The organism is Mesorhizobium delmotii (genome assembly GCF_900149755.1).
GTDB lineage: Bacteria > Pseudomonadota > Alphaproteobacteria > Rhizobiales > Rhizobiaceae > Mesorhizobium > Mesorhizobium delmotii.
Genome location: NZ_FUIG01000013.1, coordinates 1,121,274 through 1,178,944 on the forward strand (window position 1 = coordinate 1,121,274; position 57,671 = coordinate 1,178,944).

Genomic DNA, 57,671 nt, shown 5'->3' on the forward strand with positions numbered 1-57,671 from the left:
GCAGCGAGGCAAGATGGTCGCCACCGAGCAGGCGTTGAAGACGCGGGTCGACTTGATCGCTCATGCCGGCGCAAATCTGCGATCGGGGTCGGCCTCGGGCTTCTTCTCTCGTCCGTCCCAGGTCCATCGAGAAACGAATACGGCATCGATGCCTTCGCGCCGCTGCAACTGGCAGATGGCGACACCCGGCAGTTCGGCATAACAGGCCCACTCGCGCTCGCTGGTGATGACGAAGTCCAGATCGAACTCGCGGATCAGCCCCATGCAATGCGCTCGCGCTGTGTCATCGATGCCGGCAAAGGCTTCGTCGAGCAGCATCAGCCGTGGGGCCAAGGCATAGCTGCTCTGGCTGTAGAAGCTGGCGACTGCGGCAAAGAGCGGCACCGTGAGGCCGAGCGCCCGCTCGCCGCTCGAAGCGGGTCCGGAAAGCTTGCGCCAATGGCCGTCCTGCCAGCGTTCGACGCGGAAGCGGTGCCAATGGCGATAGTCGAGGGCGCGGGCGAGCTGGTCGAGCAAGGTGCCGCCGCTGTCCTTTCCGCCGACGGCATCAGCGCGCTCCCGCTCGGCGGAGATGCGGTGCTGCAACATCGCCCCGACGACGCGCCGGTCGTCTGCCGACCATAGGTCCGCGCTGGTGTTGAGCAGGCGCTTGCGCGCCATGTCGAGGCCCACCGGCGCGCCTTCCTCTTCGGACAGCGGCTGCCACAACAGGCGATAGCGCACGCCGGTGGAGGTCGGGCGCTTGTGCAGTTCGACGTTGATGGCATCGACCTGGCGTTCGGCGGCCTGCAACAGGCGCTGGATCTCTGCGGCGATTTCGGCTTGCAGATGGTTCTCCAGGACGGCGCGTTCGTTCGCGCTGAGCAGTTCGCCGCGCTGGGCGATCTCTTCGGCCAGCCGGATGGCGAGGCGGTCCGGCCGTTCGCGCCGGTTCTGATAGACGATATCCACCCTGAAACCCCAATCGCTGGGATCGGCCTGGGCCTGGTGACCCAACGCGCCGAGTGCGCGCTGCAGCTCGGTAAATTCTTCAGCTATCTGCCGCCGGACGCGCGCCCACGCCTCATCGTCGTCCCTGAGGTTCGACAGCTCCTGTTCCGCGCGTCTGGCCAGAGTCAGCGCCGGGTCGATCGTCCACGGGCTGCCCATGTCAGGCAGTTCGATATACGGCAGCCCTGCAGACAGCAGGCCGGTGCCTGCAAACAGCTGAAATCTGGAGATCGTCTGGGCGCGTGCTTCGCCGCGTTCCTGAAGCACGGCGTTCGCTGTCTCGGCCTGTTGCCCGGCGACCGCGCGTGCCTCACCCGCTTTGCGCAAGGTATCGCCGGCGAGCTTCAGCTCGGCTTCGCCGGTTTCGACAGCGCGGCGGGCATCGGTCAGCCTTCGCTGCAGTTCCTCGACCTTGGCGCCGACCGTTTCCCGCAGCAGCTCGAGCCGGGCAGTGGCGTCTTCCGTTTCAATGCGGGCCGCCACGAGTTCCTCTTCGCGCTGCAGCACGTCGCTGCGCGTCTCACGCTCGCGGGCACGCTGTCGTTGCGACTCGGGCAATGCCAGACAAAACTCGTGAGCCGCTTGCTCGAGCCGGGCCTGTGCATCGCGATAATGATCCAGCGCCGCTTCGACGGCGGGCAGTGCATCGGCCGTTTCGGGCAGGCGCAGGTCCATGGCATCTGCGGCGAGCTGTTCGCGCAAGACCTTGAACGCCTGTTCGGCCTCGCGGCACCGCGTATCCGCTTCGGTCAGCTTTTCGCTGGCCAGACGCGCGGCGTGCGCGGCTGCGGTGGCGGCCATATGAGCGCGCTGCAATACCTCGTCAGAAGGCGCAAGGCGCCATTCTTCGTCGGCCTGTTCACTATCCAGCGCGAGCTGCTCCGCTTTGGCTAGCACGGCCGCCAACTCATCGGAGAGTTGCGCAAGACGGCCAGCGATCTCGGCCAACCGCCGCTCGCGGGCTGCGGCGCGGGCCGCGTGCCCAATGTAGACCGCCTCCAGCTTGCTCCACGCGCCGGACAGCGCGCCGAGGCGGAAGCGGCCGTCGGTGGATATCCAGGCCTCGCTATGGATCGGATCGTCATCCGCGCAGGCGATGCCCGACAGCACCCGCTCGATGATATTGGCCGGCACGGCGCGGCCTGCCGGCACGGTGGCCTCCAGCCAATCGACGAGCGATGGAGAATGCTTTTGCCGTTCCAGCACCTGTATGTCGTAAGGCAGGGTTCCGCCGTCGCCGGCCTGGAGGCGTCCGTCAGGCGATATCCAACCGTCGAGTAACCCGGCGGCTTCGAGTGCGGCTTCAAGGCCGGCGCGTTGCGGGGCAGCTACTGCGCCGCGAAAATCGATCACTTGCCAGAGCGGCGCACCCGGACGCGCGTCCCGGCTAGAGGCGTCGCGCGTGTAGGGCAGGGGCGGCGCCATGTCGTCGCCGGCTTCCAGGCGTCCGCGTTCGTCCTCGAGGATGCCGTATTCCATCTCCAGCGCCTGTCGCTGGCCATCAAGCGCCACGCGACGCTGTGTCAGAGAGAGACTGGCTCCTTGATACGCCGATTGCAGGAGGTGGCTGGCTGGGTTGTCGCCTTGCAGCGACACTGTCCATTCCGTCAGGGCAGTCAATGCCGCGGGCCTGCTGTCGGGATCGATCTGCAATTGCTTCAGGCCGATGAGATGGCGGTCCCAGCTTTCCACCAGGTCCCGGCCTTGCCGTTCGACCTCCGCGTCAGCTCGGGTCCGACGCTCGGCAGCCTCCTCGGCTTCGACCTGCCGCTCATCCCGGATTTCGCGGCGCCGCATGTAGGCGGCCTCGGCCTGAGCGACTTCGCCGTGGCGGCGACGCAGCAACCCGACCTGTTCACGCCGGCCGGCAACGAGGTTGCGAAGCTCGGCGCAGGCCCCGTCGAAAGCATGCTGTGTCAGTTCGACCAGCGCGGAAGCCTCCGATTTGGCGAGGAGGTTTCCGGCGTGCTGGCCGGCGATGCCCGCCGCATCGGCGTGAACGGCGCTTTCCCGGCGCAGATCGGCCAATGCGCGTTCCGCCTGCTCCACGCGCCGGGTTGCGCGTCCGGTTTCTTCGATGCTGAGCCCCAGTCGTCGGCCTGCCTCTTCGACGGCCAATGTGGCCCTCTGCATCGCTTGCAGTCGCGCCGCCTTCTCCTTTTCGGCATTTTCGAGGCGGTTGGCGTCCTGCATCGTCGGGTCGGAGCGCAAGGTGTCGAGCCGCGCACGCCCGCGCGTCAGAGCGATCTCGGCGCTATCATGAGCGGTCCGCTCCAGCGTTTCCTGCCTTTGCGCTTCGTCGAAGCGAGCCTGGGCCTCCCCTCGTGCTCGGCTGGCATTGTCGAATTCCGTCTGGGCCTGGCGCAACAAGCGTGCCTGCCGGCGGGTCTGCGTGCCAGCGTAGACGCGATAACGCTCCTCGAAACGGCCGACCGCCTTGGCCAGTGTTTGATATTCGTCGAGCTGACGGCGGTCTTCCTCCAACTGCCCGAGCGCTTCGGCAACGTCGCCAAGCAGTTCGGGCGCCAGCGGCGGCTGGGCCTCGGTCAGCGCATTCGAAAGCGCGGTTTCGTCCGGCTTCCTGGAAAGCTGCGGCTGGCGAAGCTGGATCAGCGTGTCCATTAACGCGTCGTAGCGCTTGGTGCCCAGATGGAACAGGCGCTCGTCGACTGCGCGACGGTAGCCGGCCGCGGTGTCGAACATCTGGCCACGGCCATCGAGCGCGTCGCGCAGGCGCTCCTTGGTGTGCACTACCCGCTGCGGACTCATCAACCACAGATCGCGGTTGATACGCGGCGCGTCGTCGGTGTCTTCCAGCAGGAAGAACCAACTGTCGACCTGCGGACGAGCTGCCGTCGCAAAAAGGCCGGCGCCGAGCGAAAGAAAACGTGGCGTGCCGTCTTCGGCAACGCGACCGAACTCGATCCACGCATAGCCGATGCGCCGGTCGTGGCTGTTCATCAGCAGATTCCAGGCCATCTTCTTGCCGCCGTCGCCATCGGGTTCGACGCGCGAAGACTTGAGCTGCGCGTCGAACAGCAGCGGGAGCGTGAGCGACAACACCTTGGACTTGCCCGTTCCGTTATTGCCGCGCAGCAACAGATGGCCGTCGCGGAACCAGAATTCCTCGCTGTCGTAGTGAAAGAGCTCCACCAAGCCCAGGCGCAGAGGCTGCCAGCGCTGCCGCGTGGGCATCGGCAAAGGCGGTTTATCGGGCGTCAAGCCGAGCAGGTCCAAGCGGTCGTTCATGTCGGTTCGAACCGAAAGCCGAAGTCCGCTGCCGGCGCGTTGCGCGTTTCGCAAATTTCTGCTTCTCCCAACGCGAAGCGCGCGAGCGCCGGCAGCGGGCGGACGACGCCGGCTTCTCGCACGGCCAGCTGCAGTTTTTCCAATCTTTCGATCGCGATCGCGGCGAGTTCGCGTTCGGCGCCTGGTTCGCGTGCCGATTTACGCCAGTAACGGCCGTACTTGGCCTTGGCCTCGTGCAGGAATCCGGCAATGTCATGCTCGTGGATATCCCGGGCGAAGGCCTGCGCCGTGTCGCCGCCATCGGCCCGCCGCTGCCTTTGCCCGGCGGCCAGATATTCGGCGACAAGCAGCGTTACATGGGCGTCGGTGCCTTCGGCAGGCATTGCCACGTCGGTCAGCAGGCCGGCTTCGTCGACCAGCGCCAGCCCTTCCGCGCGCTGTTCCGCCACCAGGCCGGCGGCATCGCACAGGCGAGCGGCCATCGCTCCGCGCTGGTTGAAGAAGTACGCACGGGCTTCCGGGTCCAACGTCTCGACATAGACCACCGGATCGTCGAGAAGCCGGCGTGCCAGATGGTGGCGCAGCGCCGTGCGCCGACCTTCCTCGCTGTCCGCCACATGTTCGCCGACCAGGGCGCGCAGCCGCTCTTCGAGCGTTGCCGGCGCCTCTTCCGGAGTCCAGGTGGAGGGGCCACGCACGGCCGCCAGCATGCCGGCAAGCATGCGGCGCTGCACGTCGTAGAGCGCATCTGCCTGATCGCCTCCGGCCACCACGAACGTTTCTTCGTCGCCGGCCACGCGGTGCAGCACCCCGAGGCTCAGCAATGTACGGCACACCGAAACGAGTTCGCGCCGCTCGTGTTGCGCCTCGAGGGCGAAGGTGAAGTCGAGCGTTGGCTCGGCGGCGAGCTCCAGCAGCCGCTCGCCGAGCAGGCGCAAAGTGATCTGCGGGTCGGCGCGTTCGAGCACCGCGCAGGCGAGGCAAAGCAGCACGTAGCGCCGGCGATCGTAGCCGGGAATGCCTCGCATGGTGTCGGCTAGGTTGCCGGGCCGCTTGTAGAGGCGCGCGCCCTCGCGTTCGACCTGCAGTATCCAGCCGGTCTCGCGAGAAAACCATTCGCGCAATGCTTCGGCCTGGCGGCGTATGGCGGCGAAATCCTCATGTGCCGGGCCGATCAGCGGCGTCATCAGCAGGGCGCGCACGCAGGCGCGAAACTCCTCGCGCTGGAAGCGCTGCTGGAGCAGGCCGATGCCGCGACTGTCGTTGTAGTCGTTCGCCGCCTTCATCGACCGTCCTGCAAGGGGGTGATGGTGATCAGATGGTCGCGCCCAGCAAAGACCCCTTGCGGCGTGTCGATCGTGGCGCGGCTGTCGGGGGCAAGCGGCTTCAGTTGGATGTGCAGCAAGCCGTCGCTCGTCTGGCGTTCCACCGGCGTCTCCGGCCCGGCTTGTTCGGCCAGTGTCTCCCCGAGCAGGCCCAGGAACAGACCGAAGGCATGCATATCGAGTTCCCCCAGGTCCGAAAGCCGTGCCGGGCGGCTAGTGGCGAGACGCTTGCGCGCTGCTTCGACTTGCTGTGATTCCTCAGCGAGTTGAAGCGCCAGGAACGCGCGCTCTTCGGCGCGGTCTCGCACGCGCGGCAACGGTCCGCGCGGGGCCGCTTCGCCATATTCGCGCAAACGCGGGTGAATCTTGAGCGTCGGGGCGTCTGCCCAGGCGGTGCTGGCCGGCAGCTCGGCGTCCGGGCTGGCGTTGAGCGAGAAATGCCGTGCCGGATTGAGAGCAAAGGCAGCCCGCGCAAGCCGGTGCGCCTCACCGTTGTCTGCGCAAGCTGCAAACCAGCCGGCGAGCTGGCGGAAGTCGGCAGAGCGATCGCTGCGGCCGCTGCGCCGCTCATTCAGCGCAGCGATAGCGGCCAGGAGCTGCGGGATGGCCGACCGTGCCCGCGCCCGCAACAGTTCGGCTTGCGGCGGCTCGTGGCCGTTGCTGAGGAACCAACCGCGCAAACCCTTCCAGCGTTCTCGCCATGCTTGCAGGTAGCCTTTCCGCGCCTCGGCCTGATCCTGTGCGCCCTCGGGAGCCGCGTCCCGCGATTCGCGCTCCGCCACCTGTCCAATCAGGGCATCGACGCCCGGCTCCAAAGTCACGATGAGGCGTGCGATAGTGTCGGAACGGCGCACCAGATCGCCCATGAAGCGTTCGAGATAGTCGATCAGCCGCTTCTTGTAGTTTGCGACCGCCCCTGCCTCGGCTTGCTGCAGTTCGATACTGCGGGCGACGCCGGCCATGAACGCCTGCGCGTTCTCGGCTAGGCCTTCGAAGACACGCACGAGATCCCGCAGTGTTTCGTGGACCTTGGCCACGTCGGGTTGGGTTGCTTCGGCCAGCGCCTTCAGTGCCTGCAGTCGGCTCGCTATGTCCTCGAGCGCCACCGTTTGCAGCTCAGCGCGGCGCTGCAAGGTCTGTACGAACACCGCCAACGCTGATTCCACGGCCTCGCCGCCCTGCGAGAGCCGGTAGAGAAAGCGTGCACGGTAGAAGTCGCTAAGGCTTGAAACCCGCGCGGTGTCGGGATGCGATTCGAGATTGCCCCATTCCGTGAGCTGGGAAAGCGCCGCATTCACATCCTCAATGCGCGGCGGCTTGTTCGGCCATCGGGCTTCGGCAAGCACTTCGTCGGGCCGCAACTGCAAACGGTATTGCCGCTTGGCCGCCGCGAAGACGTCCATGATGCAGCGGTAGAATACGGCCTTTTCGGCACTGACGTGACGGAAGAGGTCCGCCGGGTCGTTCGCAATGTGCATGGGCAATCGCTGCCTCCCGGACTCACTTCGAGTGTTTTTGCTTTGTTCCCGCGCCTAGTCAAGACCGCTTGGCGAGCTTTAGGCCTCCGTCTTCCTCTGCATGTGGGTCGGTTCGTGCCGGTCAACACACCTTTTTCGAAGTAGTTTGGTCGATCTGAATCGCACGGGCGGTGAATGTCGTAGCGCCGCTCGGCGCAACCCAGATCATTGCAGTCGGCTGTTGTGGCGCAGCACCAGGCCGACCGCGCCAAGCAATGCATCGTTCTGCGTGTGCTTGCCAACGATTATCCGCGTGCGCAGGGCGGGCGCGAGATCGCGGGACTTGATGAGCGTGTGGCGTTCATATGACGCGATCAGCGGTGCCAGGAGAATTTCGCCCGCCAAAGCCATGCGGCCACCGATGATGATAAGTGGCGGATTGATCACCGAGCCGATCAAGCCAAGACCACGGCCGGCGAACTCCGCGGTGTCCTCGATCATCCGCAACGCTCCGACGTCGCCCTGTTCTGCCATCATGATCACCTCGTCCATCGTGACCGGCCGCCGCACGATGCGCGAAATCTGCTCGAGCGGCCGGGCAAAACTCGCATAGAGCTCCAGGCATCCGCGATTGCCGCACCGGCAAAGATCGCCACCGGGATCGATGCTGATGTGCCCGAATTCGCCGGCGCCGCCGGCGATGCCAGTCACCAGCCGGCCATGCTGGACAATGGCCCCGCCAACGCCCAGATCGATCTTGAACAGCACGAAATCGTCTTGGCCGACGGCCGCGCCCCACATCAGCTCGGCAATGGCCGAGCAGTTGCTCTCGTTATCGGCGAAAATCGGCTGTTCGAGAACCGGTCCGAACACGTCGCGGATGTTGACCCCGGCCCAGGTCGGAACAATACTCGCGCGCAGCACCACTCCTTCGCGGCTGACAGGGCCAGAGACGGAAACCCCAACCCCCAGGAGCCCCGCTATCGGCAGACCGTTCTCTTCGTAGCATTGGGCAATTGCTGACTTGGCGAGCTGGGCCGCCTGTTGTGGCTGGTAATCCAGACCCATGGGGATAGTTTCTTCGGCAATGACAGAATGCGAGACGTCGGCGACGATGCACCGCATCTCGTCGAGACCCAGATGGATCCCGATGCAGGTGCCCGCAGCGGGATTGAGTGTCAATGTCGTCGCAGGCCTGCCGATACCCCTGATCCCGTCATGGTGGGTCGAGGATTCGATCACCATTCCGGACTTTCTCAAGCCATTGAGCGCGGTTGAAACCGTTGACCGCGCCAAACCGGTGATGCGGGTAATTTGCGACGCAGAAAGCACGCCGCGCTCACGTAAACATAGAACGATCAGGCTCTCCGGTGATGCGGAGGGTCTGTCGATCAGCCAATTTCTAAGCGAAGGTTTGTTCATGATGAGCACAAAGGACGTTGACTGATAGCTCAAATATGTCATCTTGGAAAGAACGGAGATTACTGCATCTCTGTCTGCGACGAGCTCAAATTGCGTCCATAAGCGGTCGATGCGAACCGCACATCACATATGGGAGTGAAACGATGGAATACCTGAGGACGGCCGTTGCGGCCGCTGCGGCGTACACCTTTGTTGCGGGAGCCGCGCTCGCAGAGCCCAAGACCAACCTGTTGCATCAATGGGCGACCGGATCGGACGCTCAGGCTATTGCCAAGCTCGGCGAGATGTTCACCGCCAAGGGTGGCACCTGGCAGCAGACCTCCATCGCAGGCCACACGGCCAACACGCTGGCGAAACTGCGCGCCGACGTGATCGCCGGCAACGCACCCCCCGCGGTGCAGCTCAAGGGACCCGAGATCGCCGAATGGAACGAGACCGGCATGACAGCCAATCTCGACGACCTGGCGACAGCTGAAAATTGGGAGAAGGTCGTCGCTCCCGAATTGCTGCCGGTGATGAAGCCGACCGGAAGCTGGGTGGCGGCGCCGATGAACATCCATCGCATCAACTGGCTGTGGGCATCGCCGAAGGTCATGCAGGAAGCAGGCGTCGCCGAGGTGCCGAAGACGTGGGCAGACTTCAACGCCGCCTGCGACAAGATCGTGGCATCGGGCAAAATCTGCATCTCGCACTCGACTGCCGACTGGACCGATTCGACGGTGTTCGAGGTCGTGGTCTACGGAATGGATCTCGATCTCTTCAAGAAGGCCTTCGTCGAGGGTGACGTCGAGGCGATGCGCAGTGACGGCATGGTCAAGGCCTTCGAACAGTTCCGCACCATGACGACGAAATATATGGACCCCGGCATGAACGGGCGCGAGTGGGATAGCATGTCGCATTTGGTCGGCCGCGGCGAGGCCGCCTTCCACATCATGGGCGACTGGACGCTCGGCCTGCTCACGGCCGGCGGCTTCAAGGAGGGCACCGACTATGTCTGCGCCCAGGCGCCAACTGACTGGGGCAAGCCGGGCTTCATCCTGAATTCCGACTCGGTCGTGTTCTTCCAGCAGAAGGATCCGGACTACGTTGAGGGGCAGAAACTGCTCGCCAGCACCATCCTGTCGCCTGAGTTCCAGACGATTTTCAATCAGACCAAGGGCTCGATCCCGGCCCGTCTCGACGTCGATCTTTCGAACGGCTTCAATCCATGCCAGCAGCTCTCCCAGAAGGACCTGCAGGCGTCGATCGATGGCGGCACGCTTGTCCGTTCGATGGCGCATAACATGACGATCCCGCAGAAGGTGCGCGGCGCGATCATGGATTCCGTCACCGAATTCGTGGCGACGCCGGACATGACCGCGCAGGACGCAGCTAGTGCGATGGCTGATGCGGCCGAAGCGCAGATGTGAAGAAGCTGCCGATGATTGGCCCGGCGTGGCGCGCCCGGCCTGACTTCGCGGGAGCAGCCGATGTCCACGCATGACCTGACTGTACCGGTTGCGGCTCCCGCAGCCCCGTGGCGGCAGCGCCTGGGCACGATGGTGCCCATTCTGGTGCTGGCGCCGTCGCTTGCGGCGAGTTTCATCTACGTCTTCGTCTTCGCGCTCTGGACGCTGTATCTCTCGCTCTCCAATTCGTCGCTGATGCCGACCTATGGGTTCGCCGGCCTAGACAATTATGCTTCGCTCTGGGCGAACCGGCGCTGGAACATCGCCTATACGAACCTCTTCCTGTTCAGCGGCTTCTATATTGTCGGCTCGATGGCCATCGGACTACTTCTCGCGATCCTGATCGACCAGCGCGTTCGCGGCGAGGCGGTTTGGCGCACGATCTTCCTCTATCCGCTGGCAGTCTCGTTCATCGTCACCGGTACGGTGTGGAGCTGGCTCTATAATCCCGTCGACGGCATCCAGGCCTTCGTGCGGGGGCTCGGCTGGACCGACTTCAGCTTCGCCCTGACGGCCAATCGCAACACCGCGATCTATGCGGTGATCATAACCGGTATCTGGCAGTCGTCCGGCTTCGCAATGGCGCTTTTCCTGGCTGGCCTGCGGTCGGTCGATCCGGATCTCATCAAAGCAGCGCAGATCGACGGTGCGTCGGTTTCGCGAACCTATCGGAAGGTCATTCTGCCAACGATCGCCCCGATTTTTCTGGCGGTGGCGGTCATTCAGATCCAGTTCGCCATCAAGACGTTCGACCTGGTGGCGGCGTTGACGCGGGGCGGGCCAGGTGTATCCACTACCTTCCCGGCGATCTACGTCTACGACCTGATGTTCCAGCGCGGGCAAATCGGCGAGGGTGCCGCTGCGGCGATGATGATGCTCGCGGCCCTCGCGGTTGTGCTGGTGCCTTATTCCTTGTGGATCGTTTGGCGCAGGCGGGCGGAGGGCCGCAATGGCTGAAATTGCCACCAACGCCCGGCATGATCCCGAAGCGGCCGCGGCTACGCGGCGATATTTCTGGAACCGCTTCCTTGTTTATGCGGTGCTGACGCTTTTTGCGGTCATCTACCTTGCACCGCTGCTGGTCGTGGTCTTCAACTCCTTGCGGGAGCAGTCCGAGATTGCCCGCAACGGCCTCATCTCGCTGCCGCGCAGCTTCCGCCTCGATGCGTGGGCGCAGGCTTGGGGCACTTATTGCGTCAGCGGCACCTGCGAAGGCATGAAGCGCAATTTCTTCAACTCGCTCTGGATGACGATCCCCGCGACGGCCATCTCCACGCTCCTCGGCGCCATGAACGGCTACGTGCTGTCGAAATGGCGCTTCAAGGGCTCGGAAATTCTGTTCAATATGATGCTGCTCGGCGTCTTCATGCCCGGCCAGATCTCACTGATGCCGTGGGCGTTCCTGCTCGGCAAACTCGGCCTAACCAATTCGACATACGGGCTGGTACTAATACACGTCGTCCAGGGCATCTCGTTCACGACCCTGTTCTGCCGCAACTTCTACGTCAGCATACCGGACGATCTTATCAAGGCGGCACGCATCGACGGCGCCGGCTTCTGGCGGATTTTTCGCAAGATCATCCTGCCGCTGTCGCCGCCGATCTTGATTGTTACCGTCATCTGGCAATTCACCGGTATCTGGAACGAGTATCTGTTCGGCGTCGTCTTCACCTCCGGCCAGCAGCAGCCGATTACGGCAGCATTGGTCGCGCTCACTGCCGGCGGTACGACCGCCCGTGCTTACGATGTGATGAGTGCGGCCGTGCTGATCGGCGCGCTGCCGCCATTGCTGATCTACCTGTTCGGTGGAAAGTACTTCGTGCGCGGCCTGACGCAGGGCGCCATCAAATGAGGCATCGCCCATGTCCGCGCTGATGATCCGCGACCTTCACAAGAGCTATGGCGGGCTCGAGATTCTGGCCGGCATCAATCTCGAGGCGCGGACCGGGGAATTCATCGCCCTTGTCGGTCCCTCCGGCTGCGGCAAGTCAACCTTGCTCGCCATGATCGCCGGCCTGGAAACCGTCACGTCGGGCGAGATCTGGATCGGCGACCGACTTGTGAATTCCGTGCAGCCCAAGGACCGCGACATAGCGATGGTGTTTCAGTCATACGCCCTCTATCCCACGATGACGGTGCGCCAGAACATCACCTTCGGCATGGAAAGCCGAGGCGTGGCCAAAGCGGAGCAAGCTGAAGCCGTAAAGCGGGTTGCCGCACTCCTGCAGATCGAGCAGTTGCTCAAACGCAAGCCTGGGCAGTTGTCGGGTGGGCAGCGGCAGCGCGTTGCGATGGGGCGCGCCCTGGTGCGCGACCCGAAGCTGTTTCTGTTCGATGAGCCTCTATCCAATCTCGACGCCAAGCTGCGGGTGGACATGCGCACCGAAATCAAGAAGCTGCACCACCGCGTCGGCAAGACGACGGTGTACGTCACCCACGATCAGGTCGAGGCGATGACGCTCGCGTCCCGCATTGCGGTGATGAACCAGGGCTCCGTGCAGCAGTTCGACACGCCGAAGCGGATCTATGACCGGCCGACCAACATGTTCGTGGCCGGTTTCATGGGGTCGCCGGCGATGAATTTCATCCCCGCCCGGCTTACCGGCTCGACCAGCATCTCGGTGCGCGCCGCTGACGGCAGCGACGCTACTCTTGCCCTTGCCGCGCCTTTGCCCGCCGGTGCGCCAAAGGACGTGGTGCTCGGTGTTCGGCCGGAACATATCTACCGCTTCACGACGGACCTGAAGTCGCGCAAACCTTCTGTGCAGTCCATGCAGGCGCCGGTCGAACTGGTCGAGCCGACCGGGGCCGAGACGCTTGCCGTCCTCAGGCTAGGGGACCTGGAGATCACCGGCCGATTCGAGCCGGATGACGCTCCCGTCATGGGCGAGACGATAACGCTCGGCATCGACATGTCGCGCGCCTGTCTGTTCGATCCAACAACCAAGGCGCTTCTGTGATCTGATGTCCATACAATTCGCGACTTACCCGAGCTTGACCGATCGCGTCGTGCTGATCTCCGGCGGCGCCTCCGGGATCGGCGCCGATATGGTCCGCGCCTTTGCCTCGAATGGCGCCCGTGTATGCTTTCTCGATGTGCAGGATGGGCCCGCAGAGGCGCTGGTCCGTGAGCTCAGCGGTGCCGGCAGGCAGGCCCCGTTGTACCTCCATTGCGATGTGACCGACGTTGATGAACTGCAGGCTTCGGTGGAAGGCGTGCGCGCGCAGCTTGGTCCGGTCGCCGTTCTGGTGAACAACGCTGCCGATGATCAGCGCCATCCGGTTGACGCGATGACGGCCGAATATTGGGACCGCAGCTTCGACGTCAATCTCCGGCATCACTTCTTCGCTGCGCAGGCGGTGCATCCGCATATGAAGGAACTCGGCTTCGGCTCGATCATAAACTTCTCTTCCATCGCCTGGCGTTTCGGCGCGGACCAGATGGTGGCCTATGCCACCGCCAAGGGGGCGGTGGTGGCCCTGACCCGCGCACTGGCGCGGTCGTTTGGATCCGACAACATCCGCGTCAATGCAGTCGAACCCGGCGCTGTCATCACCGAGCGGCAGCGCGAGCTGTGGTTCAAGACGCAGGACGCAATCGACCAGACGGTGCAGCGGCAATTGATCCGCCGCGTCCTCCTGGGCGATGAGATTGCACGGACCGTGCTCTTCCTTGCCGCCGATGACAGCCGCATGATCACGAAACAGTCCATCACCGTCGATGCGGGTCTGCGATAGTGAGATCCCTTCCCCACCCTTCATTGGAACTGCCAAGCTGATGCTTCGTTTCGGCCTCAACCCTTACGGACTGACCTACCATCTCGGCCTGCAGGGCCGCGGCACGCCGCGGCACAATCCGGATGGGGCGGGGCTGGAAGGCTTCATAGCGCTTGCGCAGGAACTCGGCGCACGCACGCTCGAGATCTATGAACCATGGCTGACCGACTTGCCGGACGCCGAGGTCGTCGAACTGCGCAGGCGTCTAACCGCCCTTGACCTCGTCCCGGTGGTGAGCGGCGGACTTCTCGTGGCAGGTCCGTTGGACAACGCGTTTCGGGCTGCGCGCCTGCTCGAGGCGACAACGATCCGTATCGCACTGACCCCCGTCTTGTGCGGCGACCGCAACGTGTGGGGTGGGAAATGGAGCGAGTTCAACGCGACGATCCGCGCTGCCCTGACGGAATGGGGGCCGCGCGCGGCGGCTGAGGGCCGGGTGCTCGGCATCGAGAACCATCAGGACTTCGGCAGCGACGAACTGGTCGCATACTGCGAACTCGGCGGGCCCGGTGTCGGCATCACCTACGATACGGGCAACACGTTTCCTGTCGGCGAGGCACCGCTTGCCTTCACGCGGCGGATCGCGCCCTATGTCCGCCATGTCCACCTCAAGGACTATCGCGTGCAGTTCACGGATGAGGGCTATCGTCTGGTCCGCTGCGCGATCGGCGACGGCGCCGTGCCATTCGCCGAACTGGCGGCCATCCTCGCTGAGCACCACGACACGCTGACGGCAGTGCTCGAGCCGGGCGCGCTGGAAGCCCGCCACGTTCGCTGTCTCACCGACGATTGGTGGAACGGATATGCGCCGAAAACCGCGCGCGAGTTCGCGGCCTGCCTGAGTGCCGCGCGCGTAAACCGCCTTGCGGACGACGCCGACTACCGGACGCCATGGGAACGCGACGATGACGGTGCACTCGTTTCGTATGAGCTCGACATGATCCGGCGCAGCGCCGCCAACATGAAGAAGTTCGATTTCATTGCAATGGAGAAATCAGCATGACTGCCCGAGAACTCAGCGGCCTGACTGCCTTCGTGACCGGCTCGGGACGCGGCCTCGGCCGCGTCATGGCCGACCGCCTGGCCGAACTTGGAGCAAACGTCGCGATCCATGATCTCGATTGGACTCGTCCATCACAGTATGGCGAATTCGCAGACCTCGGCGAATCCGCCAGAGGTTTGGAAAAACATGGGACACGGGTGACCGCGGTCACCGGTAACATAGGCGACAGGCAAGCCGTCGCCGAAATGAAGAGGAAGATCGAGGCGGAGCTCGGCGATGTGCATGTTCTGGTCAACTGCGCCGGCGGCGACATCGGCGCCAAGGGAGTAAAACCCAGCCCCAACAACGCGCTCGACATCGACTATGATGACATCAAGGTTCTGACCGACAACAATCTCATCGGCACGATGCTGGTCTGCCAGGCGTTCATTCCGCCTATGGTCAAGCGCGGCTCAGGCTCGGTGATCAACATTGCCTCGGCGGCAGCGCATATCGGATGCTCGCCGGAGGTGGTCTACTCCACGCTTAAGGCGGCCGTCGTCCATTATACGCGCTGCCTTGCCAAGGAATTGATCGACGACGGCGTGCGCATCAACGCGGTGAGCCCCGGCGCCACCAAGACGGCACGGTTCCAGGCGAGCCGCGTGGTCGATCCGGAGCGCATGGATTCGAGCAAGAAGTCGCTGAACCGGTATGCCGAGCCTGAAGAGATCGCCGAAGCGGTGGCCTTCCTCGCCGGTCCGCGCGCGCGTTTCATCAACGGGCAGGTCATTCGCGTCGACGGCGGTTTCACCATCTTCCCAGGTTGAATCGCGGCCGTTCACACCGCGAACTGTCGGGCTGAGCGCACCCCAATGAGCAGGGCCACGACGGCCCATTGCCGACCTTTTCGTTGATGCGACGTGCTCGCAGAGCCCAGGAATCGACGGTGAAGTTCGGCAACACGTCAATTCTCTTGGCGACACGCTGACGTTACAGCCCGCCTGTATGCACCCACGCAATGGCTCAGATTTGTCTGGGTCGGTCTACTCGGCTCCCTGAGAAGGCGAAGATTTCCGGATCGAGGCGCTTGGGCCACCGTGCGCCTGGGCAGAGCGAACCGGTCCCGTCTATAAGCTCAGAGGCGCAACATTAGAGGTTGGGGGAACAGATGAGGGAAGAGAACGACATTCAGAAGTTGGTGCGAACGCTGCGTGCTCGAGCACCTGACGATGCGGCTGAATTGCTAGCCCGAGAGTCTCCCGAGTTCATCCGCGACGCACTAAAGTTGTTACCGGATAGGCACGCCCGGAAGGTGGCGGAGTATTTGCCATCGCAAAGGCGGCCCATCAAATCTCATACCGACGGCAAGGATCTCGCGATCCCCGAGGCCATCGTCGAGCTGATGGACCCGATCCCCGCCAGCGTTCCTGTCGGGACGACGGTAGCCGCCGCGGTGGGGGCCGTCAGACGAGCCCAGGTGCCGACCGAGTTGACTTACCTCTACATCACGGACGAGGGCGATAGACTGGTTGGCCTGGTGGTCTTGCGCGATCTGATGCTGAGCGAGGCCGACGCGACGGTGGATCAGATCATGCTGGCAAGTCCGTTCGCGCTTCACGTCGATATGCCTTTGAGCGAAGCCTGCAAGGCGGCGGTACGCCGTCACTACCCTGTCTATCCCGTGGTGGACGCGGAAAACCGGCTGCTCGGGCAGGTTCGCGGCTGGCGGCTGTTCGAGCAGCAAATCATCGAGATTTCTGCCCAGCCTGGCCAGATGGTGGGTGTCCAGAAGGAGGAGCGTTCTTTCACTCCGCTGTTTTCAGCCTTCTTGAAACGTCATCCGTGGCTGCAGCTCAACCTGCTGACGGCCTTCATTGCCGCTTTCGTGGTCGGCTCGTTCACAGGCACGATCGAGAAGATCGTCGCGTTGGCGGCGTTCCTCCCGGTGTTGGCCGGACAGAGCGGAAACACCGGCTGCCAGGCGCTGGCTATTACGCTGCGTGGCCTCGCCCTAGGGGATGTGGACAAACGACCGAAGCTGCACCTGGTGCTGAGGGAGGGAGCGCTCGGGATCGCCAACGGCTTGCTCGTCGGTCTGGTGGCGGCTGCGGCCATGTGGTTCTACGCTTCACGGCAGCCGGACTCGGCATCCCAGGCGCCCATGCTGGCACTTGTGATCCTGCTCGCAATGTCCGGATCGTGCCTCATGTCCGGAATCTCCGGCGTGCTGATCCCGTTGGGCCTGCGGCGTGTCGGCGCCGATCCGGCCGTGGCTTCGGCGATCTTCCTAACCACCGTGACCGATATCGTCGGCATGGGCCTGATGCTGGGGCTGGCCACCATGCTGGTGCTGTAGTCCGTCGCGCCGCTTGAGCGCCGGGCGCCGTGCTGTGCCGCACTGGCGATTCGGCGGACCGAAGACCTTCGGATGAGCCTCATTTGACCCAAGATGCGTCAGACGCGGCCAGATTCGTGCAGAATCTCGTAAACAATGTTGATCTTGTAGGCTGCGCAATCCACGGCTGATTATGATTTGTCTTAGTTGCCGTTTGTAGCGAATACTTTCTCGGGGTCCAGCAACGCTCAAAAGATGTTTGGCCAACCAGCGTAGGAGAAATGCGAATGAATCCGATAGTTTGTTGCGCAGCTGCAACAGCTGCTGAAGACTCGGAAGGCCCCGTGACAGTTCTGTCGCTTTTTTTCGTGGCGGCGTGCTAGATCCGCTGCACTAGTCGGGTTGGGTGGGGTTCTCGGCATGCATTCCTCGTTTTCAATGATCTTCGGCTTCGCCGCGGCGCTGCTTTGTACCGGCATATTGCCGGCCGGCGCACAAGGTCTCTATCCGGCCTATGACGATGCGTTTTCGGCCCGCATTGCCAATCCGACCGACAACGGAGCGCTAGCTCAATTCGTCACAGTTGCCGTCAACGCAGGGCAGTACGATCAGGCGATCTCGTCGATCGAGCAGTATCTCATCAAATATCCTCGCGATGCGCGCGCCCGGCTCGCGGCCAGCCGGTTGTACTATCACGTCGGCTCCTATGAATTGGCCCGGCGGCAGGTGCAGTACGGGCTCGAGGTCGGGGACCTGTCCGCGGATGAGCAGCAGGAAGCCGTTCGCCTGCTCGCCCGCATCGAGCGCGCGTTACGTGGCGTCACCTGGGAGATCGCTCTGACTGGCGGCATGTTCAGCGCATCCACCGATTTTGAGCCGGACGGGGCCGAAGACAACCGCACCTTGGTCTCGCCCTATGGGCGGGCGGAAGGTTTTGTCCGATGGGACCTCGGCACGCCAAGTTCTGACGCGCTTGTCCTCTCGGGCTCGCTGGCAGCGACAGAGCGCTTTTTCACAGAAGACCTCTCGGTTCCCGGAGATGAGGAGACTTTTATCCACGGCGACGCGGCGATTACCTTGGACAAGGGACTGCCCAACAGCGGGATCGATTCGCTACGGCTGCTGCTTTCCGCGTTCGCTGTTACAGATCGCTTCGACAGCGATATCCACGAGACCGGCGTCGGTCTCAGTGGACGCTTGCTCGTGCGCCCCACCGTCGAGACGACGCTTTTCGCGGGTGGCGGCTACATCGATCTAAGCGCCTCGAAAGGCATCTTCGCCGATAGCAGGGTTTTCTATGAGGCAGGCGGCAGCTACCGCTTCCGCAATGGCCAGGCGCTCGGGCTGCGCCTGGTCGGCTCGACTGACTTCGCCTCCGGAGCCGGCGAAATCGGCCGCAGCTATATGGGAGAGGTCCGCTACGGCGGCGTGCTGATGGAAGTACCGGACCTTTTCGTATGGTCTCACCAGGTCGCTGTCTCGGCCGGCCACAGCGACACTCCCGACTTGTCCTTCGGCATCGGCACGAACATAGAGAGCGACTTCTGGCGCATTGCCTCGGAAAGCGATTTTCAGCTCACTGAATGGCAGAAGGTCAGTGTCGACCTCGCCTATCGCGAAACCGACTTCGAGATCGCCAGCGGCGACCGAAATTCATTCGAATTGCTCGTGAGCTACACGTTGACGCTCAACTGAAAGAGGCCGCGATGAGGACCCTGTATCGTCAGATAGCGACTTGTATCGCCTGCCTTGCCTTTGCGGCACCATCTGTCGCTGAAACGGTCGGGTCCATGACGGCCTACCAGACCAACATCATCCGCAATGACCGCGAGGCGATGAACGTCGGCGCTGGCGTCGCACTCGGCGACCAGCTGCGCAGCAATACCACCGGTCTCGGAATGCTCGTGTTCCGGGACGAGTCGAGCGCCAAGATTGGTCCGAACACCAGCCTGACGATCGATGAATTCGTCTACAATCCGGGGTCCCGATCAGGAAAGATCGACATCAGGATGAACAGCGGCCTGGCCCGTTTCTACGGCGGTCAGGTTTCGAAGGGCGGCGACATGCAAGTTGCGACGCCACACATGGTGCTCGGAGCCAGAGGCGGCATCATTGAAGTGCTTGTGATAGCTGGTCAGACCGTCGGCATACTGCGCGCCGGCCGCATGACCTGCATGATGAATGGTCGCAAGCTCGTGATCACAAACCCGGGCCACGCCTGCACGTCGGACAATGACAAACTGCTGACCGGCTACGGCGGTATCGACGCCTTCCCGATATTGGACAGCATCGAGCGGATAGCCGGCACCGGCCTGCCAGGCGAACCGGGTCCGGGGCTGGACGTAAGCGCGATTTGTGCGTCAGCACTCGGCAATTCGCTCAAAGCCTGCAAGTCCACCGACGGCGCATTGCCCGGCGTGGCCATGGAATTCCCTGACAGCCCAACGCCCCCTGTAGGCAGCGGGGTGGATGAGGATGATGACTGCTTTCCCGACTGCCGGTAGGCTCGGCCGACCGGCATGAGCCCCTTGGCTGATTGGCGGCGGGCCGCCCGGCGCAAGATTCCGGGTCTTGCGGTCGTACTCTTGCTGCTCGCTTGCCATTTTGCTTTCGACGGGCCGCTATCGCGCCTGCGCGAGCGTACGTATGACTTCTACCAGTTCCTCGCCCCGCGCCAGGCGACGAGCAATCCCGTTGTCATTGTCTCGATAGACGACGCGAGCCTTAAGGCATATGGGCGATGGCCTTGGAACCGTGGCCTTTTGGCCGATCTGGTCGATGGTGTCGCCGAGTCCGGTGCCGCGGTGATCGGGCTTGCGCTGGTGCTGCCCGAGGCTGATATCTCTCCTGATGGCATCGCCGGAGACAAGCGCCTCGCCAGCGCACTGGCGAAAAATCGAACGGCGCTCGCCGTCAGCCTTGGTAACGAGGCGACGGTTTCAGAAGCAGAGCCCAAAGCCGGCTGGTCGATCGTCGGGCAAGTACCCGAGACGCTTCCTGGCTTCACCGGTCTGATAGGCTCGCTTCCTGATTTCTCGAGCGCCGCTGCAGGCCTCGGCGCAATTCGCACTCTGCCCGATCCCGACGGCGTATTACGCCATGTGCCGCTGCTCTGGCTCCGAAATACGGCTCAAGGCGTGCAGCTCTGGCCGTCCTTCGCGCTCGAACTCCTGCGCCTCTACGCCGGAGAGAACGGCTACGTGGCCCGGATGAATGCCACCGGGTTTGACGCGCTCAGGATGGCCGGCACCATTGTGCCACTCGAGGCGCCGGGCAGCATCCGCCTCTGGGAAACCGACACCAATACGCCGCGCATATCTGCCAGTAATATCCTTTCGGGTCGCGGCGATCCGCTGCTGCGGAACGCGATCGCCATTGTTGATCTGTCAGCCGTGGGATTGACGCAGTATCTGCCCACCCCGGCGCGTTCGGCGCGACCAGGCGTCGACATCCACGCAGATGCAATCGGCCAGATGCTTGCCGGGCGCTATCTTGTAGAGCCTGCGCAAGCGCGGATGCACGAGCGGCTGTGGTTTGTCCTCAGTGGCATCGTTTTCATCGGACTTTCGGGAGTTCTCGCCCAGCGTGTCATGCTTGGCGCCCTCGCTCTGGCGCTCCTGGCTGCCACGCCCTTCGCGTTCGGCGCTCTCGAATACAGCCTGCAGGGTAAGCTCTATGACCCACTACAGCCGGCGCTTGCCACGATCCTCATAGCCGGCCTGGAAGGCTATGTCCTCTACCGGCGCAGCGAGCAGCGCCGGTCCACCCTGGCACGGCAGTTTTCCCAATATCTGTCGCCCTCTGTGGTGCAGCGCCTCGCAAATTCGGATACCGAAGCGATCCTGTCCGGAGAGAAGCGCGAGATCACAATCCTGCTGAGTGACATACGCGGCTTCACGACGATGAGCGAACAACTCGATGCCCAAGAAATCGGAAAGGTGGTCAATCACTTCCTCGGCCTTGCGACCGATGAGATACTCAAGCGCGACGGGACCATCGATAAGTTCATGGGCGATGCCGTGCTAGCTTTCTGGAACGCGCCGCTTGATCAGCCAGATCATCGCGAGCGCGCGCTCGAAGCGGGGCTTGCCCTGATCGAACGGGTGAAGCGCGAAAACGCCGCGTTCACCGCGCGCGGGCACCCCCCTATCGAAATCGGCGTCGCCATCGAGACTGGCATCTGCTCCGTAGGAAATTTCGGCTCCGAACGGCGCTTCGATTACACCGCGATCGGCTCGCCGGTGAACCGCACGGCACGGCTCGAGTCAACGACCAAAAAGCTGAGCATCCCCCTGGTGCTTGGTCCCGGATTTGCTCAAGAAGCATCGATGCCGGTTGTCCAGGCGGGCGCCTTTGAACTCCAAGGCTTCAAGGGCGAGGTGCCGGTTTTCACCGTTCCGGAGATACACCCCTCGTCGCAATCTGCCGAGGAAGTCGTGTGATGTTTGGCACCGGTTCAGTTCGCTACCTCATTGGCAGCCGGCGAGCGAAAGCCAAGGCGGCGGAAATACGATGGGCGTCCGGGCTACCTGTCGCCCAGTTCGCTTATGCTGGTCGGTTTATGCCGATAAGGCGGATGCCCATGACTTCAGCATCAATCTGGACTCCTGGGGCGTCAACACGGGCGAAACCTCAAACCCGATGACGGCGCTGGTCGCGACGCAGAACCCGAATGCCGGTATTGGGCATCGCCAATTCGGGCCGCTATTCAAATCGCGATCTCGATGCCAAACTGGCTTTGGCTAAGCGGACGCTGGATGATGCCAAGCGCGAAAAGATGCTCTTGGAACTCGGCGAGATCGTCTTCAACGACGTTGCCCTGATTCCGATGCACCGTGAGGTCCTCGTCGTGGCTGCCCGGAAGGACCTTCAGTTCACGACGCGAGCCGACCAGTATACGCTGGCCATGAATGCCGAGACCTGTCTGAGGAGTTTTAGACTTGACGAGCATCGCCACAGAGTCCGTTGCGGATCGCGGCCGCGCTACATACGATCTCGGCGCGACCGCCATTTTTGCTTCCAAATCAGACCCACGCTTCCATTATTGTCTGTATGTGCCGCCTGCGGTGGGGGAAGGCGCCAAAGTCGATCTGCTGGTGGCCGTCCATGGCACCGGCCGCACCTCGTTCCTGGGCTTCCGCGACGCGTTCGCCGAGTTCGGACGCTGGAACGACTGCGCCATTTTGTGCCCGCTGTTTCCAATCGGCGTTCTCGGCGACGATGCCCGCAGCGGATACAAATACATGATCGAGGGCGATATCCGCTACGATCAGGTGCTGCTCGCCATAGTCGAGGAAGTCGTTGCAAAATATCGTCAGGACTGGACCCGCTTCGCCATGTTCGGATATTCCGGCGGCGGGCAATTCACCCACCGCTTTGCCATCATCCATCCCGACAGGCTATGGGCGGCGTCGATCGGCGCGCCGGGCTCGGTGACCTTGCTCGATCCCGCACGGGATTGGTGGGTGGGCATTCGTGACCTGCCGGAGAAGTTCGGCATCAGCTTCGACGCCGCGGCGCTGGCAAAAGTGCCTGTCCAGATGATCGTCGGCGATGCCGATCTGGAGACCTGGGAAATCACGCACGCCCAGGGCAGCACCCATTGGATGCCGGGCGCCAACGATGCCGGGCGAACGCGGCCGGAACGCCTCAGGACGTTGTGTCGATCGTTCGAGGAAGCGGGTGCGCGCGTACGCTTTGATTTGCTGCCCGGGGTAGCCCACGAACGGGACGCGGTTCTCGATGCGGTCAAGGATTTCCTGGCCCAGGCGCTCAAGGAGCGACGGAACGCATCAACAATGGCCAAGCCCCGCACCGACAAGCTTGCGCAAGGATAGTCTGTTGCGGGCGGGCCTCAATCGTATTTGGCGACAAAGCGTTCGACGGCGGCGAGGCAATCGTCCTTCTCCTCGACATGCGGCATGTGGCTGGAATTCGGAAAGACAATGCCTTCGACATCGGGAATATGATCGAGAAAGGGCTGGACACAAGCCTCGGTCGCTTCGTCGTAGAATCCGCGGAACGCCAGGGTCGGCGCCTCGATCAGATGCAGGCGGTCGACGATGGTCCAGTTCCGCATGGTGCCGATGACGTGAAATTCATTGGGTCCGTTCATGGTGTGATAAACCGTCGGATCCGCGTCGATTGCCGCGAATGTCCGGGCTACTTCCGGCGGGGTTGGAAGGACACGGCAGACGTGGCGGTCATAGAACGCCTTGGTAGCCGCAACATAATCCGGGTGATCGGTGGTCCCGGCTGCCTCGTGCCGGTCAAGCGCGTTTTGCACATCGGCGGGCAGCCCGGCGCGCAATTGCAGCGCGCCTTCCACCCATAGCGCCATTGAGGCCAGCGAATTGGCCAGGATCAATGCCTTGAGCCCGGCAGGGCGTCGCACCGCATGTTCGGCCGAGAGTATGCCGCCCCAGGATTGGCCGAGCAGGGCGTAACGGTCGGCTACGCCAATGTGAGCAAGCAGCGCATCGAGTTCGCCCAGGAAGAAATCGACGGTCCAGAAGTCGCCGCCCTTGTCGGGCAGATGGGTCGATTTGCCGTTGCCGATCTGATCGTAATGGATGACGGCCCGCCCGGTATCGGCCAGATCCTTGAAAGAATCGACATAGTCATGGGTGCAACCCGGCCCGCCGTGAGCGACGACCAAAGGCAGCTTGCCCGAGTTGAGATCTCCGATTACGCGATACCAGGTGCGGTAATCCCGGTAGTCGCTAAATCCTTCGGTGGTCGCATGTGCCGTCACAGTTCCAAGCTCCGTGTCATGGCGCGGCAGGAACCAAAGTGACGGACCCTCCCAAGCCTTGTTGCGGCCGACGGTACTAAGCGACCCGGCGCATTTACAGCTAGCACTATTAATAGGTTGCCCTGTCAGGGGGCGCTGGCCCTCAGGTGGAGAGCCTCAATGCTCCGGCTCGAACGGTCGCCTGGTTGCTTGCCGTCATCCAGGCGGCGGATAAGGCGCGGGGTTCTCGTTCGGCGGACAGGTGGTTGCATGTGACGCTTCAACGCCACCCGATAGCCGCTTGCTCCCGTCCGCCTTAAGCGGGCGCGGCTGTGCCGAGCGCTGCGGCCAGGACATCAGCAAGGCCACGGCCGGCGCTGCCGTCCTCGTCAAGGCGCGGATTGTAGATGGTGACCTCGATTCCGACCGCCTTGCCGCTCGCCAGGATGATCCGGAGCGCCGCCGACAGTTCGTCCCACGACAGCCCGCCCGGTACGCGGAAATCGACCGCCGGCATGATCGCATCGTCGAGACAATCGGCGTCGAGATGGATGAAAAAGCCGTCGAGTTCCGCCCGCGTCAGGTGGCCAACGGCCGCCCGGGCGGCGGCGTCGACGCCCAGGCGGCGGATGGCGTGGAGATCGTAGACCATGATCTCCGCTGGCAAAGGCTGGCTGCCGAATTTGGCCTGGTCCTCGTGGTCGCGAAACGCGAAGGCGACAGCGTCCTCGGAGCGAACCAACGGGCGGCGGCCCTCCAGGTCGGTCAGCAGCGCCGGCCCGTAGCCGGTGACGAAGGCCAGGTCCATCGACGCGCCTTCGCTGTTGGGCTCCGCTTCCGGCTGGAAGAAGTCGGCGTGGCCGTCGATGAAGAACAGGCCGTATCGACCGCGCCGGCGCAGCGCGAGCATCGGACCCAGCAAGATCGTACAGTCGCCGCCCAGCACCACCGGGAATTCGCCCGCGTCCAGCACCTCCTCCACGGCGTCGGCGAGCTTGGGCGACCACGCCGCGATCGCGTTGGCATTCAGCGTCAGGGTGGCAGGATCTGGCTTCGGGTCTTTCGGCGGGACGGCCAGCCGCCCGGCGCGGCGGGCATGGATGCGTTCGGCGAGGCCCAGTTCCAGCAGCCGACCGGGCAAGCCCTCCACACCGTCGGTCGCCAGACCCAGTGCGGACGGCGCTTCAAGGATGGCATAGGGGCGGGTCGGCATCAGATGCTCCAGCTATCGCGAGTGAGAACCGGCGAACGCCGGCGGTCTCCGCTACTGAGCGCTGCGAGGCTGCCGGTTTGGTGGCCCTGTAAGCGACGCTCTTGCAGCCAAAAAACTCACCTCGCAGCCGGCGTAACCTCAGTACCTGGGCGAAACCGAGGAAATTTCAAGCCACCGCCGAAATCCCCTGTTGAGGTCAAGATCGCAAGTTTTCTGACCGACGGGAGACGGTCGTTGACGGCATTCAGGGAGAAAGTTGCGCGGCCGGATCAAATGGATTGCCGTAGCTCGAAACGATCCAGAACAGGCACTCCTCTCAAAGGCCTTGGTCCCAATACGGCGTGCGCCCTATGGATCGCGCAAGGTGGTCGACGAAGGCACGGACCTTCATCGACATGAGCCTGTTGCTGGGATAAACGGCATAAATCGTGCTGGCTGGAGGCTCCCAGGCATCAAGCACGCGTCGCAGCGCGCCGGTGCGCAGCGGCTCCGCTACCGCCCATGTGGGCAATAGGGCAATGCCGATGCCGTCGAGCGCCGCAACGCGCAGCATCTCCGCATTATTGCTGCGAAAGCTGCCGCCAACGGCCACCCGCACCTCGCCAATTTTGCCGGCAAGGCGCCATTCATCGCCCCAAGGCAAAAGGCTGGTGCAGAGGCAGTTGTGCTTGGCAAGGTCGCCCGGCTCGCGCGGCATTCCATGCTTGTCGAGATAAGCGGGCGCAGCACAGGCGACGAGCCGGGATGGCGCGAGCTTGCGCACGACAAGCGGCGAATCCTCGAGCACGCCGATGCGTATCGCGAGATCGAGCCCCTCATCGACCAGACTCACATGCGCCGGGCTCAAGGCAATGTCGACGGAAAGCTCCGGATAGCGGCTCAGGAACTCCGGGACGGCCGGCGCCACATGCATCCAGCCGAAGCTGTCGGGCGCCGATATGCGGAGCGTACCACGCGGCTCGCGCTGCAACGCGCTCGCTTCTTGTTCCGCCGCTTCAGCTTCGGCGAGAATCCGCGCGCAGTGGCGGTAGTAGGCTGCGCCCGCTTCGGTCATCGACAGCCGTCGCGTGGTCCGGTTGAGGAGGCGAATCCCCAGGCGCTGTTCGAGCCGCTGCACATGGGCGCTGACGGCGGATTTGGAGAGTCCGAGCCGATCTGCCGCAGCCGAGAAGCTGCCGCTGTCCACGACGCGAGCGAACGCCGCGATGCCGTCGAGCGGGTCCATAATTCGATTGTCCTGAAATCCGGACAGCTTGTCCATACAATTCCGGCTAATCGACCGGCGGGAACGAGCCTATCTCTTGGTGAGCTACCTGAACCGCAAAGGAGATCGACGATGGATGCCAAAGTTAAAGCAGCCGAGCCGTTCGTTCGCGAGTCGGCGGTCGGGTCGACGCTCAACGTTCTGGGCATCACCCATATCTACAAAGCCACCGGCGCCGAGACCGCGGGGTCCTTCTCGCTTTGGGAGTCCGTGGTTCCGCCGGGCGCGGGAGTGCCACCGCACACCCATGGCCGTGAGGATGAAGCCTTCTATGTTCTGAGCGGCGAACTCGTTATCGAATTCGAGGGCGAATCCGCGCCCCATCGCGTTGCGCCCGGCGGCTTCTTCTTCGGCGCACGCGGCCGGCGCCATGCCATCCGCAATGTCGGCGACAAGCCGGCCCGCGTGCTCGTCTTTTGCGCGCCGAGTTGTGGCCTTGATCAGATGTTTGCGGAATTGGACGCTGCGACCGCCGCCGGCATGCCGGAAATGGGAAAGCTCGTCGCCATCGCCGCCAAATACGGCGTCACCATCGAGCCGCCGGCCGATCCGCCGCGCTGAGGTCGAACGATCGTCTGTCAGGCCGGAAACAGAAATGCGGCAGCGGGATCGAAAAAAATCTGTCTGCGCGAGGCGATGCCTTCATGTGCTTCCGCCACATCGGATGTCGGCCTGACGTCGATCTCCTGGCCGGCGGCCGTGCGCGCGATGACGCGCCGCCGTTCGCCGAAGAAGGCGGTGTCGATGAACTCGACCGCAAGCCCGGCAGTCGCCGGGCCGGGTCTCAGCCGAAACGCTTCCGGCCGCACCATCAGCCTGGTCTTCTGGCCATGGCTGAAGTCCTGATCGATCCTGACGCCAGAGACAACCGAGCCATCGGCCAGGCGGATCGTGGCGGAGCCGTTGACGGTTTCAAGGTGCTCGGCCGGCAGGAAATTGGAATTTCCGATGAAGCTGGCCACGAATTCGCTCTGAGGTCTCAGATAGAGGTCCTCACCGGTGCCGATTTGCTCGATGCGCCCGTCCCGAAACAGGGCGATGCGATCCGAAAGATGCAGCGCTTCGTCCTGGTCATGGGTGACGTAAAGGATGGTTACGCCGGTTTCGCGATGGATGCGCCGTATCTCGGCCTGGATTTCTTCGCGCAGCTTCTTGTCGAGCGCCGAAAGCGGCTCGTCCATCAGAAGGATCGGCGGATCGTAGGCCAGCGCCCGGGCAAGCGCCACGCGCTGCTGCTGGCCGCCGGAAAGCGCGCCGGGATATCGGCCGCCGAAACTCTCGAGCCGCACCAGCGACAGCATCTCGGCGACTTTTCGGTTCACCTCGGCGTCCGGCCGGCGGCGCACGCGCAACGGAAAGGCAACGTTCTCGGCGACGGTGAGATGCTGGAACAGCGTGTAGCGCTGGAACACCATGCCGATGTTGCGTTTGTGCGACGGTACCGACAGCAGCGACCTGCCCTTGAGAAGAACGTCGCCGGATGTCGGCTGCTGAAAGCCGGCGATCGCGTAGAGCGTCGTCGATTTGCCGGAGCCGGAAGGGCCGAGAAAGGTCAGGAATTCGCCCCTGGGTATATCGATCGTGACATCGTGCACGGCGACGAAGCTGCCGAACGCCTTGCGCAGGGCGCGAATGGAGAGAAACGGTTCGGTCATTTCGACAGTTTCCGTCGAATGAGTGCGGTTACGATCATCAGGCACAGCGTCAGAAGAACGAGAAGGCTGGACGCCGCGGCGATGACCGGGCTCAGATCCTGACGCAGGCTGCCCCAGATCTTGACCGGCAAGGTCTGCAAGGTGGGGCTGGCCATGAAGATCGCGACCACCACCTCGTCCCACGAGGCGAGGAAGGCAAAGATCGCCGCCGAGAAGATCCCGATCTTGAGCGCCGGCAAGGTGACCCGGAGTTTTGCCTCGAATGGGCTTGCGCCGCATACGATCGCCGCATCCTCGATGGATTTGTCAAAACCTTCGAGTGCCGCGGTGATGGGAATGATGGCGAAGGGGAGTGCCAGGACTGTGTGTGCGATGACGAAGCCTGCCGTGGTGCCGCCGAGCCCGATCCGCAGGAAGAATGCATAGATGGCGATGGCGAAGACGACGACCGGCAGCACCATTGGCGTCAGCAGCAGGCCGCGAAGCGTGTTGCGCCCGCGAAACTGTCCCCTGACCAGGGCGAAAGAAGCCAGGAGCCCGATGACGACGGCAAGAATCGCGGCCATGGTGGCAATGCGCGCGCTGGTCAGCGCCGCTTCGAGCCAGGCCGGATCGGCGAAGAGCTCCTCATACCATTTCAACGTCCAGCCGGGCGGCGGAAAAGCCAGCCACCGCGACGATCCGAACGACAGCAGCACGATGAAGACTACCGGCAGCAGCAGAAACGCGGCAACCAGGCCGGTGAAACCCAGAAGTGCTGTGCGCAGCCAGCCCAGCCGGTCGTAGTCGAGCAGCATCTCAGATGCCTCCTGTCATGCGCTTGGCGCCGACGAGGCGCAGTTGCAGCGCGTAGAGTGCCATGGTGACCACAAGCAGGATGAAAGCCGCCGCGCTTCCGAGCCCCCAGTTGAGCAAGGACTGGATCATCTGGGCGATCATTGCGGCGAGCATCATGTTGGAGGTGCCGCCGAGCAGCGTGGGCGTCACGAAATAGCCGAGCGACATGACGAAAACCATCAGGCCGCCTGCAGCGATTCCCGGAAGCGACAATGGCAGCAGAATGCGGCGGAAGGCGTCGAAGGGGCTCGCACCGCACAGAGCGGCGGCGCGCAGCGTCATCGGATCAATGGCGCGCAAGGTTCCGACCAGTGGCAGTATCATGAAGGGCAGCATGATGTAGACCATGCCGATGGTGACGCCGGTCAGGTTGTTGATCAGCGGCAGCGGTTCGCTGATCAGGCCAATATCCATCAGCGTCCGGTTGATGACCCCGGTGCGTTGAAGCAGCACCATCCAGGCATAGGTGCGGGTGAGCAGATTGGTCCACATCGACAGGATGATGATGCCGAAGACGATCGAGCCGAGGGCAGGCGGCATGATCGCCAGCATCCAGGCGACTGGAAACGCCACGATCACGGTGACGGCGGTGACGACGGTGGCGACCAGAAAGGTGTTGAAGAAGACCCGCGCATAGGTGCCGTCGCCAAACAGGGTGGCGTAGTTCTGCAGGCCCGGTACGGGTTCGGTTACGCTGCGCAACAGCAGTGCAACAACCGGCACCACGAAGAACAGCGCGATAAGAGTCAGCGCCGGCAAGGCGCCGCCGACGCCGTCTGGCCTTCGGAGGATTGGCTGTCGATGAAGCAAATTGCCCGACATGGCGATGATCCCGGCAGCTCAGGCGGGACGCCTAGCGACGCCCCGCCGGTTCATGGGTGAGGTCGGCGGCTATTTGGCCTGCCAGGCGTACCAACGCTCCGCGATCGCGTCGCGGTTTTCAGCCCAGTAGTTCATGTCGAGGTCGATTTGTCCCTCGACATAGGCGTCCGGCAACGACTTGACGACATCGGCCGACATTTCGGCCTTGGCTGCCGTGTTGATGGGTGCGTAGCCGCTTGCTTCAGCAAACATTGCCTGGCTTTTCGCGCTTGTCGCAGTGGCCAGGAATTTCATCGCGCTCGCCTTGTTCTTCGAACCCTTGGGGATGACGAGTACGTCGGCGGCAGTCATGTTCTGTTTCCAGGATGCCCCGACATCGGCGCCGTCCTGCTCGAGGGCGAAGACACGTCCGTTCCAGAGCTGTCCGAAGGCCGCTTCACCGGAGGCGATCAGCTGTTGCGACTGCGCGCCGCTGTCCCACCAGACGATTTCCGACTTGATCGTTTCGAGTTTCTTGAACGCCCGGTCGAGGTCGAGCGGATAGAGCTTGTCTGCCGGCACGCCGTCGGCCAGCAGCGCAATCTCTATGACGCCCGGTGCCGACCATTTGTAAAACGTGCGTTTGCCGGGAAATTTCGTCAGGTCGAACATGTCGGCCCAGCCGGTTGGCTCGCCCGACACCGCCCCTTTGTTCCAGGCAAGAACGAAGGAATAGTAGAAGCTGCCGACCGCGTGGTCGGTGGTGAAGCGAGGATCGAGATCGGCTTTCGGCACAACGTTGAAATCGATCGGCTCCAGCAGGCCGTCCTTGGCCGCTTTAATGGCGAAATCCATTTCGACATCGACGACATCCCAGGCGACGCTGCCGCCTTCCACCATGGCCTTTAGCTTGCCGTAGTCGGTCGGGCCGTCCTGCAGGACCTTGATGCCGGAACTGGCTTCGAACGGAGCAGCCCAGGATTTGGTCTGCGCCTCCTGGGTGGTTCCGCCCCAGCTGGTGAACACCATTTCATCGGCCCGCGCGGCAGTGGCTGCCAAGAGCCCGGCCAAAATACCGGTCAAAATCAGTTTCATGTCATTCTCCTCTGTTGGTTGCTTGGTTTCTTGTTGTTGTTATGAAATTGCGCGATTGGCGCTGCCCTCATCGCATGACGAACGGATCCGGGATTGGCTCGTCGGATATCCGTATCCAGACGGATTTCGAGCGCGTGTAATCGCGGATGGCGTCAAGTCCGCCCTCACGGCCGAGCCCCGACTGGCCATAGCCGCCGAACGGCACCAGCGGCGAAACCGCGCGGTATGTGTTGACCCAGACGACGCCGGCATGGATGTCGCGCGCCATGCGGTGCGCCTTGGCGAGATTGGTGGTGAACACGCCCGAGGCCAGGCCGAACGGCGTATCGTTGGCAAGCGCCAGTGCTTCGGCTTCCGTGTCGAAGGCGAGAACGCTGAGCACCGGACCGAACAATTCCTCCCGCACGCAGGGCAGCGCTGAATCCTCGCCATCGATGATGGTCGGTGCGTAGTAGAAGCCGTGCGGATGCTCGTCGGGCCTTTTTCCGCCGGTGACCAGCGTCCCGCCCTTGGCGAGGCTCTCGGCAACGATGTTCTCGATCCATTCCCGCTGGCGTGGCGTTGCCAGCGGTCCCATTTCGGTGGCCGGATCCTGCGGATCACCAATTTTGATGGCCTCGGCCTTGTGCTTCAGCCTGTCCAGGAACTCGGCCTTTATCGAATGCTCGACAAGCAGCCGCGAGCCGGCGACACAGCTTTGTCCAGACGCCGCAAAAATCCCGGCGACGACCGCGTTGGCAGCGCTGTCCAGGTCTGCGTCGGCGAAAACGACAACCGGACTTTTCCCGCCCAGCTCCAGCGTCGTATAGGCGAGATTTTCCGCCGTGTTGCGGACGATCGCACGAGCGGTCGAAGGCCCGCCGGTGAAGGCGACGCGTGAAACCAGCGGGTGACTTGTCAGGCGCCGGCCGCAATCGTGCCCGAACCCGGTCAGTATGTTGACGCTTCCGGCGGGAAATCCGGCCTCGTGAACGAGTTCGGCGAAGGCCAGCAGCGGCGCTGGGCCGTCTTCCGAGGCTTTCAAGACGACCGTGCAGCCGGCCGCCAGTGCCGGACCGAGCTTGACGGCCGAAAGGAAAAGCTGCGAATTCCACGGCACCACGGCAGCGACGACGCCGATCGGCTCGCGCCGGATGGTGACGTCCATATCGGCCTTGTCGATCGGCAGATGCGAGCCTTCATGCTTGTCGGCAAGCCCGCCATAGTAGCGGTAATAATCGCCCACATAGGCGATCTGGGCGCGGGTCTCGCGGATGATCTTGCCGGTGTCGCGCGTTTCCAGTTCAGCCAGGCGGCCGGCATTGGCGACGACCAGGTCGCCGAGGCGCACCAGCAGCTTGCCGCGGGCGGTCGCCGTCAGCGAGGCCCACGCGGCCGAGTGCAGCGTCCGGTGCGCCGCCTCGACGGCGCGGTCGACGTCGGCTTCGGTTGCGGCGGGCATCGTCGCCCAGGGCGCTCCGGTTGATGGATCGATGCTTTCGAAGGTGGCTGTCGGCGTATCGAACGCCCCATCTATGAAGTTGCTGAAAGCCACAAGGGTCATTGCGGCCTCCCATGCCCGAAGGCCGGCATCACCTTGTCGACAAACAGCTGCAGGGACTTTTTCTTGCGCTCGTGTGGCAGGCCGCTGTCGATCCAGATCGAGTACTGGTCATAGCCGAGCGCCTCATATGCCTTCAGCCGGGTGATCACCTCTTCGGCTTCGCCGATCACCAGGTTCTGTCGGATTTTTCCCGGCGCGTATTGCGGCATGGCTGCGATCTCGTCGTCGGAGAGCGCTTCCAATATGCCTTGGCGAACAGGCTTCTTGTTCTGGAACCACGCGCCGAACTGGCAGTAGAACAGCGACAGGTCCTTCGTCAGCTGCTCCGCATCGGCGGCGTCTTCTGCAACGAATGTGTGCATCAGCAGCATGATCTCGGGGCGGGCCATGTCGGGATGCGCCGCGCACGCCGCGTTGAAGCGCTCCATCAGGCTGGTTACCTCGTCATCGCCGGAGGCGAGCGGCGTCACCTGGACGTTGCAGCCGTTGGACACGGCGAAGTCGTGCGAGTTCGGATCGCGCGCCGCCACCCAGATTGGCGGGTGTGGTTTTTGCACCGGCTTGGGCGACGAGGTGGTCGAGGGAAACGACCAGAACTCCCCGGACATCTCGAAGTCGCCTTCCCAGAGGCCCTTGATAGCGGGGATGATCTCGCGCATGCGCTGGCCCGCGCCCCAGGCATCGAGCCCCGGGAACAGGCGCTGGTATTCGTAGCTGTAGGCGCCGCGCGCGATGCCGATGTCGAGCCGGCCACCGGTGACGACATCGGTCATTGCTGCCTCGCCGGCGAGCTTGATCGGATGCCAGAACGGCGCGATGACCGTTCCTGTGCCGAGCCGGATGCGCTTCGTCCTGGCGCCGAGATAGGCGATGTTGATGAACGGGTTTGGCGAGATGGTGAACTCCATGCCGTGGTGTTCGCCGATCCAGGCTGTCTCGAAGCCTGCCGCCTCGGCCATCAGGACCAGTTCCTCTAGCTCGTCGATGAGTTCGGCATGCGGCTTTGCCGGGTCCGAGCGTTCCATATGGACGAAGAGCGAGAACTTCATATCTGTTCACCCCGGATTGGAAGTGTTCATGGCGACCGGCTTGGCGAGCGGACGGACTTCACCTTCGACCTCGTTGCCGACATAGACTCCAAACGCATCCTCCCGACATTCGCGAACATAGCGGGCGAGCATCGAGCGCACAGCAGCGTCGGCGATGTTCAGTCCGGCAATCCTGTCGATGTCGACGAGCCGGACCTTGCCGTCGCTGGAGTGGGGCGCGTCTGCCGTGCCGCGGTAGTAGACATGCGTTCGCGATGGGCTTGCTGCGTCGTCCCAGACCGCAAACAGGAATCCGAGATGCGCCTCGATGGCCTTCGCAGCGAGGCGTCCCCTGAGGCTTCGCGTGTCGCCGGGTGTCCCCAGTCCTCGGCCCGCCGGCAGTTCGAAAAAGCCGTCGGCGGTTTCGAGGAACAGCACGCGGCCGTCATCTTCGAGGATGGCGCCGACCTCCATGTCCGGAGGCGCGGCCGCCAGCGCATCCTGGCTGAGACCGGGCGAGACATAGGCGCCACGGCAATAGCCGAGGGGCTGCGATGAATTGTGGGAGAATTCGCGAACGCGGCCGATGAGGATCGAATGGTCGCCGGCGTCGACCAACTGCTCCATGTCACAGTCGAACGTCGCCACCGATCCAGCGAGCAGCGGGCTGCCGGTCTGGCCGAAGCGCCATTCGACAGCCGAGAACTTGTCCTGCGATTTCGAAGCGAAGACGCCGGACGCGGCTCGCTGTTCCTCCGAGAGCACGTTGATGGCGAAGCACTTCGAGGTCGAAAACACCGGATGACCCAGCGCTTTCTTGGCGATGCAGACCAGCACAAGCGGCGGATCGAGCGAAACGGATGTAAACGAATTGGCGGTGAAGCCTCGAGGCTCTCCTTCCGGCCCGATCGCGGTGACGATGGTAACGCCGGTCAGGAAGGAACCGAGCGCCCGCCTGAATTCGCCCGCGTCGAAGGCTGTGTCCACTGCCGGTCGCGCCGATGTGCTTGCGCCGTCGTTGCTCTCGAGAAAATCGACAATGCGCCGTGTGACCGTGTCAGGCGAGGCTACGGCCATCATGTGTCTTTCGCCCTCCAGAACGACGCAGCGACCGCGCGGCGCAAGGCGCGCCATCGCCGCCGACATCGCAGGTGATGAATTCCTGTCGTCGGAGCCGGTCATGAACAGGGCCGGCACCGCGAGACCGGAAAGACGATCGCCATGCGCCGCATCCGCATGGGCGAAAAGTCGATATGTGCGCGCATAGCCTTCGGAGTTGACGCTTTGCAGTGCCGCGCGCGTCGTCCTTGCGGCCTCGGCCAGGCTGTCGGGGACGGGGTTGCCGAACCAGCGCGCGATTGTTGCGTCCGTCCCTGACGGGTTTTCCGCGCCATTCAATTCGGCGGCGCGCTCGCGCACCGCCTGCGCAAGGTCCGCCGGGCGGCGAAAGACCGCGTTGAGCGACACGATGCGACGAACCCGTTCGGGTGCGTTGAGAGCGATTTCCTGCCCGACCAACGCCCCCATTGAATGGCCAACGATCGAGACGGCATCCAGGCCAAGGTGATCTAAAAGCCGGATTGCTTGTCCGGCATAATCGGCAAGCCTAGCATCCTCAGTCGGCAGCGGCGACGGGCCGTGTCCCAGCATGTCGATCGCGATCACATCCCATCTGTCCCTCATCAGCGCGATCTGGGGGGCCCAGATCTCCGCGTTCATGCCGACGCCGTGTATGAGGAGGACCGGCGCGCCGGATCCGGCACGGATGAAGCCGGTACCGTCAGGCGCCGTTCCGCGATGCCGGTCATGCTCCATCAGCTCAGCCATGCAGGTCGCCGACCTCCTTGAGATCCTGGTAGCGGTCGCCGATGCGGTGATGCGGTCGTCCGCCGATCGAGGCGCCAAGCGCCACCACCAATTCGTCTGGCGCCGGCGCGTCACCGATCTGGAAGTGCACAGTCAGGTAGTGCGAACGTCGGCCTTCGTCGTTCTTGTCCATGAGCGGGATCATGATCGGCGTGTTCGGCCCGCCACGCAGATTAGTGAAGGCAAGATAGGTCTTGGCGCCGACGGCACGCCGATAATGGTTGCCGAAATGCAGCGTGTGGATGAGCGCGGAGGCATGCTCGATCTCGCCTGATGTGCCGCAGATTGCGGCCTTGCCGTAGCCTTCGATCGCTTCGCCGGATCCCGCAACCGCGAGGATTTCACGGGTCAGCACCTCCCCCATAACCGGCGCATAGGCGCGGATCTCGGGACAAAGGTCCTCAGTGAAACCGCGCCCGGCCCAGGGATTGTCGAGCACTGCCGCCACGCCGATCAGGCGCAGCGGCCGGGGGGCCACCTTGCCGCCTTCAATCAGCGTGTTCTCGACATAGGTGACGATCTTTCGGATGGCCGGCTTCATCGAATCCTCGGTGGTCGTTCGGCCGAGGCATCCGGAAAAGCTCCCTTCCGCCACGGTCATCTTATGGTATACCATACTATTGAAGACCAAATCCCTTGTCAACGGATCGTCGAATCTGTTTGTTTGCGGATGCTGGGAGTAGATGAATTGGCCGACGACACACTGAGGATCGAACGATCCACCAAGACGCTGAGAACGCTGGCGCTGGAGCGCATGCGCGACGCGATCATGGGGTTTCACTTCCAGCCCGGCGAACGGCTGGTCGAGCGGCCGCTTTGCGACCAGCTCGGCGTCAGTCGCTCGGTGGTGCGCGAAGTTCTGCGGCAGTTGGAGACTGAGGGCCTTGTTCAGATGATACCGGGCCACGGACCCGCGGTGGCCAGGCCGGATCTCAGCCGCACCGATGAGATTTATGAACTCCGCGCTTTGATGGAGGGCATCGCGGCGCGCGCCTGCGCGCTGACGGCGACGGAGGACCAGATCGCCGCGCTTGAGCGCGCATTCGATGTGCTGCTCGCGGCGTGGGCCTCAGCCAATCCGATCGAGGTGATGCGGGCGACGACAAAATTCTATGAAGTGCTTTTCGATGCCGCCGACAAGCGCATCGCGTGGGAGATCGTCCAGGGTCTGAACGTCCGCATCAACCAGCTGCGTTCCATGACCATCGCTTCGGTGGACCGCCGCGATGCCGCAATTGCCGAAATGACCGACATCATGAACGCCATCAAGTCGCGCAACGGCGATGAAGCCGAAGCGGCGGCCCGGCGACATGTGGAGCAGGCCTGGCGAATTGCGCAACAGACCCTTCGCAACAGCTGAAGCAGAAACTTCACATTACGGAATCGCCCGTCGCCCTCGCACTGACGCACTGACGGCAATTCCAACGCGCATCCAACCCGATGCAATGGCGTTGTTTCTGGCTGCTGACGATAGCGCACTTTGTGTTTGCTGGTGCGGATGTTATTTCGAGCGTACTCTCTTCCTTAGGTGTAACGAACCGCAAACATCCAGCATCCGGACTGCAAACATCGACCACTTCTCGACCGAATTAAGTGCGACTATCGGACCTTTTCTGGCCGGATTATCTGCGATTGGGACCACATTAATTGCGACCGAACCGCAAACATCGGGTCTCGACCACATTATATGAGAACGGGTTCTGACCTCAGATCGGCAGGCCAGCCTTGCGCATCATGGTGCCCAGTTCCTCGGTCCGTTCGGCATCGAGCTTGCCGCTGAGAAAGCGGCTGATCTCGGGAAGGCGTGCGTCGAACTCATCGATGGATCGAATATTTGACAATTAAGCCTAACTTTCAAGCGAAGCGGCCGATTGAATATATCAGATGGGTCATGCGGAAAGCGCCCGGCAGCGCCGAAGTCGGAGAGGGTCGCGCCAAGGACGAACCGGCCGAAAAAGGGAGGCCCATGAGGGGGGCGGTGGAGAGGGCGGCGCCTGTTCCCGATCGCGACGAACTCGAACTTGAAATGGACGGTTGACAGATCGGTAAAAGACGAACTTGGCCCGTGGCGCTGTGAAAAGAGCGAAGCGCGTGACGTGCGGCATAGGTGCACTGGTACGAACACATCGATCTGGATGGCACACGCGCCCTCTCACGGCGCAAACAGGGGTTCGAATCCCCTTGGGCGTACCAATAAAAAAGCCAAGTCATTGTAACTATTATGTTCGTTGGCGTCCGCTACCGTTTGTTTGCGCCTTAACCAAGACGGAACATCAAGAATCGGATGCCTGAGAGGCAGTGCCAGGGTCGGATCGGTCAACGCCAGGACAGGACCGGCGCAAAGGGGCTCTGGAGGGGAGGAGCCCGGCCGCGGCTGGCGGCACCAGGGTCGCGGCCGGGAAATTTATTAGAGTATGGCTCTGCGTGATTCGCTGTAATAGCAGGAGATTCAGGCCTTGGCCCGATGGACGCACCACCTGCCACGAAAGGCTATGCGGTCAGTCAGCCCATCCGAAAACGGATCAAGGAATGCTTTGGCTGGGCGAAGACCATTGGTGGCTTGCGCAAGAGCCGGTTTGTCGGTCGAGAAAAGTTGGACTTCCAATTCGTCCTGACGTTCGCGGGCTACAACCTGGTTCGGATGCGCAATCTGGGGGTGGCCGCATGTTGCTGATGGCGGTGTCGAGGGGTTGGTCGGCCTGGTGCAGCGCCTTTCAGCGCAAAACCCCCGCTAAAGCAGCGTTGGGCGACGTACGCCCCGAAAAATTCAGATGGCGTGATCGCAACGGCCGCTGAAACAGCCTGCTTTTCAACGGCCTGTTAAACTAGTCATGGACTGGCGGGGGAAAGGGCGTTTATTATTCCTATACTAAGTTCCAGGCAAAGGGGGGCACATGGCAGAGTCGCGTGTAGTCGTCGATGCGTTCAAATTCATGGCGCTTCGTCCCCCGCAGGTCTCGAGCGCAGAGGCAGCCAGCCACACTATCATTCGGGATTCCCGTGCGAAGGATGAGCGCGGTCGCGACGAGATCGCGGCGTTCGTGCGCCCATTGGCGCAACGCGAAGAAGCCAGGCACCAGTGGGGTCGGCTGGATCTTGCAGCCTTGCGTCCGTTCGCGGAGGCACATCCAAAACTCTTAACCGCGTTTGCGAGGCCGGATGCAGAGACGGATCGCGGTCGAGTATTGGAGGCCGCGGGACTCTCGGATGCGCAGGCGAGAGGTGCGTTCTTTGACCGCGCCTGGGAGGCGCTCTACCTCGCTTATTACACGGGGCCGGATGCTGGGCAGCGGCTCGAGCTCCCTCTCGCCGCGCTGCGCGTGCTTCACTTTCTGCAGGGCACAGCGGATTCCGAGACGATAGATGCCGATCAGGCGCAGAACTTACTCAGTGCGACGCCGGCGATCCCGCAGGCTGCTCTTCACCGGAACAGTCAAAGCGCGGAGCCGCCGCGCGGGTTGACGCGCGCGGACGGGTCAGCCGAACGCCACGAAGCGGGCGTGCAGCGCATGCGCGATCTGATCTCGGAATATGAGTCCACGCAGAAGCTGCTGAAGAGCGCTTCGGTCGCGCAGGCGACCGTGCCGCGTGTCACAAAGACCGGACAATTGCCAGGAGGCGCCAATGTTGAGGGCCAGGCGCTCGCGCACCTGAAGATATCGACCGTGCCCACGGTTGGGGAGGCCATCGGGATTACGGCAAGCGGCAGTGAGGGCACACTGCTGCGCAAACTTTCAATCAATGGCACGACGGCGCTTCCCATCGCCACAAACTTACTACAGCAGCATTCCACGATGCTCACCGAGCGTGCCATGGAGATGCGCAACAGCCCTCAGTTCATGACGGCCATGAAGTCCTTCCAGGACTCCAGTCTCATGAAGATCGCGCCAGGCAAGATCGGGACTAACGTGGAGGCAGGGTGGGATCTCGTGGCCCAACCCGACCCCAGCACGGCACCGAATATCGATACACGCGGCATGTTTCGCCCCCTGGGGATCGGCGATCTGAAGGTCGTCAAGCAGACGCTCGTCGCTTACGAGGCCGGCGAAGTGGCGCACATCGAGAATGTGCTCAAGGGCGAATCGAAGGAGCGCACGCATCGTGCGCTGGACCGTGTCGAGAACATCGTCTTCACCTCGGAGGAGGAGACCACCGAGACCGAGCGGGACACGCAGACGACCGATCGTTTTGAATTGAAACGCGAGGCGGAGCAGACGATCAAGGAGGACATGAGCGTCCAGGCCGGTGTCACCGTGACGGGCAGTTATGGCCCCGTGGAGATCACCGCACACGGCGACTTTGCGTATTCCACGTCCAAGCAGGAATCGCAGAAGAGCAGCTCGAATTACGCCCGGGACGTGATCGATCGGTCAGTGTCCAAGGTGCAGAAGAAGGTGAAGACCGAGCGCACCACGAAGACGCTGAGCGAGGTTGAGGAGATCAACGGACACAAGATCGAGAACGTGCCCGGCACGGGCCACGTGATCGGAATCTATCGTTGGGTGGATAAGCGCTACCGGGCTCAGGTCTATAACTACGGCGTGCGGCTGATGATGGAGTTCGTCGTGCCGGAGCCGGCAGCGTTTTACCGCGCCGCGCGTATCAGGCAGCTCAAGAACGTGACCGGCGCGCACGAGCCTGAACCTTTCGTGGATATGGCCGGAAAGCCGTTGACCGTCGCGGCGATCACACCGAACTTTTATGCAAACCTCGCTAGTCGCTATAACACTGCTGGCGTCACGCCGCCGCCTCCTGAATGGGTGTTCCTGGGAACCGCGATCGGGGAGGGCGGCCTGGAATTGGGCAAGACGACCGCGAAGGCCTGGAAAGACCTTACCGTGCCCGAGGGCTACGAGCTGCGCTACTACGAGGTAGGCGCCGGCATCATCTGGAAGAACCACCCCAACTTCATCCTCCAGGTCGGCGGCGACATGCATCATGTGTTGAAGTCCAACCATTCGGAGGCGCCAACTTCATCCGTGTTCGGCGCGGGTACGGCGTTGTGGGCGGATCTGTCCAATCCGCTGTCGACCGGCTTTTCCGGCGTCGTTCCTTTGAGCGTCGCTGCGTACGACGTCACGGGATATAGCGTGAACCTTGAAGGGGCGGCCGCGCGCAGCCCTGCCAAGTACTACTCCTGGCAGCTGCAGACCTTCGAGAAAATTCAGACGGCATACATCGCCGCGAGGAATGACTACGACCAGAAGATGAAAGCGGCGGAGGCCGCTGCCGGCATCGGTATCGAAGGACGGAACCCGGCCATCAATCGGGAAATCGAGAAGCGCGAACTCAAAAAGCTTTGCGTGACGATGCTCACTGGCCAGCACTTCTCCGAATTCGATGCGATGACCGATCCTTTCGACAAGCCTGCACACCATCCCGAGGTGAATATCACTGAAGCCGTGGAGGAGGGCCGTATTGCGCAGTTCTTCGAGCAGGCGTTTGAATGGGAGCACCTGACGTATTTGTTCTACCCGTACTTCTGGGGTCGCAAGGCGAACTGGGTCTCTGTCACCAACGAATCCGATCCGGACCCTCTGTTCACCCAGTTCCTGCAGGCAGGTGCGGCGCGCGTGCTCATCCCCGTGCGGCCAAGCTACCGCGATGACGTGCAATACTTTTTGCAATCCACCGCTCCGGATTACGCGGACCGGATCTGGCGCGGCGGCGGTCTGCCGACCCTCGATACTGAGGATGAGCGATACGTCTCCATCGCGGATGAGCTGCGCAACCGCACAGATGATCTCGCCGACGCCACACCGGAGGACGAGCCCTGGGAGTTCACCATTCCCACCACGCTCGTCTGGCTGCAGGAGGACTCAAAGCTTCCGAGCTATCCGTGAGTGATCGGGAGCACAGTCCGGTTAGTGTTTACGCACTGGCGAGTCCGCAATCGGTTGCGGGTATGGAGCGGGAGATCCGCAGGATAGTTTTGGAACTGCTGGGGGTGGCGGATTTCGAGCGCCATCGGTTCACCGTCTCACCCGGTGCAGGATGGCTTCAATATATGGACACGGCGCAGGGCGGCGGTGGGGCAGTGCAATCACTGCCCGATCCCGCGGTAGCCGCCGAACGCGCGGAAGCTTTTTTACGGAGTCTGCGCGAGCGTGCCGCTAGCCTCAGGGCGAACGCGCCGGACTTCGACCCGCATGCGCTGCTGCCCTCGGCTCGCCGGCTTGGGTGTGTGCCCGTATCGGCTGGCTCAGGATTCGGGTGGGCGCACTATCTTTATCGGGCACAGCCCACCTTGCCGCTGCGGCGGAGCGGGCCCTCCGTGGACGTGCTCGGCACGATGCTCGAAGTTCGAGTGTCGCCACTCGGCCGGATCATTGGTTTTACTTCGCGCTGGCGGCCGCTGTCTGGCGAACGGATCGAGGCCGAGTTCTTCCACTATCATGGAGGCGCCCATGACGCTCATGCGCAGGGCGGCCATAGCCAACGCGAGGGCGAGGATGCGTCGGAGCTCGTCTACATCCTGGATGGGGATGGGATTCCGCAGTACTACCTGGCTCCCTATCATCGAACCGGTTCCGAGCATGGCCTGCTGATTGGCGCTACGCCTTACTCGCTGGCTATTGAGTTCGTCGTGCGCCCGATTGGCGATGAGCCTGGGGCAAGAATCACGGCCATCGTGGGCGGCGGCACACGGTATCGCTTCGCGTGGGGTCGTGTCGCGCTCGATGGCGGCGAGGATGATGACGAGGGATTCATTGACCTCGGCGAGGGTGTGGGCGAAATCGTGGCGGACGCCGATCAGAAGCAGTTCGGTGTGAGCGCGATTACCGTGCCGCCCGGTGCCTGGGTGGTGTATGTGAATGTGAAGGACATGAAGACGGGCGCCTTCAAGCACCATCAGCAGAACGTGTTCACCGGGCGGCAGATCGTCGAAGCGGAAGCCGAGTGATGGCGCGCATCATCGACGCCATCACCGGTTGGGAGATGCAGTATTTCGCCGATGGCGCGGGCAAGCCACCCGCGGGCGGTGTCGTGCTGGAGGAGGTTTCCCATCACTCCTATACGTTCGCGAAAGATATCCGGCTGATTGGCATACGGCTTCAGGTGGAAGAGGTATCGCCGCAGAATACAGTCGTGAATACCCGCTCGCACTTCCTGCCTCTGAGCGACCCTCCGTTCGTCGTCGGCCGCATCGAGGAGAAATCGCCCACGCAAATCCAGTCCGTGCCGGGCATGCAGAACGCGTTTCAAAAGCTGCGGGAATTCGACGATGCGCTGTTCATGAAGAACTATTTTCAGAGTAATGGGCGTCCCGTCGGTTACGTGGTGCGCGCGGATTACACGCTTCCTCTGAAATATGTCGATGCAACGTGGCCGAACAGTGAGTTCAGCGAGATCGACATCTCGCAACGTTTCCTGTTCTCGCGGCTCGCGAATGTGCCGCCGCACGAGCCGGGCGGAGTGCTGGAAGCCGCCCGTTGTCATCCGATCACGCGCTTCGAAATAATTTCTCGCGCAGGGGGCGCGAAGGAGCCATCGAAGAACCGCTTCCGCATCAGCAGCATCCGCTTCGATTACCGGCTCCACCTGCGGCTGGACACCGCGTTCGATCCGCCGAAACCCGGCGCCCCAGCTCGAACGGGAAATAACGCTGGGTTGTTTCGTGACGAAGAAATGGCGACGTCCGCAGCCGCGCCGTTGGCTCCCGCCTTCGACTGGGCGGTATCGCAGGTCGCCTTTGCGGCTGCCGAGAAGCCTTTGATACTCGAAGTCGCAACGGTGGGGCTGTGGGAGGGGGCACCCCTGGTGGGGCCACGGTTCAGCGGCAACAAGACCACCATCAAACAGGCTCCCCATTGCTGGGACAACGTTCATTGGTGGGGCGCGCGCGGGCTGGGCCAGCCGATGATCTCCGCGCCGGGTGCGTTTCACGCTGCCCACATTCATTGGCGCTGGGGAGGCGCCGGCTCCACCTTCCGCTCGACCATTCCTGAAATCGATACGCCGAAGGCTCCGCCCGGCAATGAGGGTTACTGGTGGCAGAGCGACGGCGCACGCATCCTCGTGGACCCGGCCATCTGGATTCAGACCATTCGCATTGCCGTCACCCGCAATCGCCCGAACCTGAATCCACTCACGCCTGGCGTAAAGCTGGAGTCGCTGTCGACGGAAGACTGGAACACTCTGTTCACAGGGTTGGGCACGCCCGTCGATATCGAAGCGGGAGATCAGATTGTGCTGTGGTACTCCGCCGAGGTGCATCGCCAGACGGTGTTCCCCACGGAGCATGACGAGGGCAAGCTCGAGCGCCGGTCCAAGACTTTTCTGGCTGGCGATGCGGGCTCCGTCTTTCTCCACGGCATTTTTTTCGCGCACGGAGCAGAGCGGAGCGGGTTCGCCACAGGCACTCGCTCCGCCGAGCATCGCCCCCGCTCGGCGGCGACCATCCGCTCAGAACGCAAGTGGATGCGCCCCGCCTGAGCGGCGGTACTTCTACGGCTCATCTTCGGTGGCTCGCAGCGGTTAGTCTCGCCTGATCGGCATCGGAACACACGGCCGGCGGTCACTTCGACGCGCCAATCGCCGCAGAGTAGCGGCGCGGCAAGGGTGTCGCCTGTCCAGAAAACCGGCGGGAGGGGGAGAAGTGCGCCGGTGAGGCCGTCGCCGGGGTGGTTTCGGGTGCCGTGGCGCCTCGGCGTCAAGCGGCCGCAGATGTGGGTGGTTGAGCGCGAGGGAAGGATCGTAGGCCGAAGCGGCGGCCCGGCGACATGTGGAGCAGGCCTGGCGAATTGCGCAACAGACCCTTCGCAACAGCTGAAGCAGAAACTTCACATTACGGAATCGCCCGTCGCCCTCGCACTGACGCACTGCAGGCAATTCCAACGCGCATCCAACCCGATGATATAGCAGCGACGGTGTTGTTTCTGGCTGCTGACGAGAGCGCACTCTGGGTTTGCTGGTGTGGATGCTATTTCGAGCGTATTCTCTTCCTTTGGGAAACAAGCCAGGTCGACCTCGATTGGCGGTCGCTTGCGCTCGGCCGCCCCGCTCGGGAGGAGCCTCTGATTGCGATGGCGCGCTTTGCTCACCTTGCCCTTCTCGCCGTCGCCTTGGGATTATTGCCTGGAATTGCACTGGCTGGGGAGCCTTTCGTCCCGAGCTGGATCAAGAACGATCCCGCAGCCAAGACAGTGGCCATAGAGATTGTTGCCGATTGGAACCAAGTCGAGCGGTACCGCAGGGACAACATCCGGACCGACATTATCGACTTCAACGGTTACTGGGGCGGCAATCTCACCATCGTCGTGCCAGCAGAATGGTCGGTAGAGATCGAGTTCATCAATGGCTCCTCGTCTTTCCGGCACAGCCTGATGGTGACCAGGGTCTACGCTCCGTCAGAGATGCCGGTGAAGTTGACGGCCGAGGATGCGATCTGGGGGGTGTACACCGATCCGCCAGAGGGAATTAAAATCAATGAGAGGAGGCAACTCAACTTTGTTGCGCAGCAGGCCGGGAGCTATTTCCTCGCCTGTGCCAGGCAAACGCATCTGATGGACGGACATTGGATCGGTTTCGAGGTGAGAGACAGCATCGAGCAGGCCGTGGCAATCATAGACGAAAACAAATTTCCGCAGGAGCAGCCCCCAGGACGGCCTTAGGGGCTACGCGAGCAAGCCCTCGCTATGGTTAGGTCGTGGAGATCAACGCAAATCCATGGCGGCCTACATTGAAACTCGAGTGTCTGGGCGTGCTCGAGCAGGTTAGAACTGCTTCTGCTTGCAAGCCACCAGCGAGGTTGCGCTTTCGTCACTACTTCTGCTTCCCTATGCCACAAGGGCAATTCTGTACGGTTTGGTCGCTCTGGGCGCTGTCACGGCGCTGCGCGAACGGCGGCTGCAATGAGAAAGGATCGGACGATGAGTGCGACGGAGATAAGTAAAGGGGCACCGTCATCCCCGGACGATTTTCTGACCGGGCTGAAGGGGCAGCGCGTGCTGGTGACGGCAGGCGCCGGCGGTATCGGCCTGGCCATTGCCGACACGCTGTCGCGGCTCGGCGCGCGCATCGTCGTTTGCGACGTTTCCGACGAGGCGCTGGCTGCTGCTCCGGACAAGATCGCCCTCGTCGCCGCGGTCAAGGCCGATGTCTCGCGCGACGACGACGTCGACCGGCTGTTCGAGACGGTGAAGGAAAAGCTCGGCGGCCTCGATGCGCTGATCAACAATGCCGGTATTGCCGGGCCGACCGGCGGTGTCGACGAAATCGATCCGGCAGACTGGCGGCGCTGCATCGACGTCTGCCTGACCGGCCAGTTCCTCTGCGCCCGGCGTGCCGTGCCGTTGATCAAGGCGGCGGGCGGCGGCTCGATCGTCTCGATGTCGTCCGCCGCTGGCCGCCTTGGTTACGCTTTCCGCACCCCCTATTCGGCGGCCAAGTTCGGCGTCGTCGGTTTCACGCAAAGTCTCGCCAAGGAACTCGGGCCGCACGGCATAAGGGTCAACGCCATCCTGCCCGGCATCATCGAGGGACCACGCATCGACAAGGTCATCGCCGACCGAGCCAAGCAGCTCGGTGTTTCGAACGAGGAGATGACGCAGCGCTATCTCCAGAACATCTCGCTGCGCCGCATGACCAGCCCCTATGACGTCGCCGCGATGGTCGCCTTCCTGCTGTCCGATGCGGGGATCAATATTTCCGGCCAGTCGCTCGGCGTCGACGGCAATGTCGAAACGCTGTGAGGAACCGACCATGACGAAGGTAGCAATTATCGGCAGCGGGTTCATCGGACGGGCGTGGGCGATCAGTTTTGCCCGCGCCGGCCACGATGTGCGGATGTGGGACCAGTCGCCGGCCGCGACCGAAGGTGCGCATAATTACATCGCCGGCGTTCTGGGCGACCTCGCCGCGAACGATCTGCTGCGGGGACAGGCAATCGATGCCGTGTTTGATCGCATCGCCGTCGTTGCGGAACTGGGCGCGGCGCTGGCCGATGCAGTCCATATCCAGGAGAACACGCCCGAAAGCCTCGATGTGAAACGCGAGGTGTTCTCTCGGATCGATTCAATTGCCGCTCCGCAAGCGGTGATCGCCAGTTCCACCTCGGCGTTGCTGCCGTCGAAGTTCACCGACCATCTGCAAGGACGGCACCGCTGCCTGGTCGTGCATCCGATCAATCCGCCCTATCTCATCCCAGCCGCGGAAGTCGTGCCGGCGCCGTGGACGTCTTCCGAAACAATCGAAAGGACCCGCGCCCTACTCGTCGCCGCAGGTCATGCGCCGCTGGTGATGAAGCACGAGCTCGACGGCTTCATCATGAACCGCCTGCAGGGCGCGCTGCTGGAGGAGGCTTTTCGCCTTGTCGCCGACGGCTATGCCAGCGTCGAGGACGTCGATATCGGCATTCGCGACGGGCTGGCGCTGCGCTGGTCGTTCATGGGTCCGTTCGAAACGATCGACCTCAATGCGCCGGGCGGCGTGCGCGACTATGTCGAGCGCTATCAGACGATCTATTCCAACATTTTTCCGCAAATGCTGCGCCGCGTCGACTGGGCCGGCGAGGTCATCGAAACGGTAGAGGCCGACCGCCGCAAGCGGCTGCCGCGGGAAGAACTCGGTGAACGGCAGGTGTGGCGCGACCGCCGGCTGATGGCGCTGGCGGCGCACAAGAAAAAATCGGATCAGGAGTTTGGAAGATGACGGAAACAAGCGGCAAGCCCGGCGCCCAGCTGCCCAAAGGCAAAGTTATCATCACCTGTGCGGTGACCGGGGCGATCCACACGCCGACCATGTCGCCCTATCTGCCGATCACGCCGGACCAGATCGCCGCCGAGGCGATCGCGGCAGCGGAGGCGGGTGCGGCGATCCTGCACCTGCATGCCCGCGACCCCGTGACCGGCAAGCCTGACCAGACGCCGGCGGCGTTCGCCCGCTTCCTCCCGCGCATCAAGCAGGCCACCAATGCCGCCATCAACATCACCACTGGCGGCAGTCCCTACATGAAGGTCGAGGAACGCGTGCGCCCGGCCGCCGAGTTCAAGCCTGAGGTCGCCTCGCTCAACATGGGCTCAATCAATTTCGGGCTCTATCACCTCGTCAACAAATACGAGACTTTCAAATTCGACTGGGAAAAGCCGCATCTGGAAGCGACGCGCGACCTTGTCTTCCGCAACTCGTTCAAAGACATCGAATACATTCTTGCGACCTGCTACGACAACGGCACGCGCTTCGAGTTCGAGTGCTACGACATCGCCCATCTCTACAATCTCTCGCACTTCGCCGACCGCGGCCTGGTCAAGCCGCCGTTCTTCGTGCAGTCGGTGTTCGGTCTGCTTGGCGGCATTGGCACGCATCCCGAAGACGTCGCCCATATGAAGCGCACCGCCGACCGGCTGTTCGGCGACCAGTTCCGCTGGTCGGTGCTCGGCGCCGGCGCCAGCCAGTTGCGCATTGCCGCGCAGTCGGCAGCGCTTGGCGGCAACATCCGCGTCGGGCTCGAAGACAGTCTTTGGGCCGGCAAGGGCAAGCTTGCCAAATCGAACGCCGAGCAGGTGGTGCTTGCCCGCAAGATCATCGAAGGCCTCGGCATGGAGGTGGCGACCCCCAACGAGGCGCGCGAAATCCTGTCACTGAAGGGCGGCGACAAGGTCGCGTTCTGAGGCGGCTCGCCTATCGCCACACGGTGCCAACAGAGGAGGACGGCATGAAGATCGAAGTCGTGGTCGACGTTACCGCGCTTCCCCGGCGATGGCGTCCTGCGCGGCAGCCTGTTCGCAATAACCGGCCTTGGCATCAAGGGCGTGGCGGAACCACGCTTCGCCGGATGACGGCGGCTGCAAAAGGGGATAGAGGCGAATAAGGAAAACGAGCGCTCGCTCGATTTCAGATATGGACCCGATGCTTTTCGGCGATCTCGTCCATCGATGGTGGCCACCTCGTTTCATCGCTGGGAGTTTGTCCATGAATTTCGACATTCCCGCCCGCACCGAAGATTACCGCGTCCGCATTGCCGACTTCGTCGAGCGTGAGATCCTGCCGCTCGAGGCAGACAAGATGTCCTATGACGCGCATGGAAATATCGCCTTGCCGCTGCTGGGGGCGCTTCGCGCCAAGGCGCGGATGGCGGGCCTGTGGTGCCTGCAGCTGAAGCCCGAAACCGGCGGCGCCGGTCTCGGCAAGATGGACATAGCGGTCTGTTACGAGGAGATGAACCGGTCGATCTTCGGACCCGTGGTGTTCAATTCGGCGGCGCCCGACGATGGCAACATGATGGTTCTGGAGGCGCTCGGCACGCCAGCGCAGAAGGAAAAATGGCTGAAGCCGATCGTCGAGGGCAAGGTGCGCTCGGCCTTTGCCATGACCGAACCGCACCCCGGCGGCGGCTCGGATCCCTCGATGATCATGACGCGTGCGGAGCGGCGCGGCGACAAATATGTCGTGACCGGCCGCAAATGGTTCATCACCGGCGCGGCAGAGGCCAGCCATTTCATTCTGATCGCGCGAACCTCGGACGACCCGCGCCATGGTCTGTCGGCCCTGATGTTCCACAAGGACCAGCCGGGCTGGCGCATCATGCGCCGTATCGAGATCATGGGCCCGGAGGAGCATGGCGGGCATTGCGAGTTGGAATTCGATGGGCTCGAAATTCCTGTCGAAGACATGCTGGTTGGCGAGGGCAGGGGCATGAAGGTGACGCAGGTGCGGCTCGGCCCGGCGCGGCTTACCCACTGCATGCGCTGGCTCGGATTGTCCAAGCGCTGCGTCGAGATCGCGCGCGCCTACGCTGCCGTGCGCCATGGTTTCGGCCAGCGCCTCGCCGACCGCGAAAGCGTCCAGCTGAAGCTCGGCGACCTTGCCATGCGCATCGAGATCGGCCGCATCCTGGTGATGAAGGCTGCGTGGGAGCTGGACCGCGGCGGCTTTGCCCGCAAGGAAGTGTCGATGGCCAAGGTCCAGGTCGCCAATGTGCTGCATGACGCCGCCGATGTGGCGATCCAGATCAATGGCGCGCGTGGCTATTCCAAGGACACGGTGCTCGAATGGATCTACCGTTATGCTCGCCAGGCGCGGCTGGTCGACGGTGCCGATGAGGTCCACAAGATGGTGCTGAACCGTTTCCTCGACGAAGAAGAGAGGGGCTTCTGGCGCTGGAATGTCGAAGGCGAGGCATAGGCGACGCGGGGTGGCATCAGGAGGAAAGATGCCGTTGAATGCGGATTTCGACCCTGCGGCGTTGAAGGGCTTTCTCGCGAACCGCTTCGGCGATGCCGCAATGACGCTCGAGCGGATCGGCGGCGGGCAGTCCAACCCGACCTACTTCGTCGACTATGGTGCGCATCGCATGGTGCTGCGCAAGAAGCCGGCCGGGCCGATCCTGCGTGGGGCGCATGCGGTCGACCGCGAATTCCGCGTGCTTAAAGCGCTCGCACCGACCGATGTACCGGTGCCTGGGCCGGTGCTCTATCACGACGGTATCGAGCCGCTCGGCACGTCCTTCTACCTGATGGAGCGGCTGGACGGTCGCGTCTTCCACGACTGTTCGCTGCCTGGCCTTGCCCCGGCGGAGCGACGCGGCATCTATTTCGGCATGGCCGAAGCGATGGCCAAATTGCATGCTGTCCGTCCCGACGAGGTCGGCCTCGGCGACTACGGCCGGCCCGGCAACTATTTCGAACGCCAGATCGGCCGCTGGACCAAGCAGCTCAGGCAATCGCCGAGCGACAGAATTCCGGCGCTCGAAGCGGTCGCCGACTGGCTGCCGCAGCATATGCCAGCCGACGATGGGCGCGTGTCGATCGCCCATGGCGACTTCCGCCTCGGAAATCTGCTGTTCCATCCCGGCAAGCCGGAGGTGATCGGCATTCTCGATTGGGAGTTGTCGACGATCGGCCATCCGCTCGCCGACCTCGGCTTTTGCTCGATGACCTGGCATTCGACCCCGGACGAATATGGCGGCATCCTCGGCCTCGATCATGCCGCCCTCGGCATCCCCAGCCAGCGCGAATTCCTCGACCATTATTTCGCGCATGCCGTACCCACTGCGCCCCTGGAACGCTTCCATCTGGTTTTTTCGCTGTTCCGTTTTGCGGTGATCTTCGTCGGCATCGCCGACCGGGCGCGGGCAGGCAGCGCGGCGTCGGCCGATGCCGCCAGCAAGTGGCCTCTCGCCGGTCGCTTTGCCGCACGCGCGCAAGAGATCATCCAAGGAGCGAGACCGTGGAGCGCCGCCTGAGGGGAGCATTCGCGCCGGTCCTTTCCCTACCCCGCGGCGTCAGCAATCCAATCGGAGAGGCTTCGCGAAAAGCTTCGCGGCACGATGAGTTCGCACGCAGTCTCGCCGGTGCGCAGGAAGAGCAGGGGCACATGATGCAAGGATGTCAGCACGGCCCGGCGCGGAGCGGCCGCCGGCGCGCGCCAGTCGATAGTGATGCATTTGGAGAGAACCCGAGCGATGTGAGCCCCAGCCATTCTGAAACGCACGCGACCCTCGCCGAGAGAAAATGAACAGCCGAGATCTGGGTCGACGGCAAGCGAGGGCGCTTCAATACTGTCGTCGAGAGCCAGCCAGAGACGGCGAGGCGCGACGCGGATCACGAGGAGACCTTTGTGGCGAACGGTCTCTCCGACCGAGGCGGGAAGTTTCGTGCCGAGCGACGCCGTGACGCTCTTTTCGAATTGCCCCAGCGTCCCTTCCCAGCCCTCGATCTGGATGAGCGGGCAATCGGCCACGGACAGGCTGAAATCCGGGCTAGCCATGCAGCCGCTCTCCCTGCGGATCGAGGAATACCGGCGAGACGATTCGGGCACGCACCGTTTCGGCCTTCATCGGATAGACGGCCACGACCTCGCTTCCTTCGCTAGCGACATCGCCGGCAAGCAAGGCCAGCCCGACATAGTGGCCGCGTTCGGGGCTGAAGGTGACGGAAGTCACGCGGCCGCGCCCGTGGCCGTAAGGTTTCTCGCCCGGCAGGAACAGGATGGCGCCACCGCGAAGGCGTTTTCCCTCCTCGATGCATTCCAGTCCGACCAGGCGCTGGCGGTCGGGCGCCTGGAAGGCGGGGCGCCGTCGCAGCACGTCGCCGACGAAGCCGGTGCGCTTGCCGGCCATGCGGCCGAGGCCGAGATCGTCGAGCGTCGTGCGCCCATCGATTTCAGGTCCGGCGACATGGCCCTTTTCGACGCGCAGCGCGCCGAGCGCCTCGACGCCGTAAGGCTTCAGGTCGAACGGCCCGCCTGCTTCAAGCAGGCGGCTCCAGAGCTGTTCACCGGCAGTTGCGCCGACATAGATTTCGTAGGCGCGCTCGCCGGAATAACTGAGGCGCAGGATGCGGAGCGCACGGCCCTGCCATTCGCTTTCGAGCAATCCCATATGCGCAAGTGCCGCGTCGGAAACATCGAGAGCGGGAAACGCGGCACTCAGAATTGCGCGGCTTTTCGGTCCGGCAACCGACATCGCCGCCCATTCATCGCTCACCGAGGTCACGGCTACACGCAAATCCGGCCAGGCCGTATCGAGCAGGAATTCAAGACGCGACAGCACGTCGGCGGCCTTGGCGGTCGAGGTGGTCATGAAGAACCGGTTCTCGGCCAGCCGCGTCGTGGTGCCGTCGTCGAAGACGATGCCGTCGTCGCGCAGCATGACGCCGTAGCGCGCACGGCCAACCGACAGTTTGGCAAAGCCGTTGGCGTAGATGCGATCGAGGAAAATCGCGGCATCCGGGCCCTGGACGTCGATCTTGCCGAGAGTGGAGATGTCCATCAGACCTGCGGCCTGGCGCACACTCCGCATTTCGGCGACATAGGCTTCGTTCACGTCGAGCCCGGATTGCCTGTAGAAATAGGGCCGCATCCAGAGCCCGACCTCCAGCATCTCGGCGCCGTTCGCCATGTGCCAGTCGTGCATCGGCGTGCGGCGGATCGGCTTGAAATGATGGCCGATGGCGCGTCCGGCAAGCGCACCGATGGCGACCGGCGTATAGGGCGGTCGAAAGGTCGTGGCGCCGGTCTCGGGGATCGTTGCGTTGCGTAAGGCGGCCATCGCGGCAAGCGCCGCAAAATTGCTGGTCTTACCCTGGTCGGTGCCCATGCCGAGCGTGGTGTAGCGCTTCAGGTGCTCGACCGATTCATAGCCCTCGCGATGGGCGAGCTCGATATCCCCGGTCGTCACGTCCATCTGGAAATCGACGAAGGCTTTTCCACGTCCGAGAGAAGGGATTTCGCGAAACCGGGCCGTGGCGGCCTCGCCGAGATCGAGTTTCAACGGAGCGGGCACCGGCGCCGACTTGCCGCAGAACGATGCCGCCTCGGTGCCGGCGCGATGACCGTCCTCGATGACATCGGCGGTCGAATAAATTCCCATCATCGAGCCGGCGCCGAACCGGTCCGCCGGAAACGCCCCCGGCACGAAGCCGCCAATGTCGTTGCGATATTGAGGTTTGACGCCCAGGTGCGAAGTGAGATGCACGGTTGGCGACCAGCCGCCAGACACGCAGACCAGGTCGCAGGCCGTTTCCGATTGGCCGTCCGGTCCGTTGAGCGTTGCACGCCTGACGGCATGGCCGCCGCGCACGTCGACGATGCGCGTTGCGGCTCGCACCGCTACGCCGAGCCGTGCGGCTTCTGCTGCAAGTGCTGTGGGCGGCGCTACGCGAACATCGGCAACCGTTACCTCCGCGCCTGAAGCGGCATAGTCGAAGGCGGTGCGCCAGGCGCCGTCATTGCTGGTGGCGACGATGATCTTCTTGCCCGGTAGAACGGCGAAACGGTTGAGGTAGGTCCGGGCGGCCGAGGCAAGCATGACGCTGGGCCGGTCGTTATTCGAGAACACTATTGGCCGCTCGATGGCGCCGGTGGCGAAAACGATCGAGCGGGCGCGAAGCATAGTGAATGTCTGCCGCGCTTCGCCGGCCAGCTGCGGATTGCTTGGGTCGCGTTGCTCGACCAGTCCGATGACATTGCCGTCATAGATGCCGAAAGCGGTTGTCCGCTTCATCAGAGTGACGGGTTCGGAGCTCTCCAGCTCGGCCTCGGCCTGTCTCAACCATGCGGCCGCTGCGCTGTCGGGCGGCTCCGCCAGAAGCTGGCCGCCGAGCAGGAAATCCTGTTCGATCAGTGCGACCCGCACGCCGGCCGCCGCGGCAGCACGGGCCGCCGACAATCCCGCCGGGCCGCCGCCGATGATTGCGACGTCGGCAAACGCATGACGAACCTCGTAACGGTCGGGATCGGGGTCGGTGCCGGCCCTGCCCAGCCCGGCCGCCTTGCGGATAAAGTGCTCGTAGAACATCCAGGCGCGTCGCGTCGGGCCCATGAAGGTCTTGTAGTAGAAGCCGGCCGAAAGGAACGGCGCCAACAGGCCGTTGGCGCTTTGCACGTCAAAGGCGAGCGAGGGCCAGCGGTTCTGGCTTTCCGCGACTACGCCGTCTGCAAGTTCCAGTGTCGTCGCCGGCAGGTTCGGCTGGCGCCTGCCTGCGGTTGCGAGCGTGACCAGCGCATTCGGCTCCTCGGGCCCGGCGGAAAAAATGCCGCGCGGACGATGATATTTGAAGCTGCGCCCGACCAGGGTGACGCCGTTGGCGAGCAGCGCGGAGGCAAGCGTGTCGCCGCGATATCCGATCAGGCTCCGGCCGTCGAAGGTAAACTCGACCGGCTGCTCGCGGTCGATACGGCCACCCATCGACAACCGCTTGTGGTTCGAACTCATGCTGGTGATTTCCTGGCCGGCAATTTCCTGGCGAGATCGACGGATGCAATGGCGTGGTTGCGCGTGTCGCGTTCGACCACCAGCCATTGGCGGCAACCGGTCACGTGCTGCCAGAATTCGCGATGCAGCCCAGCCGGATTTGTCCTGACATAGACGTAACGGTACCAGGCCTCCGGATCGGGATCGTCGTGGGCCGGACGCGTGACCGAGGCATCGCCGCCATAGCGGAACTCGTCATGGTCGCGCGGACCACAGCAGGGGCATTCGATGCGCAGCATTGTCTTGCGCCTCCTATTGCAGCCAGGCTGAGGGGCCGGCGCCGGCCTCGTCGAGCGTGTGGCCGGTGCGGAAACGATCGAGCCCGTAGGCTGTGATCAACGGATGCGGCTTGCCGGTGGCGATCGTGTGGGCGAAGCACCAGCCGGAAGCCGGCGTCGCCTTGAAGCCGCCATAGCACCAGCCGCCGTTGAGAAAGAGGCCCTCGATCGGCATCGGGCAGATGATCGGGCTGGCATCGGGCGTCATGTCCATGACGCCGCCCCAATGGCGCAGCAGGCGGACGCGGGAAATACACGGCATCAGCGCAATCGCCGCCTCCGCCACTTCGCGCACGACGCCGAGATTGCCGCGCTGGGCGTAGGAATTGTAGCCGTCGAGATTGCCACCGAAGACCAACCCGCCCTTGTCCGACTGGCTGACGTAGAAATGGTCGGCACCGTAGGCGACGACGTGGTCTACCAACGGCTTCAGCGGTTCGGTGACGAACGCCTGCAGGACGTGGCTTTCGATCGGCAGTTCCAGGCCGGCCTTGGCGCCGAGCACGGATGTATGACCGGCAACAGCGAGGCCGACCTTGCCGGCGCCGATCCGGCCTTTCGTCGTTTCGACGCCGACGATCCTGTCGCCGTCGCGGAGGAAGCCTGTCACCTCGCAGTTCTGGATGATGTCGACGCCATGGCCGTCGGCGGCGCGCGCATAGCCCCAGGCGACGGCGTCGTGGCGCGCCGTGCCCGCCCGGCCCTGGAAGATGGCGCCATGGATCGGAAAGCGGGCCGTGTCGGAAAAATCGAGATAGGGCACCAGCCGGCGCACCTCGTCGCGGTCGAGGATATCGGCATCGATGCCGTTCAGCCGCATGATGTTGGCGCGGTGACTGAAGCCGTCGAGCTGATCGGCCGAATGCGCAGTGACGAGCTGGCCGCGCTGCGAGAACATGACGTTGAAATTCAGCGCCCGCGACATGTTCTCCCAGAGCTTCATCGAGAATTCGTAGAACTGGGTGTTGCCGTCGAGCAGGTAGTTGGAGCGGATGACGGTGGTGTTGCGGCCGACATTGCCGCCGCCGATATAGCCTTTTTCGAGCACCGCGACATTGCGGATGCCGTGGTTCTCGGCGAGATAGAAGGCGGTAGCGAGGCCGTGTCCACCGCCGCCGATGACGATCACGTCGTAGGCCGGTCTTGGCTCCGCCGCCCGCCAGGCGCGCTGCCAGTTCCTCTGGCCAGACAGCGCGTTGCGGAAAATCGAAAATGCCGAGTAGCGCGACATGCGTGCGGGCCTAGCGAACGATCGGGCCGGCCGGCGTGCGGGTAAGCACTTCGGCGCCCGCATCGGTCAGAAGTACGGTGTTGGAGACGAAATCATCGCCGCGACCGGTGCCCATCAGCCACGACAGGATGTGGAAGCTCATCCCCGTCTCGATCTCTAGGTCGGAATCGTGCCTCAAGCCGGTCACCGAATTGCCGCCGGTCCATGATGGCGGCTGGCCGGCGCCGACCAGATAGCCGCAGTGATGGCGGCGATAGTGGGAAAGACCGGCCTCGTCGGCGACTGCCTGCCAGGCGGCGTAGACGTCGCGCGCCTTGGCCCCGGGCCGCAGCGCCTCGACGACGGCATCGAACGCCTTGGCGGTCACTTCCGCCATCGCGGCGTCTTCGTCGCTGATATAGCCGATGCGAACGAGCCGGCCGAGCGGCGCGTGATAACGCGAGATGCAGCCGGACAGTTCGACGAAGACCGGCTCGCCCTTGCGGTAGATCCCGTCGCCCCAGGTCGTGTGCTCCTCGCCCAGGCGCGCGGCCGGGCGGATGAAAGGTCCGAAGCCCGGAGCATGACCGCCGGCGCGGATCATCGCCGCAACGCATTGGGCCGCAACCTCCTGTTCGGAGGCGCCGTCCGAGATCGCGGCGATTGCGGCGCCGGCGGCGGCGTCGGTCACTTGTGCCGCCTGACGCATCAGCGCCTGTTCCTCGGCGCTCTTCACCCGCCGCATCCTGTCGACCAGGCCGGAAACATCGCTCCATCTGGCATCGGCCTGCGTCTGGAGTGCGACGGCAAGCCCATGGCTGAGGCCCGCCGTCCAGTATTCGAGGCCGATCCGCTTGCCGGACAGGCTGATCTCCGCAATGACCCGCGCGGCAAGATCAGCTGCCGTATCACTGTCGGAATGGCCGCGGAATTCCGCTGCCGTCACCTGTTTTTCGATCGTCACCTTTTCCATCGAGCGGGTGACCAGAACAGGTTTTCCCTCGAGCGGCACGATCAGCAGGTGAGGGGCGAAATATCCCCAGTGATCGAGCCCGGTGAGATAGAAGACGTTCTCGGGCGAAGCAAACACCGCCGCGTCGAGCTTGCGCTCGGCCAGCGCCGTGCGGACCCTGACAAGGCGGCCGGCGATTTCGGCTTCGGAAAACGGATTGCGGTCCATCAGGCGTCCTCGTGCTGGTTGCCGGTTTCGTTGCCGGCATGATCTTTCGTCAGTGACCGGCTTCCCGTCCCCATGCTCAGTCGATGACGATGAGTTCGCGCGCCACGTCGCAGAGGCGTTCGCCGCCGCGATCCATGACGACGAAGGATTCCGAGATGGCGATGCCGAAATCGTCGAGCCAAACGCCGGCCATGAAATGGAAGCACATCCCGGACTGCATCTCGGTGGTGTCGCCGGGACGAAGGCTTGCGGTGCGTTCGCCCCAATCGGGCGGGTAGGCGAGCCCGACCGGATAGCCGACGCGGCTCTCCTTCTTCAGCCCGTTCTTCCTCAACACTGCCTGCCAGGCGGCTTCCACCTCTTCGGCGGTGTAGCCGGGGCGCGCCTTCTCAAGGCCGGCGTCGACGCCCTCGACGATCGCCTTGGCCATGTCGACGATGGCTTGCGGCGGCTTGCCGAAATGCACGGTCCGCGTCAGCGCCGCATGATAGCGCCGCCGCACCCCGGCGATCTCCAGTATGGCGAGGCCGCTGTCCGGCAGCGGCGCGTCGGACCAGGTCAGATGCGGCGTGCTGGTGCCCTCGCCGACGGGCATCAGCGGACAGATCGCGGCATAGTCGCCGCCCGCTCCAGGCACGCCCATGATCTGTGCGTGATAAATTTCCGCAATGACATGGTTCTGCGGCACGCCGGGCCGCATTTTTTCGATGGCGCGTTTCATGGCGTGCGTGCAGATCGCACCGGCCTCGCGGATCAGCACCAGCTCGGCTTCGGATTTGATCAGCCGCGCCCAGTTGACGAGATCGTGGTTGTTGGCGAAGTGCGCGTCAGGCAGCCCGCTGACGAGATGGGCATGGCAGCGCGCGGTGTAATAGTGCGCGTCCATCTCGACGCCGATGCGGGCGTTTCCCCAGCCACGCGACCGGATCAGTTGGGCGAGTTCGTCATAGGGGTGTTCGACGGGCTGCTGCACCAGCCGTTCCGAGAACGGCACGATGTTCTTCTCCGGCAGGCCGGTGGTCAGGCGTGCGCTCCTGGCGTCCTGCGCCCTGCCGAACCAGATCGGCCGGTCTTCCTCCAGATGGACGAGCACGCATTGCGGAACATAGAACGACCATCCGTCATAGCCGGTCAGCCAGCACATATTGGCTGGATCCTGACAGATGATGAGGTCGAAGCCGGCCTTCTCCATGCGTGACTTCACGCCGGCCAGGCGCTGCGCATACTCCGCTTGCGTGAAAGTCCCGAAACCGCTCGCGCTCGCCACCGAAATCCCACCTACCGGT

General features: G+C 63.3%; 47 protein-coding genes, 1 tRNA gene and 1 pseudogene (1 of these 49 only partly in view). 25 read left to right on the forward strand and 24 right to left on the reverse strand.

The window, feature by feature from the left end; translation table 11 throughout:
- The 5 genes from BQ8482_RS06855 to BQ8482_RS06875 form a co-directional block, all read right to left on the reverse strand.
- On the reverse strand, positions 1-64 hold the start of the coding sequence (locus BQ8482_RS06855) for a TIGR02679 family protein (RefSeq protein WP_123146776.1). The gene continues 1,238 nt to the left of window position 1, outside the view; the window shows 64 of its 1,302 coding nt (coding positions 1-64); its start codon is at positions 62-64; the stop codon falls past the left edge of the window.
- Positions 61-4,239: a TIGR02680 family protein gene (locus BQ8482_RS06860; protein ID WP_123146777.1), complete on the reverse strand. Its 4,179-nt coding sequence runs from the start codon at positions 4,237-4,239 to the stop codon at positions 61-63. The genes BQ8482_RS06855 and BQ8482_RS06860 overlap by 4 nt, the downstream gene beginning before the upstream one ends.
- Positions 4,236-5,525 carry a TIGR02678 family protein gene (locus BQ8482_RS06865; protein ID WP_123146778.1) on the reverse strand — a complete coding sequence of 430 codons (1,290 nt, stop codon included), beginning with the start codon at positions 5,523-5,525 and terminating at the stop codon, positions 4,236-4,238. Before BQ8482_RS06865 ends, BQ8482_RS06860 begins: the two co-directional genes overlap by 4 nt.
- A complete protein-coding gene (locus BQ8482_RS06870; RefSeq protein WP_244602643.1) occupies positions 5,522-7,042 on the reverse strand; it encodes a TIGR02677 family protein in 1,521 nt (506 codons plus the stop codon). The genes BQ8482_RS06865 and BQ8482_RS06870 overlap by 4 nt, the downstream gene beginning before the upstream one ends.
- A gap of 204 nt (positions 7,043-7,246) precedes the next feature.
- A complete protein-coding gene (locus tag BQ8482_RS06875; RefSeq protein WP_244602701.1) occupies positions 7,247-8,443 on the reverse strand; it encodes an ROK family transcriptional regulator in 1,197 nt (398 codons plus the stop codon).
- Positions 8,444-8,586: 143 nt separating this feature from the next.
- Here BQ8482_RS06875 and BQ8482_RS06880 point away from each other — a divergent pair, with 143 nt between their 5' ends.
- The 11 genes from BQ8482_RS06880 to BQ8482_RS06930 all read left to right on the forward strand — a co-directional run bounded on the left by BQ8482_RS06880 (position 8,587) and on the right by BQ8482_RS06930 (position 21,430).
- On the forward strand, positions 8,587-9,852 hold the full coding sequence (locus BQ8482_RS06880; RefSeq protein ID WP_123146781.1) for an ABC transporter substrate-binding protein: 1,266 nt from the start codon (positions 8,587-8,589) through the stop codon (positions 9,850-9,852).
- 60 nt (positions 9,853-9,912) lie between these two features.
- Complete coding sequence (locus tag BQ8482_RS06885) at positions 9,913-10,848, forward strand: carbohydrate ABC transporter permease (RefSeq protein ID WP_123146782.1); 936 nt, start codon at positions 9,913-9,915, stop codon at positions 10,846-10,848.
- Positions 10,841-11,743 (forward strand): carbohydrate ABC transporter permease, encoded by a 903-nt coding sequence (locus tag BQ8482_RS06890; RefSeq protein WP_123146783.1) that lies wholly within the window; start codon positions 10,841-10,843, stop codon positions 11,741-11,743. The genes BQ8482_RS06885 and BQ8482_RS06890 overlap by 8 nt, the downstream gene beginning before the upstream one ends.
- 10 nt (positions 11,744-11,753) lie before the next feature.
- Entirely contained in the window at positions 11,754-12,851 is a 1,098-nt protein-coding gene (locus tag BQ8482_RS06895) for an ABC transporter ATP-binding protein (RefSeq protein ID WP_123146784.1), read from the forward strand.
- A gap of 4 nt (positions 12,852-12,855) precedes the next feature.
- Positions 12,856-13,629 carry an SDR family NAD(P)-dependent oxidoreductase gene (locus BQ8482_RS06900; RefSeq protein ID WP_123146785.1) on the forward strand — a complete coding sequence of 258 codons (774 nt, stop codon included), beginning with the start codon at positions 12,856-12,858 and terminating at the stop codon, positions 13,627-13,629.
- Positions 13,630-13,669: 40 nt separating this feature from the next.
- Positions 13,670-14,671 (forward strand): sugar phosphate isomerase/epimerase family protein, encoded by a 1,002-nt coding sequence (locus tag BQ8482_RS06905; protein WP_123146786.1) that lies wholly within the window; start codon positions 13,670-13,672, stop codon positions 14,669-14,671.
- Positions 14,668-15,480 carry an SDR family NAD(P)-dependent oxidoreductase gene (locus tag BQ8482_RS06910; RefSeq protein WP_123146787.1) on the forward strand — a complete coding sequence of 271 codons (813 nt, stop codon included), beginning with the start codon at positions 14,668-14,670 and terminating at the stop codon, positions 15,478-15,480. Before BQ8482_RS06905 ends, BQ8482_RS06910 begins: the two co-directional genes overlap by 4 nt.
- Positions 15,481-15,821: 341 nt before the next feature.
- Complete coding sequence (locus BQ8482_RS06915) at positions 15,822-17,009, forward strand: magnesium transporter (protein ID WP_123146788.1); 1,188 nt, start codon at positions 15,822-15,824, stop codon at positions 17,007-17,009.
- A gap of 399 nt (positions 17,010-17,408) precedes the next feature.
- The gene (locus tag BQ8482_RS06920) at positions 17,409-18,683 is read left to right on the forward strand and encodes a tetratricopeptide repeat protein (RefSeq protein WP_123146789.1); all 1,275 of its coding nucleotides are present in this window, start codon (positions 17,409-17,411) and stop codon (positions 18,681-18,683) included.
- A gap of 95 nt (positions 18,684-18,778) precedes the next feature.
- Positions 18,779-19,492, forward strand: a complete 714-nt coding sequence (locus tag BQ8482_RS06925) for a FecR domain-containing protein (protein WP_165848443.1) — start codon at positions 18,779-18,781, stop codon at positions 19,490-19,492.
- Positions 19,493-19,507: 15 nt separating this feature from the next.
- Positions 19,508-21,430, forward strand: coding sequence for a CHASE2 domain-containing protein (locus BQ8482_RS06930; protein ID WP_123146790.1), 1,923 nt, complete (start codon positions 19,508-19,510; stop codon positions 21,428-21,430).
- A 266-nt stretch (positions 21,431-21,696) separates the two neighbouring features.
- Here the strand turns inward: BQ8482_RS06930 and BQ8482_RS06935 are convergent, their stop codons facing one another.
- On the reverse strand, positions 21,697-21,939 hold the full coding sequence (locus BQ8482_RS06935; RefSeq protein ID WP_123146791.1) for a hypothetical protein: 243 nt from the start codon (positions 21,937-21,939) through the stop codon (positions 21,697-21,699).
- Here BQ8482_RS06935 and BQ8482_RS06940 point away from each other — a divergent pair.
- Positions 21,929-22,825: an alpha/beta hydrolase family protein gene (locus BQ8482_RS06940; RefSeq protein WP_123146792.1), complete on the forward strand. Its 897-nt coding sequence runs from the start codon at positions 21,929-21,931 to the stop codon at positions 22,823-22,825. The two genes, BQ8482_RS06935 and BQ8482_RS06940, sit on opposite strands and share 11 nt — an antisense overlap.
- Positions 22,826-22,842: 17 nt before the next feature.
- Here the strand turns inward: BQ8482_RS06940 and BQ8482_RS06945 are convergent, their stop codons facing one another.
- From BQ8482_RS06945 to BQ8482_RS06955, 3 genes are all read right to left on the reverse strand, one after another.
- Complete coding sequence (locus BQ8482_RS06945) at positions 22,843-23,742, reverse strand: proline iminopeptidase-family hydrolase (RefSeq protein WP_123146793.1); 900 nt, start codon at positions 23,740-23,742, stop codon at positions 22,843-22,845.
- A gap of 295 nt (positions 23,743-24,037) precedes the next feature.
- Positions 24,038-24,934, reverse strand: a complete 897-nt coding sequence (locus tag BQ8482_RS06950) for an arginase family protein (RefSeq protein ID WP_123146794.1) — start codon at positions 24,932-24,934, stop codon at positions 24,038-24,040.
- Between the two features lie 316 nt (positions 24,935-25,250).
- Complete coding sequence (locus BQ8482_RS06955; protein WP_244602644.1) at positions 25,251-26,195, reverse strand: LysR family transcriptional regulator; 945 nt, start codon at positions 26,193-26,195, stop codon at positions 25,251-25,253.
- A gap of 75 nt (positions 26,196-26,270) precedes the next feature.
- Between BQ8482_RS06955 and BQ8482_RS06960 the strand changes: the two genes are divergently transcribed.
- Positions 26,271-26,759 carry a cupin domain-containing protein gene (locus BQ8482_RS06960; protein ID WP_165848444.1) on the forward strand — a complete coding sequence of 163 codons (489 nt, stop codon included), beginning with the start codon at positions 26,271-26,273 and terminating at the stop codon, positions 26,757-26,759.
- A 17-nt stretch (positions 26,760-26,776) separates the two neighbouring features.
- Here BQ8482_RS06960 and BQ8482_RS06965 read toward each other — a convergent pair whose 3' ends face one another.
- The 8 genes from BQ8482_RS06965 to BQ8482_RS07000 all read right to left on the reverse strand — a co-directional run bounded on the left by BQ8482_RS06965 (position 26,777) and on the right by BQ8482_RS07000 (position 35,564).
- Complete coding sequence (locus BQ8482_RS06965; RefSeq protein ID WP_123146797.1) at positions 26,777-27,853, reverse strand: ABC transporter ATP-binding protein; 1,077 nt, start codon at positions 27,851-27,853, stop codon at positions 26,777-26,779.
- The gene (locus BQ8482_RS06970; protein ID WP_123146798.1) at positions 27,850-28,650 is read right to left on the reverse strand and encodes an ABC transporter permease; all 801 of its coding nucleotides are present in this window, start codon (positions 28,648-28,650) and stop codon (positions 27,850-27,852) included. Before BQ8482_RS06970 ends, BQ8482_RS06965 begins: the two co-directional genes overlap by 4 nt.
- Before the next feature lies 1 nt (position 28,651).
- A complete protein-coding gene (locus BQ8482_RS06975) occupies positions 28,652-29,512 on the reverse strand; it encodes an ABC transporter permease (protein ID WP_123146799.1) in 861 nt (286 codons plus the stop codon).
- A 69-nt stretch (positions 29,513-29,581) separates the two neighbouring features.
- A complete protein-coding gene (locus tag BQ8482_RS06980) occupies positions 29,582-30,586 on the reverse strand; it encodes an ABC transporter substrate-binding protein (protein ID WP_123146800.1) in 1,005 nt (334 codons plus the stop codon).
- Between the two features lie 67 nt (positions 30,587-30,653).
- A complete protein-coding gene (locus BQ8482_RS06985; RefSeq protein ID WP_123146801.1) occupies positions 30,654-32,129 on the reverse strand; it encodes an aldehyde dehydrogenase in 1,476 nt (491 codons plus the stop codon).
- Positions 32,126-33,178, reverse strand: a complete 1,053-nt coding sequence (locus tag BQ8482_RS06990) for an LLM class flavin-dependent oxidoreductase (RefSeq protein ID WP_123146802.1) — start codon at positions 33,176-33,178, stop codon at positions 32,126-32,128. Before BQ8482_RS06990 ends, BQ8482_RS06985 begins: the two co-directional genes overlap by 4 nt.
- Before the next feature lie 6 nt (positions 33,179-33,184).
- Complete coding sequence (locus BQ8482_RS06995) at positions 33,185-34,984, reverse strand: alpha/beta fold hydrolase (protein ID WP_123146803.1); 1,800 nt, start codon at positions 34,982-34,984, stop codon at positions 33,185-33,187.
- Positions 34,977-35,564, reverse strand: a complete 588-nt coding sequence (locus BQ8482_RS07000) for an amino acid synthesis family protein (protein WP_123147436.1) — start codon at positions 35,562-35,564, stop codon at positions 34,977-34,979. The genes BQ8482_RS06995 and BQ8482_RS07000 overlap by 8 nt, the downstream gene beginning before the upstream one ends.
- A 147-nt stretch (positions 35,565-35,711) precedes the next feature.
- Here BQ8482_RS07000 and BQ8482_RS07005 point away from each other — a divergent pair, with 147 nt between their 5' ends.
- Positions 35,712-36,383, forward strand: a complete 672-nt coding sequence (locus tag BQ8482_RS07005) for a GntR family transcriptional regulator (protein WP_123147437.1) — start codon at positions 35,712-35,714, stop codon at positions 36,381-36,383.
- Positions 36,384-36,729: 346 nt separating this feature from the next.
- Here the strand turns inward: BQ8482_RS07005 and BQ8482_RS40015 are convergent, their stop codons facing one another.
- Positions 36,730-36,864 carry a hypothetical protein gene (locus BQ8482_RS40015; RefSeq protein WP_280178800.1) on the reverse strand — a complete coding sequence of 45 codons (135 nt, stop codon included), beginning with the start codon at positions 36,862-36,864 and terminating at the stop codon, positions 36,730-36,732.
- Between the two features lie 257 nt (positions 36,865-37,121).
- Here BQ8482_RS40015 and BQ8482_RS38025 point away from each other — a divergent pair.
- From BQ8482_RS38025 to BQ8482_RS07060, 11 genes and pseudogenes are all read left to right on the forward strand, one after another.
- Positions 37,122-37,216: transfer RNA gene (locus tag BQ8482_RS38025), tRNA-Glu, on the forward strand.
- Between the two features lie 270 nt (positions 37,217-37,486).
- Positions 37,487-37,697, forward strand: a pseudogene (locus BQ8482_RS07010) (transposase); the annotation flags it as partial.
- A 220-nt stretch (positions 37,698-37,917) separates the two neighbouring features.
- Positions 37,918-40,866, forward strand: a complete 2,949-nt coding sequence (locus BQ8482_RS07015) for a hypothetical protein (protein ID WP_123146805.1) — start codon at positions 37,918-37,920, stop codon at positions 40,864-40,866.
- Between the two features lie 62 nt (positions 40,867-40,928).
- Positions 40,929-41,927, forward strand: a complete 999-nt coding sequence (locus tag BQ8482_RS07020; protein WP_123146806.1) for a hypothetical protein — start codon at positions 40,929-40,931, stop codon at positions 41,925-41,927.
- Complete coding sequence (locus tag BQ8482_RS07025) at positions 41,927-43,459, forward strand: hypothetical protein (RefSeq protein ID WP_123146807.1); 1,533 nt, start codon at positions 41,927-41,929, stop codon at positions 43,457-43,459. Before BQ8482_RS07020 ends, BQ8482_RS07025 begins: the two co-directional genes overlap by 1 nt.
- A 308-nt stretch (positions 43,460-43,767) precedes the next feature.
- Positions 43,768-44,637: a sulfocyanin-like copper-binding protein gene (locus BQ8482_RS07030; RefSeq protein ID WP_244602645.1), complete on the forward strand. Its 870-nt coding sequence runs from the start codon at positions 43,768-43,770 to the stop codon at positions 44,635-44,637.
- A 258-nt stretch (positions 44,638-44,895) separates the two neighbouring features.
- On the forward strand, positions 44,896-45,717 hold the full coding sequence (locus tag BQ8482_RS07035; protein ID WP_165848446.1) for an SDR family oxidoreductase: 822 nt from the start codon (positions 44,896-44,898) through the stop codon (positions 45,715-45,717).
- A 10-nt stretch (positions 45,718-45,727) separates the two neighbouring features.
- Complete coding sequence (locus BQ8482_RS07040) at positions 45,728-46,675, forward strand: 3-hydroxyacyl-CoA dehydrogenase (RefSeq protein ID WP_123147440.1); 948 nt, start codon at positions 45,728-45,730, stop codon at positions 46,673-46,675.
- Positions 46,672-47,634, forward strand: a complete 963-nt coding sequence (gene kce / locus BQ8482_RS07045) for a 3,5-dioxohexanoate:acetyl-CoA acetone transferase (RefSeq protein ID WP_123146808.1) — start codon at positions 46,672-46,674, stop codon at positions 47,632-47,634. Before BQ8482_RS07040 ends, kce begins: the two co-directional genes overlap by 4 nt.
- Positions 47,635-47,935: 301 nt before the next feature.
- Positions 47,936-49,147, forward strand: coding sequence for an acyl-CoA dehydrogenase family protein (locus BQ8482_RS07055; RefSeq protein WP_123147441.1), 1,212 nt, complete (start codon positions 47,936-47,938; stop codon positions 49,145-49,147).
- Between the two features lie 28 nt (positions 49,148-49,175).
- A complete protein-coding gene (locus tag BQ8482_RS07060) occupies positions 49,176-50,207 on the forward strand; it encodes a phosphotransferase family protein (RefSeq protein WP_165848447.1) in 1,032 nt (343 codons plus the stop codon).
- A gap of 26 nt (positions 50,208-50,233) precedes the next feature.
- On the opposite strand, the gene BQ8482_RS07065 is transcribed toward BQ8482_RS07060, so the two are convergent.
- The 6 genes from BQ8482_RS07065 to BQ8482_RS07090 all read right to left on the reverse strand — a co-directional run bounded on the left by BQ8482_RS07065 (position 50,234) and on the right by BQ8482_RS07090 (position 57,652).
- A complete protein-coding gene (locus tag BQ8482_RS07065; protein ID WP_123146809.1) occupies positions 50,234-50,731 on the reverse strand; it encodes an aminomethyltransferase family protein in 498 nt (165 codons plus the stop codon).
- Positions 50,724-53,678: a sarcosine oxidase subunit alpha family protein gene (locus BQ8482_RS07070; protein ID WP_123146810.1), complete on the reverse strand. Its 2,955-nt coding sequence runs from the start codon at positions 53,676-53,678 to the stop codon at positions 50,724-50,726. The genes BQ8482_RS07065 and BQ8482_RS07070 overlap by 8 nt, the downstream gene beginning before the upstream one ends.
- Positions 53,675-53,956 carry a sarcosine oxidase subunit delta gene (locus BQ8482_RS07075; RefSeq protein ID WP_123146811.1) on the reverse strand — a complete coding sequence of 94 codons (282 nt, stop codon included), beginning with the start codon at positions 53,954-53,956 and terminating at the stop codon, positions 53,675-53,677. Before BQ8482_RS07075 ends, BQ8482_RS07070 begins: the two co-directional genes overlap by 4 nt.
- A 13-nt stretch (positions 53,957-53,969) precedes the next feature.
- Positions 53,970-55,226: a sarcosine oxidase subunit beta family protein gene (locus BQ8482_RS07080; RefSeq protein WP_123146812.1), complete on the reverse strand. Its 1,257-nt coding sequence runs from the start codon at positions 55,224-55,226 to the stop codon at positions 53,970-53,972.
- A gap of 10 nt (positions 55,227-55,236) precedes the next feature.
- Positions 55,237-56,385, reverse strand: coding sequence for a M24 family metallopeptidase (locus tag BQ8482_RS07085; RefSeq protein ID WP_123146813.1), 1,149 nt, complete (start codon positions 56,383-56,385; stop codon positions 55,237-55,239).
- 76 nt (positions 56,386-56,461) lie between these two features.
- The gene (locus tag BQ8482_RS07090; protein WP_244602646.1) at positions 56,462-57,652 is read right to left on the reverse strand and encodes a M24 family metallopeptidase; all 1,191 of its coding nucleotides are present in this window, start codon (positions 57,650-57,652) and stop codon (positions 56,462-56,464) included.
- Positions 57,653-57,671: the final 19 nt, after the last annotated feature.

Bases quoted from the DNA above. Each gene is read 5' to 3' on its own strand.
- BQ8482_RS07065 (WP_123146809.1), bottom strand. From the start codon at position 50,731: ATGGCTAGCCCGGATTTCAGCCTGTCCGTGGCCGATTGCCCGCTCATC.
- BQ8482_RS06950 (WP_123146794.1), bottom strand. From the start codon at position 24,934: ATGCCGACCCGCCCCTATGCCATCCTTGAAGCGCCGTCCGCACTGGGT.
- BQ8482_RS06920 (WP_123146789.1), top strand. From the start codon at position 17,409: ATGCATTCCTCGTTTTCAATGATCTTCGGCTTCGCCGCGGCGCTGCTT.
- BQ8482_RS06915 (WP_123146788.1), top strand. From the start codon at position 15,822: ATGAGGGAAGAGAACGACATTCAGAAGTTGGTGCGAACGCTGCGTGCT.
- BQ8482_RS06965 (WP_123146797.1), bottom strand. From the start codon at position 27,853: ATGACCGAACCGTTTCTCTCCATTCGCGCCCTGCGCAAGGCGTTCGGC.
- BQ8482_RS07080 (WP_123146812.1), bottom strand. From the start codon at position 55,226: ATGTCGCGCTACTCGGCATTTTCGATTTTCCGCAACGCGCTGTCTGGC.
- BQ8482_RS07025 (WP_123146807.1), top strand. From the start codon at position 41,927: ATGGCGCGCATCATCGACGCCATCACCGGTTGGGAGATGCAGTATTTC.
- BQ8482_RS06880 (WP_123146781.1), top strand. From the start codon at position 8,587: ATGGAATACCTGAGGACGGCCGTTGCGGCCGCTGCGGCGTACACCTTT.
- BQ8482_RS07015 (WP_123146805.1), top strand. From the start codon at position 37,918: ATGGCAGAGTCGCGTGTAGTCGTCGATGCGTTCAAATTCATGGCGCTT.
- BQ8482_RS07040 (WP_123147440.1), top strand. From the start codon at position 45,728: ATGACGAAGGTAGCAATTATCGGCAGCGGGTTCATCGGACGGGCGTGG.
- BQ8482_RS07035 (WP_165848446.1), top strand. From the start codon at position 44,896: ATGAGTGCGACGGAGATAAGTAAAGGGGCACCGTCATCCCCGGACGAT.
- BQ8482_RS07085 (WP_123146813.1), bottom strand. From the start codon at position 56,385: ATGGACCGCAATCCGTTTTCCGAAGCCGAAATCGCCGGCCGCCTTGTC.
- kce (WP_123146808.1), top strand. From the start codon at position 46,672: ATGACGGAAACAAGCGGCAAGCCCGGCGCCCAGCTGCCCAAAGGCAAA.
- BQ8482_RS06860 (WP_123146777.1), bottom strand. From the start codon at position 4,239: ATGAACGACCGCTTGGACCTGCTCGGCTTGACGCCCGATAAACCGCCT.
- BQ8482_RS07055 (WP_123147441.1), top strand. From the start codon at position 47,936: ATGAATTTCGACATTCCCGCCCGCACCGAAGATTACCGCGTCCGCATT.
- BQ8482_RS07070 (WP_123146810.1), bottom strand. From the start codon at position 53,678: ATGAGTTCGAACCACAAGCGGTTGTCGATGGGTGGCCGTATCGACCGC.
- BQ8482_RS06970 (WP_123146798.1), bottom strand. From the start codon at position 28,650: ATGCTGCTCGACTACGACCGGCTGGGCTGGCTGCGCACAGCACTTCTG.
- BQ8482_RS06870 (WP_244602643.1), bottom strand. From the start codon at position 7,042: ATGCACATTGCGAACGACCCGGCGGACCTCTTCCGTCACGTCAGTGCC.
- BQ8482_RS06935 (WP_123146791.1), bottom strand. From the start codon at position 21,939: ATGCTCGTCAAGTCTAAAACTCCTCAGACAGGTCTCGGCATTCATGGC.
- BQ8482_RS07000 (WP_123147436.1), bottom strand. From the start codon at position 35,564: ATGAAGCCGGCCATCCGAAAGATCGTCACCTATGTCGAGAACACGCTG.
- BQ8482_RS07020 (WP_123146806.1), top strand. From the start codon at position 40,929: ATGGAGCGGGAGATCCGCAGGATAGTTTTGGAACTGCTGGGGGTGGCG.
- BQ8482_RS06905 (WP_123146786.1), top strand. From the start codon at position 13,670: ATGCTTCGTTTCGGCCTCAACCCTTACGGACTGACCTACCATCTCGGC.
- BQ8482_RS06885 (WP_123146782.1), top strand. From the start codon at position 9,913: ATGTCCACGCATGACCTGACTGTACCGGTTGCGGCTCCCGCAGCCCCG.
- BQ8482_RS06955 (WP_244602644.1), bottom strand. From the start codon at position 26,195: ATGGACAAGCTGTCCGGATTTCAGGACAATCGAATTATGGACCCGCTC.
- BQ8482_RS06995 (WP_123146803.1), bottom strand. From the start codon at position 34,984: ATGGCTGAGCTGATGGAGCATGACCGGCATCGCGGAACGGCGCCTGAC.
- BQ8482_RS06925 (WP_165848443.1), top strand. From the start codon at position 18,779: ATGACGGCCTACCAGACCAACATCATCCGCAATGACCGCGAGGCGATG.
- BQ8482_RS07060 (WP_165848447.1), top strand. From the start codon at position 49,176: ATGCCGTTGAATGCGGATTTCGACCCTGCGGCGTTGAAGGGCTTTCTC.
- BQ8482_RS06960 (WP_165848444.1), top strand. From the start codon at position 26,271: ATGGATGCCAAAGTTAAAGCAGCCGAGCCGTTCGTTCGCGAGTCGGCG.
- BQ8482_RS06875 (WP_244602701.1), bottom strand. From the start codon at position 8,443: ATGAACAAACCTTCGCTTAGAAATTGGCTGATCGACAGACCCTCCGCA.
- BQ8482_RS06890 (WP_123146783.1), top strand. From the start codon at position 10,841: ATGGCTGAAATTGCCACCAACGCCCGGCATGATCCCGAAGCGGCCGCG.
- BQ8482_RS06910 (WP_123146787.1), top strand. From the start codon at position 14,668: ATGACTGCCCGAGAACTCAGCGGCCTGACTGCCTTCGTGACCGGCTCG.
- BQ8482_RS06900 (WP_123146785.1), top strand. From the start codon at position 12,856: ATGTCCATACAATTCGCGACTTACCCGAGCTTGACCGATCGCGTCGTG.
- BQ8482_RS06865 (WP_123146778.1), bottom strand. From the start codon at position 5,525: ATGAAGGCGGCGAACGACTACAACGACAGTCGCGGCATCGGCCTGCTC.
- BQ8482_RS06975 (WP_123146799.1), bottom strand. From the start codon at position 29,512: ATGTCGGGCAATTTGCTTCATCGACAGCCAATCCTCCGAAGGCCAGAC.
- BQ8482_RS06980 (WP_123146800.1), bottom strand. From the start codon at position 30,586: ATGAAACTGATTTTGACCGGTATTTTGGCCGGGCTCTTGGCAGCCACT.
- BQ8482_RS07075 (WP_123146811.1), bottom strand. From the start codon at position 53,956: ATGCTGCGCATCGAATGCCCCTGCTGTGGTCCGCGCGACCATGACGAG.
- BQ8482_RS06985 (WP_123146801.1), bottom strand. From the start codon at position 32,129: ATGACCCTTGTGGCTTTCAGCAACTTCATAGATGGGGCGTTCGATACG.
- BQ8482_RS06895 (WP_123146784.1), top strand. From the start codon at position 11,754: ATGTCCGCGCTGATGATCCGCGACCTTCACAAGAGCTATGGCGGGCTC.
- BQ8482_RS06990 (WP_123146802.1), bottom strand. From the start codon at position 33,178: ATGAAGTTCTCGCTCTTCGTCCATATGGAACGCTCGGACCCGGCAAAG.
- BQ8482_RS06930 (WP_123146790.1), top strand. From the start codon at position 19,508: ATGAGCCCCTTGGCTGATTGGCGGCGGGCCGCCCGGCGCAAGATTCCG.